Below are 57,671 nucleotides of genomic sequence, written 5' to 3'. Positions count from 1 at the left end.
CTCTTAAAAATACTCAAAGAATTTTGTTTAGAAAAAAATTTAGAGTTATTTCTTTATCCTGCGTTACCCGAAGGAAGGTCGTATCTAGATCACAACCAAGAGTATGTAAAGTTTATTGTACATAGATTAGAAGAGATCATTTCTAAAAACGAAATCGCAATCCAAAAAACTGAGAAGGAAGTTGCAAAGCCTCTTCCTCGTCCACCTGGTAGATTAGAAATCATATCTCACTCTCCGTTTATCGTATTTGACCCCGCTCATAACCCAGATGCAATCCGAGTTACACTCGCGTCTTTATCTTCTGCGTTTCCGGAAAAAAGATTCTCCATCTTAGCTGGATTTTTACCGGACAAAGAAGGAGAATCTATGGCGGAAAAACTTTTAGATTATACAAAAACTCAAAAGTCAGATTTGCATTTTTTAGATTCTAAAGAATTCAAACTCCCGGATGGATATGGATCTTACTCTATCGCTCCAGAAAAACTTTCTGAAATGCTAAAACCTTCGGATAATGAAAATGCGATCTTAGTTTTAGGAAGTTTTAGATTATATTCTTATATTAAATCTTAAATATTTGGTCCGATACGCCAAAGAACTCTAGAAAGGCCGCTTAAAATAAAATCGATGATCTTCCAAGGTTGCTTATCCGGATCTTAGAAACTAAATCCATCATTAAAAATGCAGGGAAAATTTTCGGAGGTGAAAGGTTTATCGCAAACCAACACAGAATTTCTTGCATATATTGATTGTACGATTTATGATCTGATATTTTAAAAACCAGAAATAAGTTCCTAATATCAAAAAGAATACGAATGGGCTCGACGGTATAATTTCAGAAATGACTCCGCTAAAAGCAAAATTCATAAAGGAACCGATATATATTCCACCAATCAAACTTGCATAACCCATTCGGATTTCAAGCCAAGGTTCGTTAGCGGTCATGATAATTCTCCCAAAGATTTGAAGTTCACGAATCCTATAATTCCAGGTTAAAATTTCCTGTCCCGGTTCGTTAAAGCCGGATCGGATAAAAATCTCCCTTCGATTCATCACCTTTATCTCGCCAAATTCATCTGGAAATCCATACACCTTACCGACTTGCCAATCCAAATCGACTCGTGAAAATTTAATTCTTTTTAATAGAATCCCCTTACTAAAATCCATCTCAAAGTATTGATACTTGGTTAAATAAACCCCCAAGAATATGAATGCGAAGATGCCTGAGAGCACGACTATAACTGCGACGATTGCGATTTGTTGATCTGACATCATATAATATACCAAATTTTTCCCGAAAACAGCCCAGGATAGAGAAGAAATAGTAATGATTTAATCAGAATCTCATATTAAACTTTGCGTAAGACTCTGCTTCATACTGGCCTTCTATACCTTTTACGAATGTGGGCATGGTTTTTACAGGAGCCACCCCTACCTCTAAGGTTTCAGAATCTAAACCTAGAGCATAGAATGTTGCAGATAAGATCAACATTGTTCCGATCCCATACAACATGAGCCCACCATGGATACCTTGGTGTTTTCCGAACCTTCCGGAAATGGATCTAAAATAATCGGATTTGCTTTTAGCATCGTTATAGATACTTTCCTGATAAAAATAAGAGAGAGCAAATGTTTGGAAATTAGGAGAAGATTGCTGCAATTCTTGAAGAGCCGTAAAATTGGTGATCTGGACCATAGGCCTTGCATTTTCCAAGGCCTGATCAGCTCTTAAATTAAAATAATAGTATCCTGCATAGAAGAACAAACTTCCATAAAGAGAATAAATTGCGAAATCATCATAGGTATGATCTAAGAACAAATACTTTTTATTTTTATAATACGAAACGGATTCCCCTTCTTTCAATCGAGCCTTGACTTCAGATACTTCTCCTTTTTTGATTTCCACTCCCTTGAATTGGTCCACGTGATCGGCCAAAACAAATCTCAACCTATTCCAACCAACTTTGACCGGAACCTTTGCAAGCGGAGTAACTCCCAAATATTCGGAGCCTAAATATACTTTAGCACCTTGGGGATCGGAATCGACAGAAATAAAACCCTCTTTTTTATCTTTTTCTAATACAATATCCAGATCTTTAGGGGATTCTCTCAGATCAACCTGGCCTATCCAATCAGAATATCCGTTTTTAGTGATCCGAATATCATGAATTCCAGAAAGAATATCATTTCTTTTTAAAGGAGTTTTACCTATATAATTCCCATCCAAAAATACAAGTGAATCGTATTGGTTTCCGGTTTTTACAGAAAGAACTTTAGTATGTTTTCCCAAAAGTGTTTTGCGGATCTCTTCAATGACCGGATTTAATTCTTGGTAAGATCGCCTAACACTTGTTTTATGAGAGAATTCCTTTTTAGACCCGTCTTTGGAGGATCGCATCCGGATACTAATTCTAATTTCTTCTCCCTTCTTCTCAAATTCACCGTATGTTGAATAGAAACAGTCATATTTTCTGGAGATTGGAATAAGAAAACCCTCATCAGGAGCAGGCTCTGCCTCGTAAGGTTGAACTTTTAAAGTTAAGTATCTAGGATCTTTTGAAACGTTTAATGAAAGTTCTTCTTTTTTTAATTTTTCCAGACCTCTATAATCCCATTCTCCTTCCCTTAAATTCGGTTTAACATCAGAAGGATTTGGACCGAAAGGATGTTGGATAGATTTAGGGATCAAAGATTCGTCATAGATCTGAACTAATGATTTTAAACCGGAATAAAGAACGGAAGCGTATCCCGAAGAATAAAAGTCCAAAGATGAATCTCCGGATAAATTTCTAAGCGGGAAAATACAAAGTTTTCTTTCCTTTTCGAATTTGATTTTTTCGGGAGAAGAATATTCAGGAAAACGATAATACTCATCTATCGCATATGTTGGCATTCCAATAAATAACGGAGACAAACAAATTAATAAAACAACGGCGGAACAATTTCGGAAGAATAACAGTTTCAAGAACGTTTTCCTCCTACAGTCATCACTAAACCTAAAATTCCAAGAGTAGGAAACACTAAAGACCAAGGAGCATTCTGCGCATAATCTTTAGAAAACGCAATTTGTTCTCCTAGCCCGGGACCAAATAATTCTCCACTTGCTGAAATTCCTAAAAATCCAAAGATCGCAAGAGTCATTACTACTGCCGGAAGTCCTGTAAACAAAAGTACTCTTAATATTTGAAACGCTTGAGGAAGAAGATGTGCCCTAAAAACATAAGATTTACTTGCTCCGAAACAAGAGGCAGCTAATGCATATCCGCTTGTGCTTACTTCATCTATCTTAGCTCGGACCGTTTCGTAAGCTTGCGCCCAATCTCCCAGGACAATCGCTAAAAATAAAGGGATCGGCCCTGCTCCAAAAACTTGAACTACAATTAATGCTAAAAGTAGTGAAGGTAGAGAAACAAACACAGAAGACAAAGGAGAGAATACATTCTTCTTAAAGAATGGACTAGTATAAGAAGCCAAACCTATTAAGGAAGCCACTGTTAACGTAAGAACTCTTGCAGGAAATGCAAATAAGAAGGTTGCCAAACTTCCATATGCAAACATGGAAAAAACATCTCTTCCCAATCTATCTTTACCGAACGGGAAATCGAAAGAAGGAGAAAGAAAGGATTCTTTCAAATTTAATTCTGTAGGTGCGGATTTAAATAATATTCCAAATATAACTAAAACTAAATATAGAGAGATAGTTCCGTAACGAAGCAGGTTAAGAGTTTTCAAGCGGCGCCCGCCTCCCAACCCAAAAGACTATCTCTTACTCTTTCAGAAACCCTGGTGAGAATATAGAATACCGTCCCACTATAAAACAAAAGTGCTGAAAGCAGCGCAGAATCCATAGTCCGGATCGCATGATACATGGATTTTCCGATTCCAGGAAAGAAAAAGATCTCCTCCACTACGATTGCGCCTGAAAGTAAAGAACTCAGATCTAATAAGATCAAGATCAGAAGCACAGGAGATACTTTGAGTAGAATATGCCGAAATAATATTCGATTTTCTGAATATCCTCTTGCTTTCAAAACATTAGTATACGCAGATTTTTTTTCTGTTCTGGCCAGTTGATGAGCAAAAATAAAAAGTCTGGCAAACACTCTAGATCCCAATGCGATTCCAGGCAGGATGACATATGCGGTATTTCCTGGTTCATAACCTCCTGGTGGAAGCCAGCCGAGTATCAGAAAAAAAAACACTAATAGAAAGACAGAAACTACGAACACTGGAGTGGATAGGATGAGTTGACTGATAAATCCGAAAACTTCTCCTATAAATTCAAAACGAGGAAGAAGAGAAACCAGAGCCAGAAAAACAGAGAAGAATGTACCTGTTATTACTGCAAAACCAGCCAAATGTAATGTAGGCCAAAATCTGGAGAGAATATGAGCAATAACAGGATCCCCAGATTCAGTTTCTCCCAAATCAAAACTGACTAACCCTTTCCAAAACTGCAAATATTCTTTCGCAAAACTAGTATTAGTCGATCTGTCTAAAGAATCCTGGACTTGGATTCCTGAGTCGGCCTCTAAAAATTCCTTATTTAGAGACCTGAGTTGGGAGAAAAATACTGAAATCGCGGAAAGGAAAACCGCAAAGATCAAAAAGCGTTTCGCTTCTTCTAACAAACTCTCACCCTCTCACGCGGAGAAAGCTTTCCGGATCTCTTCGAAATTTCTGGAAAGGATCAGTTTTTCACGATCCTCTTTTACATTGAGGGTTTTTGCGATTTGTGCCAGAGTTTTGATATGTTCTTGGAATTTGGATTTGGGAACGATTAAAAGAATAAAAATATGAACGGGAAGATGATCGATTGCATCAAAATCGATTCCCTTTCGAGAAAGACCCATCACACATTTGAGTTCGTCCACCAGATTGACCGAACAATGTGGAATTGCCACCCCACTGCCGATGCCCGTGGACATGGATTTTTCTCTCGCCATGAGAGATTCGTACACAAGTTCCCTGTCGTCTCGAGCAATAAGCGTCGAGTCGACGGCCTTCTGGAGAAGTTGATTAATCACTTCTTCCTTAGAGGAACCTTCTATTTCAAAAATTACAGTCTCTGGCTTAAGTAAAGCGAGGAGCTGGTTCATTCTTCTCTGTCCTATCTCCTAGGAAAATACGAATCAGGATGGATTCAATGAAAAAAAACGATGAGACCCACAGGAATGTGGGAACAAATACCGGTGGAAGGAAAAAAATTGCCAATCCAAGAGGTGCCAAACTCAAAAAAGAAAGAGGCAAAAGTGAGCCTGTATTTCTTCCCGGCAAATTCAGAAGTAAAATGAAGGAAAAAGTTCCAAGCCAAACGGGACCAGAAACAGTTTCCCAACCTGGAATCTTAGCAATATGTATCCAGACAGAAAGAAGGATAGAAAATCCTAAAGGTAGTAAAAGAGCTAAACTACTTCGTAATAACAAAGGAACTGCTAGGATTACTCCGAATCCGCCACATGCTTCCAGCGGGGAATATCTAAACGCAGGCAATGTACCTTCTGTGAAAAAACCAGGAGTATATATATCAGGATAAGAAGATCCTCTAAGCACAGAAGAAGGTGCGGAAGCCCAGCTATCTATTCCAGGTAAAAAGTAAAATATTAGAAAAAGCAAAAATTGTAATAATGCCAGAGGGAATCGTATCTTAAATCTCTGTTCTAAAATCCACCATAGGCCAAGCCCAACCCCTAAGGCAAAAACTGCATGCAAAGCATACCTTGAATCTCTGGGAAGAAGAAGTGCAAAACTCAATGCGTGATTGACCCAATACAGCGGGTAAGACTTCCCACCTGTAAGTAGAAAGTAAGCCCCCGCTCCGATTAAAAGTCCAAAACCTGCAGGAATAATTGGATAATAAGATCCGCCTGAACCTAAAACCAAAAGACCAATCGCCAAAATTGCAAAAAGAATATCGGGAAAGAGAAGGTCTTTTCTTCTGAAAAAACCATTTTGGGTAGAGAGAACATAACTAAAAGCCATGGTTCGCCTCCTTCCAAGTTCTGATCTTATTTCTTAAAGAAATGGTAGAAGGACAAAGAAATGTGCAGATCCCGCATTCCATACAAAGTGAAGAATTAAAATTGCCGAAGCTGGAAACCAGGGCCATAGGATTTGCTTGTGTAGGGCAATTATAAGAACATTCTCCACATTCAACACAAGGGAATTCTCTTCTTTGGGAATCATGTTTGGTTAAAAAAACTAAGGAATAATTCTGTCTGATATCCCAATAGAATCCTTTTTTGATATCTCTGACTGGATTTTTTTCGTAAAAGGAATTAAGAGTAAAATTAGAATATTTAGGGCCGTATTCTTCGAATAAAAATTTCAAACTCTGTCCGTTTCGAATACGAACTGTAGAATCTGCCTTTCTAAGCCCTCCATTCTTCCCTAAAAAATAAAGAGCGATCTCTCTTTCTATAAAAGGAAAATCAGCGAATAAAGCTCTATAAAGATTATATAATGTTTCGGGGCCTAAATATAAGATTTCCTTAATTTTAGAAAAAGGGACTTTTTCAGTTTGAGAAACGAAATATTCAGGAATTCCCCAAGGATATGTATAATTTTTAATAGGGGGTTTCAGACCGGAAATATAATCTCTGATTTGTGCTTCTGGAAAAAGGGTTTTTAAAACTTCCACAAAACGAGTATGGCATTCTGAATTCTTTTTTAACTCGGGAAGATAATCCACATCTTGGGTTCTTGTAAATGGAGCTAAGATGATAAGTGATGTTTTCTGTCTGGATTTGAGATAAGATAAAAGAGAATGTTCCGGAAAATCCAGACTCACTAAACCGAGTCTGTCCATCGGTTCGAGCACTTCTTCTTTTTTGAGTCTTTTCGGGATCCAAGGTTTGGAGCCTATGAAGTTTCCATCTTGAACGATACGGATTTTAGATCCTTCTTCGCTATGTTCTAAAGAAGCGATCCCGTTTACTGGAGAGAGAACTGAACCTGAAGATTGTTTGTAGAGAGGATCTCCTACACTCACCCGAACTGGAAAATCCTTAAGTAATAAGGCATCTTTATCCGGGAAGAGGGTGTAGGGTTCGTCCAGGACCGTTTTGCGATTTCCCGTTTCTTTTACGGTCCTGGGTTGGAGAAGGAACGGTTTGGAGAACAATGCCCTTTTTAGTTAGGCGACTTCACCATATAGATTTCGTCTTTAATGGGAAGTTCTTTCTTCAAATTTTTGATATAAGGAAGGATTTCTCCCATCGGCTCGTAGAATTCGCAATCAGTCTGCATACGGCGAGCCACAGTAAAGTATTTGTATAACTTTTCTTCGCCGGAACGTTTGGACCATTTTTTCTTGGTACATTTGACCCGGAGGATGTATTTGTCCGCCTCGGATTCATACTGTCTGACGGTTACACAATGCAGGCAGTTGGCGCAATAGACTTTCTCACTCATCGGTTATCCTGTTTCCTGGGGTATTTGACAGATTTAGGCGAGGACACAGGGAGTCAACCCGTTTCTCGCCTTTTGTTTGGTGGAAGCTGTGTCAGGCTTCCTGAGGGATCTCTTCCTGAGCTGCGTTCCTTGCTTCTTTGTATTTCCAGGTAAATTCTTGGAAAGATTTAAAAGCTACGAAGAAGAAACCGATCCCGTAGATCAATAGGAAGCCTACTATATAAGGACGTCCCACTAAGAATGATAGCACAACGGAAAACACACAATAACAACCAAGTAAGAACTCAAGAACTACATGGAAGTCCAAAGGAACTGTATATTTCAGTCTTTCTTTCAGAGAGTCTGAGTTATTCTCAATCCTTAACTTAGGAGTTCTTTTGAAGGAAGACTGGATACCTAAAACAGCCTCGAGCCATGCTCTAGTGTTCACGATAGCAATCCCAGTTCCAATCATGATCAGAATTGGAAGATATACCAATCTCTTTTTCCAATCTTTGTATAATGTCTTTTGCGAATATGCGTAGAAGAATAAAGGTCCAACAGATCCGATAGAAAGGATCGCTGCAGTTCCGGATAATACTTCCAATGGAAGATCGTAGAAGCTGAAACCAGACCAATATTCCATTAATAATAATGGAGCGCTGAATAGAATGTTCACAATCATGAGTGGGTGAACAGAATAATTGATCAAGTGGGTCACAGCCTCAGCCTTGGTTTTCCAAGGTAGGTCTGCTTTCCAGATACGAGGAAGAAGTTTCACTGCTGTCTGGATAGAACCTTTACACCAACGGAACTGTTGGGATTTGTATGCAGACATCATCGCAGGGATTTCTGCAGGACAAACCACATCTTTAAAATAACGGAACTTCCAGCCTCTTAGCTCTGCGCGGTAGGAAAGGTCGAAGTCTTCGGTAAGAGTATCATGCTCCCAACCACCAGCGTCCTCGATTGTTTTCTTTCTCCAAGTACCTGCAGTACCGTTGAAGTTCATCCAAAGTTTGGAACCGTTACGGGCTACTTGCTCGATCATGAAGTGACCGTCGATACCGAAACTTTGAGCTTTGGTTAGAATATTGTAATCTGCGTTGATATGTCCCCAACGTGCTTGTACCATTCCGATCTGAGGATCGTCAAAGTAAGCCATGGTTTTAAGAAGGAACTCAGGATCTGGCATGAAGTCTGCATCGAAAATAGCGATGTAGTCCCCTTTACAAACTCTCATTCCTTCGTCCAAAGCGCCTGCCTTATGGCCAACACGATTGGTTCTATGAAGGTGATGAATATCGAAACCTTGAGCCTTGTATTTTGCTACTAAAGAAGCAGCTTTTTGGATGGTCTCATCTGTAGAATCATCCAGGACTTGGATCTCTAATTTATCTTTAGGATATTTTAATGCAATTGTGGAATCGATCAAACGATCTACTACGTAAAACTCGTTAAAAATAGGGAGTTGAACGGTGACTACCGGAAGGCTCGGATCGTCCAAAGAAAGGTTTCTGCTCGGGTCTGTATCACAATTGGTGTTGTACTTTTTGTACAGATACACCATGATATAGGTATGGATTCCAAAGAAAAATAATCCTAGAATATCGAGGGCGTAAATTCCCAAAAACAGAACGGTGACTACAGTGAGCATTTGGGACAAAAATTTTGGAAATAGCTAAAAAGTCAATGGATTTTGCAGCGCAACATGCAAAGTCACATTTTTCGGTAGGAAATTAAATCCTCTCCCTAAGGAAAAATTCCGCCCGAACCCTAAGGTCCGAACTTTGAAATCCGATATTTTAAATCGGATGGACCTTTAACCTCCCTGGTTAAAGCCAATCCACTGCGAATTTTCACTTTCTTGTAGAGGGGATGGACGAAACCGTCCCTTATTTTTTTTAACCCCCTGGCTCGGAAGTTTTATCTTTGTAGGAGCTCCCACATGTAATAAGGGGAGCCCCCACCCTGCGTTGGGATTGGGGGGAGTGGCTTGTGGGAAAGCTCATTTTCCCTATCACAAAATCCTCGCCCCGTCAACGAAAACCTTCTCATCAAATGCATGTAGGAATTCCTACAAAATCTCCTCCCATGAGAACTTCGAGTGTATTGCCTGATGCTAAGGTCGTGAGATTTGGATCGACGAACTCCGCCAGGGATGCGAAGGGCTTTGTCACGAAGTGACGAGGGCGAATGCCCGAGCCCGCAGCAACCCGGTCCGAACGAAGTGAGGAGGCGGCCAAACTTCCCTTAACCTTCACGAAAAGACTTGTCTAATGGACATAATCTACCTAATTTGCTCCCATGCGTTCGGCCCTCTTCGGTTTAATTGCCGCATTTGCTTCCGTATTATTAGCTATCTTATTGGAAGAAGCGCATTTTCTTTCCTTCCTCAAACTATCTGCGCTCGTATTGATCTTAGGGGGAACAGCGGGAGCAACGTTTGCAAGTTACACGCCAGAAGAATTTGCAAATCTAATCATTCACCTAAGAGAATCCCTTTTTCCTAAAAGAGAATTTTCTCTCTCAGACGTATTCTTGGACTTCGCGGAGAAGGCCCGCAAGAATGGATTATTATCGTTAGAAGACCAACTTGCAGCAGTGCCTGACGCATTCTTAAGAAAAGGAATACAACTCATTGTAGATGGAACGGATCCAAGAGCAGTCGAAGAAATTTTATTCGAAGCAGCAGAAGGTTTGGAGAATAAGGAAACTCGGTCCGCGAAAATTCTAGAAACGGCCGGAGGATTTTCTCCAACCATCGGGATCATCGGAACTGTAATGGGTCTAGTAAGTGTGTTGGAAAATTTGGGGGCTGGAACCAGAGCCTTAGGCGAAGGAATTGCGACTGCATTTATCGCAACCTTCTACGGGATCGCGTTTGCGAATTTAGCTTATTTTCCATTGGCAAATAGACTTAGGACTTGGGCGTTTTCCAGAGACAGAAGAAGGCAAGCAATCATTCGAGGAATTATTTCTCTGCAAACAGGAGACAACAGAAGGATCCTTGTAGAGAGAATGGCCCCGTTCTTGTAGGAGCTCCTACAAAGGGGACGAGTGCGGCCCCCACCCGAATTGGGTGGTGGTGGAGGGCCCGTGGGAGAACCCTCGCTCCCTATATCATAAAATCCTAAATCTTTCAACCAAATTTTTGCGCTGTAAAACTTGTTGGAATTCCTACATTTTAATTCGGACTCAGCGTTTTAGATTTGATTAATCCCTTCGTTCTTCTTGCGATTTTCTTCTTCCCACATTTTATTCTCACGTGCCTCATCTATTAAAAAGGGCTCTTTGTATTTCCGCAGCGAACCGAATTGAAACTTCCAGAACAAATCCCATCTTCTGATGTCGAACACTTCCCCTCTTATCAACAAATTCAAAGAATCATAATATTCTTTTAACTTAGGATCTTGGATCTTATTTTCTCCAGATTCAATAGATTCGAAATAACCGGAAGGCAAACGTCTGATCTTATGACCTACCCTGCCTTTTCCTTGGATCCTAGAAAGAAGAGGATCTCCTAAAGCAACTATATCGATAATATATTGATCTGGAAGAAAATATCCAATCACACCCGTACTAAATTTAATGAATATCTTTTGGTCTGTCGGTGGGAAAAAAGGTTTCTTATTCGCGAGATTAGAGAGAAGAGAATCCTTTTTGTTATACCAAGCAAGACCGGTTCCAGGATAATACCAAAGTTTCTCGTCTGCAATTTCTCCTCTTTCCAAAACCCAAGGATTTTGCTTTGCTTGTTGTTTAACGGAATGTAGCGGACTGGAAGATAGAAAAATATTATATAAAATTAAAACAAAGCCGAAAACATAAAGCTCATTTCTTTGTATGTTCTCCAAACGAACCAATGCAATCCCGAAAAGTAAGACCACATAAGTAAAAAATCTTCCGGCCATAAAATCCCCACCCACAAAGAGGATATAGATCAAGTATGGCAAAGAAAAGAGCAAAGATATAAAGACAGAATTGGATTCCTTCCGGAAAACAGCTCGGACGATCGCCACAATCGGAAGAAATACAAATACGACAGAATCCCATTTCAATTCAAAAACATAATAACGTAACCCTTGCGAAAGTATCTGAACAAAAGGATCTTCTACATTCGTTTTAGAATAATATGTATTCGGCAAAAGAGAACCATAGTATAAAGCAGAGAATAGAAACCAAAAGACTGCAGGAAGGCTACATATAAATATTTTAGAACATGAAGAAATATTAATTTTCTCTTTCTTCCAATCTTCGATAAAAACTATTAGAAGTGGGATCAAGAAAATTAAAATAAAATCAATTCTGGAAACTAATCCGAGACTGGCGAGAAAGACTAGGCCCGGTAACTTAGAATCGGCCCCTTCTTCTTTCCTAAAATATAAATAGAAGAAGATTGTTTCGATTAGATAGTTTAGAGAATTTTCTAAACCTGAATAGGAGTAATCTACAAAAGATCGGGAAGATAGAAGAAATCCAAAGCCTAGCCAAAATGAAACTTTAGAAATTGAAATCTTTCTTAAAAAATAAACTGCAGTGAGCCCCCAAACAAATGAGCTAAAAAAAGACCAGAATACTATATTCTGATAGGTATAATAAAAAGGAGAAAGAACCAAGATTAAAAGTGGATTTGTAAACGCCTGCACACGCTCAGCAATATTCCAACGTAAACCAAATCCGTTTACAAAATGATCCAATACTCTAAAGCTAATAAATGAATCATCGCATAGCCATGCATTTTGATAAGAAATATAGGAGAATATAAAAAGAATAAAGATTAGTTCAAAATAGTTAGATCGGAACACTTTCTTCCAATCAATACGATCCATTCCATTCTAAGAAGCTTAAGCTTCCTTTCTATCTCCCATTCTAGAAAGAATTTCTCGGATCTTATCTTCTGCACCTTCCGGAGTTAAAACCAAAAGTACATCCCCATCTTCCATCTTGGTTTTACCTGTTGGAACCAAGTGAGAATCTCCTCTGTAAATCAAAGTGATCAAAGAGTTTTCAGGGAAATCTAATTCGTAAACAAATTTGCCTACAGAAGCAGAACCGTATGGAACAATATATTCCAAAAGTTGAGTATCGCTCTTGTCCTTGTTCTCAAATTCAAACGGATAAGAAGCCCTTTGTTCCAAAGCCGCCTCGAGTCCCAAAATTCGAACTGCAAATGGGATCGTAGATCCTTGTAATAACAAAGAAGTTAATACAGTAAAGAAGACAATATGAAAGATCATCTCTGATTCTGGAAGTTGTTTCGCAAAAGGGAATGTAGCGAGAATGATCGGCGCCGCGCCTCTTAATCCCACCCAAGAGACCAAAAGTTTTTCTCTCCAATCTACATTAAATCCAGTGAGAGCTAAAAATACTGCTGCTGGTCTCGCAATCACAGTAAGGAAAACCGAAAACGCAATTCCTAATGCCGCGACAGATGGAATTTTAGAAGGAAATACTAGAAGTCCTAAGGTAAGGAACATCACAATCTGCATCAACCATGCAATCCCATCCATAAAACGAACATTACTTCGTTTATGAACGAAAGATCTATTTCCTATTATGATCCCTGCGATGTATACAGCCAAGAACGGGTTTCCCCCGATCAGATCGGTTGCAGCATATACGAATAGAACGGAGGCAGAAAGCAATACCGGATACAAACCCTCGTAATCCAGTTTTATCCTGTTCATACCTCTATAAATCCAATAGCCTAAAAGTAGACCTAAGATAATTCCTAAGCTAAATTGTTGGAAAATAGTCCAGGCCAAGGTGTCCCAAGAAGGAGAAGAAGCGCCCACAAAACCTAAAACGGACGTGGTTAATAAAACTGCTAGAGGATCGTTACTACCAGACTCCAATTCTAAAAGAGAAGTGAGCCCTTTTCTCATACCTATATTGCTAGTTCTGAGAACATTGAAGACTGCTGCGGCATCGGTAGAAGATACAATTGCGCCCAAGAGAAATCCGATAATAGGCTCGAAACCCATTACAAAAATTGCAAATAAGGCAACGAATAAACAAGTGAGAAGTACTCCCAACGTTCCTAAAGAAATACCTTTCCCGAGTACTGGTTTTACCTTGGTCCAATCGGTTTCCAGACCTCCCGAGAACAAGATAAATGCTAATGCAATAGAACCGACCTTTCTAGTCAGATCTGCATCATTAAACCAGATCTTTAGAATGCCGTCGGAACCTGCTAACATCCCGATCGTTAAGAATATAAGTAGAGAAGGAATTCCAAACTTTGTGGAAACGCGTAATAAGCCTATGCTCAAAATGATGAGACTCGACAGAGCTAAAATTTGAAACTCGAAGTTAAGAGCGTTCAATTCCACTATGATAGTTTCTAATCCGTTGAAAATTGTGCGATTTCTTTTTTTATGAAAAAACTATTTTCAAAACAAAAATCAAAACCGTTGGACCCATTAGACTACGTCTGAGTTCAATTCGTACAATAAATCTTCTAACTCTCTGGGATCAGTGACTTCTATCAATCTATCCTCTCCGAATTCATCCGCTTCTATTTTCACGGCAAAGTATCCGAAACTTTCTTCTCCTTTTAAAAATCCTACATCCAAATTGATAAGATCAGTTTCGTCTTCAGAAGAAGGTATGAGTAAAAAATATTGGTGCTCGTCTAACTCGACTACTTCTCCCACAATAAAAGAATATGGATTTCCATCCTCATCCAGCAAGTGCAGAAGCTCGTCGCCTAGCTCCTCATGCTCTGTGGATTCAGTTTCCTTATCATAAGATTCCAACATTAGAGGTCGTTCCCTACTGTAAAGATCGGCCCAAAAAAGGATTCAGCTTTGCCGTAAAAGGTGGACAAACCTGAAAATGCGTCGTTTATAGGATGAAATTCCGTCATTTATGCATTCGAATCGTGTAATTTTCCCAATTTTTTTTCTCTGCATTCTTCTCTCTTGGAATTGCGGAAGGACAGATTATGATTTGGGAGAAATTCGAGAAGGTAAACTAGAAGCAAAAGCTTGGGACCCGAACAAAACCATTCTTGCACTGAGAGGAGATTTGGAATTGGTTCCAGGAAAATTTTTGGCGTCTGAGCCTGAGCAGGCGGGACAAATCCAAGAGACGGTTTATGCGACTGTCCCTTTGATCTGGAACGAATTCACCAAAGATGGAAAACTGTTATTTCCAAATGGAAAAGGTTTTGGGACCTACACTTTACATCTTCATCTTCCTGAAAATTGTCCTGAGTTGATGTTAAAAGTTCCGGATCTTGGGACTTCTTACTCGGTTTATGCGGATGGAAAACTTTTAGAGACTGTAGGCAAGGTGGGAAAAACTCCAGAGACCTCAGTTCCATTCCTACAAACTTCAATCGTCCTTCTTCCTCAAGATTTAAAAAGGTTAGATTTTGAGATATCCAACTTTGCTCATATCAATGGAGGCCTCTGGTTTACTCCTGAGATTGGAACTCCTTCCCTTATATTAAAAAAATTGCACGCTAGCCAGGCGGTGGATATTGCGAGTTCGGCAGCAGTTTTGGTGCTTGCGATCTATCAGATCATGGCTTTCTTGAGAACGAGAGAAGAAAAAAGCCAATTATACTTTGCTTTATTTTCATTAGCTTCCGTATTCAGGTTTTTCCTGACCGGGAATAGGTTATTCAATTATGTGTTTCCTGAGGTTCCTTGGGAGATCAGTTATAGATTAGAATATCTGAGCACCTATGTTCTATGTTCGGGGTTTTTATCCTATTCGGCGACAGCATTCAAACAAGATTTCCATCCGAAAACGGAAAGGATATCGTTCATCACAATGTTGGTTTTCTCAATTCCCACTTTGGTATTGCCTGCTGAATACTATGCAAGATTACTTTTCCCATTCCAATTTACTGTCATCATAGGCGGAGCTTATACTCTATTAGGTTGCGCAAGAGCAGTAATCCATGCAAGGCCTGGTTCCAGATTTTTCTTAGTAGGGATCTCTTTCATAATCATTGCCGGCGCAAACGATATTTTATCTTCTAATTATATATTAAATAATCATTACATACTTGCTCCCGCTATATTTTTGTTCATATTCTTCCATAGCTTAGGTTTCTCATTCTCTTTCTCTAGAGTTTTAAGAACTTCTATGGAGGCGGAGAAGGGACTACAGATCGCTAACCAGAATCTGAACGAGCTCAAAACTGAATTAGAAAACAAGGTAGAATCCAGAACTGTTCAACTTACAGCTGCAAAAGAAAAAGCAGAATGGGAAGCAAAATATAGATACGACTTCTTGGCTATCATGAGCCATGAGATTCGCACTCCATTAAACGGACTTTTGGGCACTTCTAATCTTCTGTCAGAAACTTCTTTGACCCAAGAACAAAAGGAGTATGCGGATATTATCCAAGCATCCGGAGAGAATCTTCTCCACTTAGTGAATCAATTATTAGATCTTTCTAAAATAGAAAACCATCGTTTCGTTTTGGAAATCCTACCTTTCGACCCATTCGCAGTTTTGCAAAGAGCCGCTAGAGTGGTAAAAGCAAGAGCAGAAGAAAAAAGGGTTCTAGTAGATTTCACTTATCCAGAACACCACCCTGGTATCTTCTTAGGTGATGAGGGAAGGATCCAACAAGTACTCTTAAATCTTTTGAGTAACGCGATCAAATTCACAGGCTCCGGCGGGAAGGTTTGTCTTGGAGTTCGTTTTTATGGAGAAGATCTTTTCTCGCGTGTTTTAGAATTCTGGGTCCAAGACGACGGAGTCGGCATTGCAGAAGAACAAGCGTCCTTTTTATTTGAACCATTCGTTCAAGCGGACTCTTCTGTTGCGCGAAAATTCGGTGGAAGTGGACTCGGCCTAACTATTTCCAAAAAGTTAGTAGAGCTTATGGGAGGAAGTATCCGAATCTCAAGTTCTCCAGGAAAAGGATCCAAGTTTTCGTTCTTACTTCCGTTCCCGCAGGAAGAGCCTGAAAAGCAAGAACTGGAAGAAGAGACGACTCCACCTATTGTTTTGCCTCCACTTAAAATTTTACTCGTAGAAGACCAAGAATTTTCCAGAAGGGTTGCGTTCGACATTCTTACTAAACTCGGAATGAAAGTACATTCTTTAGGAATGGGGAAAGATGCGATCGCTCAATTAGACAGAGAAACCTACGAGATCATACTTTTAGATATCGATCTTCCGGATATCAGCGGCGTAGAAGTTTCTAAAAGGATCAAAGAGTCTTTCGCTCATCCTCCCTATTTGGTGGCTTGGACAGCTCACGCATTACCAGGCTCCGAAGAATTTTTCGTAAGTTCTGGATTTGATTCTTATCTCAAAAAACCCTCTCTCAAAAGGGATTGGATCCTGTTTTTAGAAAGATATGTTCAAAGTAGACCAAAACCTGCAGGTTAATTCATTCAAAATGCATAATATATTTTTATTAATTTTTATATCGTTTGTGCTGATAGGATCTTCCAATTGTAACTCCGGAGGAAAGCAAGACTGCAGGAGGGCGACTCCAAGCGATAAAAATACTGCAGAGATATTGCAAGCTGGCTGTTTAGCCGATCAGAGTAATAAGACTGTCTGCGATCTATATCTTTTAGAGGCTGTATACCACACGCATTGTTGGTAAGAAGATCAGAATTCTTCAAAAGGAAGTTTATTCTTCTTGGAATTATTGCATTCTTTGCAAGCCGGGACCAGATTTGCTTTGATAGACTTTCCTCCTTTAGCCAAAGGAATTAAATGATCCATCGTCAGTTCATCCGGCGGAAATTTTTTCCCACAATAATGACAAATCCCGTCTGCTTTCTTTTTTCTCCACCAAGGGGTTTTACGTAAATCTTTTGCGATCTGTCTTTGTTTTTTGATCTCGGATTCGCTTACCCAAAGTAGAGGTTCTTCCGAATATTCTCCCGGCCCGTTCATAACTTAAGAATATTGGATCCAGTCTGAACCTGGACCGGACCAGGCCAAACGTAAGAAAGAAGATTTAGATTCGCAAACAACACCTTGTTTAATACCGGAAGCTGTGACTAAGACAGTGTCTCCAGTTTTTAAATCCAGATCTTCCAGTTTACATTCCCCGCTTAAAACCATTAAAACATGGAACACAGGCTCGGATGAAAAAGAAGGAAGAGAAAATTTCTTATTAGAATCGATCTCTATAATTTCCATTCTGAACTTATCGTTTGCAGTCAAAACAGAACGAGAGAATTCGGAAGAATCTATTTGTCGAGGACTCAATTTGTCCTTAGGATCGGCGGAAGAAAAATCCAAAACATCCAACGCTTTTTTAAGATGTAACTCTCTTGGTCTTCCGTAATCATATACTCTATAAGTAGAATCAGAAGATTGTTGGACTTCCATTAGAAGAATTCCACCTCCAATTGCGTGAATTCTTCCAGGGTTTAAAAGAAAAGAATCTAGTTCTTTTACTTCTACTTCATTTAAAATTTCTTCTACTCGATTAGTTTGCACGTATTCAGAAAATTCTTCTTTATTTGTTTGTTTAGAAAATCCACAAACCAGTTTAGAACCTTTGTCAGCTTGTAAAACTGTCCAAGCTTCTTTTTTGCCTGCACTTTCAGGATCAAACTTCTCTGCGTATGCATCGTCCGGATGTACTTGTACAGATAATTTTTCCTTAGCGTCGATCAATTTGATCAATAAGGGAAAACTTTGCCCTTTAAAAGGTTTTCCGAGAACTGAGTCAGAATCTGAAGTATATACTTCTCTAAAAGTTTTTCCGGAATACTCTCCGTTGGTAATTTTGGAAAGATCCGAACCATAATCGGAAATCTCCCAGGACTCTCCAATATCTCCCGAAGGGATAGAACGTCCCAATACGGTTTCTAATTTTCTACCGCCCCAGACTTTTTCTTTATAGATGGGCTCGAATTTTAAAACCTTCTGCATATATACCTATTTTTTTTGACCCTGGAAGAGTTCAATTTTAACTTTTAAGATCCGCTTCTTGAAATGAGTAAATACGTCGGGCCTAAATCCGGATAGATCCAGGGTATAGATCCTACCGGGGAGCAAGCTGCCTGGCTCCGGGCTCCATTTCAGATATCTATAACTTTTGTAACTACCCTTTCCCCCGCAAGAAGCACAGTTCAAATCTGAACCTCTGCATTCCGGACAGATAGACCTAACTACCAGAGGAATGGCTGCGAATATTCTGCCTAATAACTCTTCCGGTTTGAGGCAGATACGAATATCATGATAGATGCCCGTGTATTTTTTGCGATCCCTGCTTCTCATTCCAGCCCGAAGAAGGCCCCTTCTCGCAAATTCAACCGCTTGTGTGGCGAATAATATCCTGGAAGGCGGGATTAAATGAATTCCATTTTTTGCATGTTCTTGTCTTTTACGAATCTTGAATTCTTGGTCGAAACGAGAACGTTCTTCCGGTTTAGAGAGTATTTGATAAGATTCTAAAACTTTCAAGAATACAGGTTTAGAACCTGTGAGTCGATTATCCGGATGAAAAATTTTAGCGAGTTCTCTGTATCTATGTTTGATTAATTCTGGACTGGCACCGAAGTTCAGGCCTAGGACTCTGTAATGATCTGTCCAGGCCGAACTCATGGTAAAATTTTAGACTCTAAGAAAGGCTTAACGATTTGAATTATATTCTTGGAAGGAACCACCGCTTTCCAGACCATCAAGCATGGTATCCACATCTTTCCTGTCTGCACGGATCGTTCCTTCCACATACTTGTCAATAGCTTGGACCACTTCTGAAAGATTGTCCCGGTAAGAACGGACAAACTTTACTCGTTGGTATGGACTTCTGATATTTCCAAGACTATACACTTCTTCTTTGGTTCCGGCATCAGTTTTTCTTTTTACAACTAAAACAATATTCGCAGGATCGGAGGCGGCAACCTTCTCATTTTTTAATTCTCCGATCTCGTCATTTACGGGTCTGAGTTTAGTGACCAATGATTTTCGGGTAATAAACCGGACTCCATCTAGTTTCAGGGAACCTTCTCCCCCTGAAACTTTTAGATAAAACTTTTTATCTACTAAAAACCTGTCACGGACTGGGAAATTGAAATTTTCCATCGCAGGAACAAACTGGAAATACTCATTATCAATAATTTTTTTCCTTCTATTAAGGAAAGGAAGCATATCCTCTATTCTTTTATGAAAATCCTTGATGTCTTTGGTCAGTCCCTCTATGTCGCGGACCTGTGTAGGCTCGTAAGGAAGAATTTTGATCTGACCATCCTTCTCGAAGTCCTGAGAAAATATTTCCAAACTGAATAAACAGATCAAAAGAAGTAAGATAGACGGTTTCTTCATTCGTATGAGTCCGGACAATTCCTATAATTAATGTCGTCCATTCCGTCAAAAAGCCTGGATTTTTCCTAAAAATTCGTTGAATTCCGGCCGGATTCTACGAAAAGGGAAGGGACGGATATGGAAATCAGCATTAGAAAATCCAGCGAAACAAATATAATCAGCCTCTCCGGGAGCCTGGACATCTATACGTCCATAGATCTCAAAAACTTTTTCGAGCAGAACATTGATCGAAATAACAATAACGTTGTGATCAACCTGGAAAAGTTAAACTATATCGATTCCTCTGGAATTGGGATGCTGATTAAACAACTAAATTATGTCCAAGAATTGAGCGGAAAATTTTTCATCGCTAACATGAAACCTGCGATCGAAAAAGTTTTCAAAGTGGCAGGACTGACTTCCTATTTTCAAACTCTTTCAGAGTCAGAGTTCACCAGCCAGTTTCCCTGATCCTCAAGGATATTCCGGGGCAGTGTAGGACAAAAACACGTCCCAAACTCCCCAAAACCTGCCTTTTTCTCCTGCCAGCGGAGTAAGATTCAAATTCAATCTACCTTCTCTCAATTCAGATGGATCCACTGTAATATAGACTGGTGGAACTCCTCCATAGATGGACTTGGAGTATAGGTTTCCATCTGGAAAGCGGATCGTTCTTTTCAAGATCCCATTTGCAGAAATTCTAAGTTCTCTTTCCGGCAAAATCGCCGCATTTTCCGTTTTAGAAAATAATGTGAGATCAAAATAAACATAGATAATGTCTTTTCTATTCGAGTCAGCAATAAGTAGGATATCCAACCCTGTTTCAGGAATCATTCTACATTGGTTGTCAAATAATCGACCGGTTCCGGCGCCAGGAGCAGGATCCTTTCTATCCGGAGCTAATTTCAGTCCATTATGATAGGCCCAAATGGAAAGTTCGGGGAAGGTTTTATAATCCTCGGAAATATAGTTTTCTCCCCCCATCGGTTTGGAGAAATTCTCAAAATTTTTCGTTTTCCGATTTTCCTGACTAATCGGACCCTGTCCGGCAGCAGCAAGAATTAAGAATAAGAGAATTGCAATTCGGCGCCAGTCCATCTTTTTAGAATATCGACCGTCCTTTGGAGAGAAACTTGAAAATTCTTAGAAGTCTGGAGAACTTAAAAAGCAACCTAAAGACTTCCACAGTCGTAACTTTAGGGAATTTTGACGGGATCCATCTGGGCCACCAGGCTCTTTTAGAAAGAACCAAGGAAATTTCCCTGGAAAAAGGTCTCCCATCCTGTGTGGTTACGTATTACCCCAACCCTGCCCTGGTCCTAGGAAAAGACAAGGATCTGGGAGGGATTACCACCCAAGCAGATAAGGAAAATTTAATAGAATCTTATGGGATAGACTGGCTAGTTGTTGTTCCATTCACTCTAGAATTCGCGCAAATAGAGGCCGAAACCTTCTTAAAAGAGATCCTAATCAATCAACTCGGTGCAAAATCTATTCTGATCGGATTCAATCATTGTTTCGGAAAAGGTAGAAGAGGAGATTATGAACTTCTCAAGAAATACTCTTCCGAGTACGGATACGATCTGGAAAAATTAGATCCTGTGTTCTTAGGACCTACAAAACTTTCCAGTTCCTATATTCGTTCCTTATTAAGAGAAGGTAAGGTAACGGAGGCAGAAGAATGCCTTGGAAGAGAATTCTCTGTCACTGGAACAGTTGTACATGGCCACCAAAGAGGAAGAACGATCGGATTTCCTACTGCTAACGTGCAACCTTTGCCCGAACTTATTCTTCCTGGAGTCGGAGTTTATGCGGGAAGAACCGAGATAGAAGGTAAAACCTACCCTTCTATGATCAATATTGGAAATAATCCTACATTTGGTGACCAAGCAGTCACATTAGAAAGTCATATATTCGATTTTTCTGATGATATCTACGGAAAGAAGATAAACATAATTTTTACCAAAAAGATCAGAGAAGAAATAAAATTCCCGGGAGTAGATGCACTGGTCTCTCAATTGAAAAAGGACGAGACTCTTTCCAGAAAGATACTGCAAGAAAGGTGATCAGGTCGCTCCTGAAGCCGCCAGAGCTTGTGCTAATCGTTTAGCTCCATATCAGGTTTTCTTAAATTTTAAATCCACCGAATAGAGGAATCCCCTTTCTTCCCAAAAGGATTCCTTCCAAATCCTTGGGTGGCGTGTATCGCAGAATATTTGCAAACAAATGAGAAGGAATATGATCTGCCCAATTCGGCACAGACTGGAAGAGCGGGTCCCAATATAAAAAACCTGATTCTTCCTCTTCTAACCATACGATCTCTCTTCCTGTAAATTCCTCGAACCAAGATTTTAAAGAATTCAGTAAATTCGATTTATTTAAAATACTTATCCCTTTAGAAAAATCCAAAAGGTATTTTGGGGGGTATTTAGTCCTGCAGGACTCATTGGAACAAGTAATATACCTGACTTCTTCCAGGAATGCTGCCCAATCTCGGAGCCTTCCTCTAGATTTATACCAAGGGGTTTTGCTGATTACCCCACATTCAGGGCAAATACAAACAGGAGTAAGTGTCACTCCCTTGAGGGAAAGTATCGGAGCCTCTTTAGAAGGATAGGAAATTGATTCTTGGATCAAATAATCGGAGCTAGGTTCCATCGTTCCTACCGAATCCAGTCCACTCATTCGATTTTCCTCTTAGGCCGCGACAGAGCGTTAGTCGCGTCAATCCTATATACAATGTCGTCTAACGCAATTCATTTTCTTAATAAACAAATCCTAATTTTCTGGGATTTTAAACTCTCTAAAAACTGAGGTTTTCTAGCCCAAAAAAGGTCCGTCGACAAGCCATTCGGGATTGATTCCGAATTAGGACCCGGTTAGGATGCCTCGACGCGTCGGGCCTATGAATTATTACCTTTTTCTGCCAATAAGCGCTCTAATCATAAATACTCTTCTTATTTCATATGTTTTCGCGAGAAGGTTCCGAAGCGCAGTTATCCGGGACTTTTTAAGATTCGTTCTATTCTTAAATCTCTGGCTTGTTTCTTATATTCTGTATTGGAGTATGCTTCCTCCGGAATGGATGACTCCAATTTTTAAACTTTCTTGTTTTACCTGGATCCCTGTTGGCCTATTATTCTTAGAAACAGTATATAGATTTTTAAACATTCGTTCGACAATCCTTCTCCCCTTCTTCCGCTTTTCAGTCGTTCTAACCATATTCCTGACTGCTTCTACGGATTGGATCATTAAAGGTTCTATCTTGTACGATTGGGGTTATGAATTAGAACCCGGGATTTTGTTCGTTCCATTTAGTACTGTGGCAGTTAGTGGTCCTGCAATCTGGGGGTTATATCTTCTTTTAAGAGAAAGATTGAGGACAAAACAAAGAAAGATCAGACAACAATTAAATTTTTGGATCTGGGGAACAACGATAGCACTTGGGATCAGCGCTTATACAGAATTATTTAATTTGGATGAACAAGGAAGATTTTTATTCGTTCCCTTGAGCCCCGCGGCAATCAGCATACAAGCATTTTTCATTTTTATCGCAATCACACGTTATGGGTTTCTAAATATAAGTTTAGAAAGGATCGCAGTAGAATTATTCCGAGACATCCATGACGGAATCATTCTTACAAAAGAAAACCACGAATTCTTTTTTGCAAACCAAGCCGCAATCGCAATCTTAGATGGTTCTCCATCCAGAGAAGGTTTATTCAAACCAGAATGGCATTTTGCAAATTATAGAGAAGAACAAGATCATATTCCGAGAGATTACCAATTACTAAACAACTCAGTATTACAATTCATAGAACTAACTGTTTCAGAGATCAAGATCACAGAGAATGAGTTGGGAACTCTTTATCTTTTGAGGGACATTACAGAAAAGAAGGCTGCCCAAGAGAAGATCCACCAATTATATTCGCAAATTGTAAATGACCTGGAAATTGCCAGAGTTACACAAGCTTCTATCATTACCCAAAAATTTCCGGACAAGGGTTCCTATAGGATACATTCTTTTTTTCAACCCATAGACAAGGTAGGCGGGGATATGTTGAGGGTGATAGAACATCCCGGCGAAAGAGTGGATATATTATTTGCAGATGTTTCTGGTCATGGAATCGCATCTGCCATGGTGGGAGGAATGCTTTCAATCGCATTCCAAATCGTGTCGGAAAAAAAACTTTCGCCCAAAGAAAGTTTATCAGAAATCCATGAAATGCTTTCAAAGGTAGTATTACACCATCATATCTCCGCGGTGTATGCGAGTTTTTATCCTAACGAAAACAGAGTTAGATTCTCTTACGCAGGACATCATCCTATGCTTGTTTTCAGGGGAGGCAAAATTTACCCTCTGGAAGGAGAAGGTAGGATCTTACTCGCAGTCAAAGAATTACATCTAAACGATTATCATTTTGATCTGCAAACTTCGGATAGATTGTTATTCTATTCCGATGGTTTATATGAAGTGAAGAATAATCTAGGAGAAATTTTCGGTTACGAAGAATTCTTAGATTGGATACAAACAATGGCAGATAGAGATACCCGCTCTCTTTTAGAAGCTGCTCATAGGAAAGCATTGGAATTCGGGAACGGAAAGCATAATGATGATTTAGCGATGTTAGCTTTGGAGATTGGACCATGAACCCATATCTGATCCTTCCACTATTCGCATTATTTATAAATCTATGGTTATTCACCTATGTTTTGGCATTAAAAGGAAAACATAAAGTAGTTCATTTATATCTTTTATATTCGGGGGCATTAAGTCTCTGGATCATTTCCATTATTTTGTACTGGTCCTTCTTGCCATTTCATTGGATGATATGGGTTTTTAAGATCAGCTCCATTTCCTGGTTATTGGTAGGTCCTTTATTTTTAGAGTTCGTATTTGCCTTTCTTGCAAAAAATCCAAATATAGTTTTATATTTGTTAAGAGGTTTGGCGCTCGCAATCTTCCCAATTACTTTAACAACTGATTGGATCATAGCAGGTGTAGAGAGAAAATATTGGGGGGACATGCTTATCCAAGGTCCCTTTTATGTATACGGGATCAATATACTAACAGTTTCTCCTCCTGTATATGCCATCTTTCTTTTGATTTTCGAATCCAGAAAAGAAGAGATTGGATTTAGAAAACAATGTTATCTTTTAGCATTCGGAACATTCTTATCCTCCATACTTGGATTTTTGACTACGGTACTTCCTAGAATATTATCCCAAGGAGATCTAAATTATCCTCCTCTGAGCGGAAGCGTAACCGTAATCCAGTCCGCATGTGTTTTCATCGCCATCGCAAAATACGGATTTTTAGAGATCCGATTAGAAAAGATTGCTCTCCAATTATATTCAAAACTCAGAGAAGGGGTAATCTTGTTATCCACTTCCGATGATTTGTTGTATTGGAATGAAAGCGCAAAAGAAATGTTAGGTTTTCCTAAAATAGCAACTAATCCTGAAAAATTAGATCTAGGAAAATTTTTAGAAGGATTTACCAGAAGACCCTTTTCGAGGATGGATTTCAAAAGGAAGTTTTCAGAAGCAAAACAAATTTCTTTAGACGAAGATATGCTCCCCTCTTCCAATTCAGTTTATTTGGAAGTTTCCAAATCCGAAATCCCTATTTCGGGAAGAGATTTAGGTAAAGTATATGTCCTCAGAGACATTACTGAAAAGAAAGAAGCTTCCGAACGGATCAATATGCTCTATTCCAGAGTGATCCAAGATCTGGACATTGCTAGAGAAGTTCAAAATACGATTACTACGAGAGATTTTCCTTCTTCTGATAAGTTTAAAATATTCTCCTATTTTCGACCATATGATCGGGTAGGAGGAGATGTTCTAAACTGTTCCGAAAGTCCAGATGAAAGCCTTGAGATCTTATTCGCAGATGTTTCAGGACATGGAATTTCATCCGCGATGGTAGCTGCGATGGCATCCATTTCCTTCAATGTATTTTCCCGAAAAGGAAATAAACCAAAAGAAGGATTACTATTCACGAATGACCTACTCTCCTCCGTGGTGACCCAACATTTCATCTCAGCGGTTTTTCTTAAATATGACCCAAACACAAGAATATTAGAATATAGTTATGCTGGCCATCATGCAGGACTTCTACTCAGAGATGGAGAAACCTTAGATTTGCAAGGAAAGGGAGGAGTGCTTCTTGCTGTAGGAACTCCTATACTAGAGGATTTTCGGGTACAACTAAGACCTGGAGACAGAGTATTATTATATTCGGATGGCTTATTCGAGGTCAGAGGTTCTAAAGGAATTCCGATGGGTAATTCCACTCTAGTAGAGGCTGTAAAAAAACTTTCTTACCAGGATTCCGATAGTTTGATCCGCTCCTTAGTATCCTATTCGGAGTCTTTCGGAGATGGGATCATGACGGACGATCTAACCTTATTCTGTTTAGAAATTACAGGTTAGTATGGCCCACACCACCTGGGCCCAAGATTAGGTAACTATAACCTCTATGCAGATTCTTAAACGGCGAGAGAATCCGCTTGCTCTTTTACTTTCTCCAAGAATGGAAGAAATTCATCCAAAACAGCAGGGATTTCATACTCAATAATATCTCCTGCACGAATGATATCTTTTTCTTCCAGAGCTAAAGCAACAGAAGCGAGAGTATCGTTTAGGTCGTTTGTTTTCTCTTCGAAAGTTCTTTCTGCGATTTGGATCTTAGAGAAATCCATACCAGGAAGTTTTTGTCTCAGAGTAATAAACGAGGTTAAAAGAACATTAATCTGAGAAACAGATTGAGTAAGCAAATGTGTCGCTACCTCATCTTTTCCAGCTTGATAACTTTCATTTACTTTTACAAAACTTTCTTTCAAAGCAGGAACAGCTTTGATGAAAGTATCTAAAATTTCTCTTAAAGTAGGAAGTTCTAGATCTAAAACAGAAGCTCTTGCAACTAGATCCATTACGAATAATTTTAGATCTCTCAAATATTCCAAAAATTCTTCGATTGCAGTTGTTCCGTCTAGTTTAGAAGAATTGCTGCTCAGCGCGTCCAGGATATCACTAACTGTGGAGCCGGTCCCCATAGGCTTGATCTGATCGTATTTTAGTTTTAAAAGTTTACCTGCGGATTCTAAAAGACTGCGGATCCATCCGATCCCATCTGTTAGCTCTTTGGATTCTTTTTCAGTCAAAGAGTCCCTGCCAAGTAAAGTAGTTCCTACCTTATCCACATAAGAATCCAATTCGTGAAGTGAACTGATCAGAATATCAAGCTCCTCTCCTACAAAAAATTCCATTTTGGCGGCGTTTGAAATAGAAGAATCACGCATTGTGTCTTGGGTAAATTCTTCCCCATCCACAACGCAGGATAATAAAAATTTACCGTTAGTTTCCACCCAACGACGTACCGCGTCGAAAACCTCTCCAAGGTTCTTTTCATTTTCAATGACGCTTTCCAATTTTTGCTCATTTACGAATATTTCCACGGTGATTCCTCCGTTTATATTATAATTCCTTTATTTATCGTCTCCGCCCTGTCCCCTACTGAGATTATTATTCAGGTAGGAGCCGACTGCTTTGTTTCTACCCACACCCTGTTCCATATATAGGAACTTTTCTTTAAGTTTTTTCTCGTAACTCATTAGATGTGATTCGAAGTTTTTGATTTTCTTATTATTATCGGAGACTTGTTCTTCCAATAACTTTATCTTACTTGTAACCAGTCCACCAGCGAACTGAGTATAAGGTTTCAAATGTTCTACTAGATTTACGCCGACGCCGGTGTCCATTCTGGCATCAGAGTTCGTATCTTGTGCGAATAAATGACGGACTGCGTCAGGATTTTCAGCAAGTTTTGCTGCAAGTTTTGCCTCATCCAAGGATAGAAGACCTTCTTGGATATCGGCCCATTTACTTCCGACATCTCCTGTTGAAATTCCAACATCTGAAAGTGTTCTGATCTCCGAGCTTGGATACGCAGGAAAAGAAGAAGTGGTTACGGTCTTCATTCCCGCGACCAAACGGATGACTGAGTTTTCTCCGGCTAAAATACCTGTTTTAGTTTTTCCTTCCCAGAAAGATCTGGTAATATCTGGATCTTCCAATTTAGAATCGCTAACTCCAGCTTCTCTATTAACCGCAGTTGCATCCTTAGAGTATTTTAGAACATTATTATATGCCTCTATAAATTCTTTGATCATTCGGATCCCTTTTGCGGAATCCACTTTGATGTCCACGGTGGCGGGGCCACCTTCGCTCTTCTTGTTCAGGTTCAGCAGAACTCCATCCAAAACATCAGTCAGGCCCTCGTTCTTAGGTCGAGTTATCTCTATTCCATCTACTAAAAAAACTGCATCCTTAGCTTCTACAATTGTTTTCGCAGGTTTGGCGCCATTAAATTCAGCAGGAAGTACAAATCTGAAATTTGAAAATTCTTTTTCCTTTCCTGTTTGATTAATTACAATTACCTTATGGATCTTCTTCCCATCCATATTAGATTTGAAAGTAACACGGACTTTCCCTTCTTTATGATAGGCGGTCTCTAAAAATACTTTGTCTTGCTCGTCCTGATCATAGATCACACCCAAGGAAATTGTTTCGCCTTCTTCCAAAGGTTCGGAAAGGGTAGCTTCAATTCTTGCTCCCTTCTTTCCTTCTTTTGCATCCACATGGAATTGGAATGCTTGTTTTGAACTCAATTTGATTTTAGAAGGTTCTTTTTTCTCAGGATCTGCCGCAATAAATGTCGGCTTAGAATTCGCAGTCATTCCATACTTATCCGGCTGAAAAGGATTCGTTTGACTTGCTTCCCAAGGAAGATAAAAAGACTGAGGTGGATCTTGAGGAAGCATTCCACCCACAAGAGAAGCGGCTTTAAGCACTCCATTTGGATCATCAAACTTCAATTGATTATCTTTACCGGATTGAGAAGCTGCTAACGTTAAGACAGTTTTATCCTGGTCCACTTTTACAATAGTAGGTTGCACGATCCCAGCCGCAGCTGTTCGGATTGTAAGATACAGATCTCGGATAGTTCCACCTTGAAACTCTATCTCCTTCTCTATCTCTCCTGAAAGTACTTTGAAAGTCCCTGCAGGTATCTTTCTCTCCGAATCGATAGGGTCGCCTGAGATTTGATGAAATGTAGCGAGGTCTTTCACTTCGATCTTACGTTTTCCGCTGCTCGCAGAACGTGCAGCATCTCCAGTGATCACACCTTCCGGATCGGAAACGATTGATTTAGTTGCAAAAGGTGCCGTGAAAGAAATAATTTCTCTAGTTTTGTTTTGGAGGTCTGTAGTTAAAGTTTTAAGATCGGACCATGCCTTGACCTGAGCCTGATTAAAACCGTTTTGTCTCTCCAAACGGCGAATCGGCTTTGCTTCCAGCTCTACCAGTTTTTTTACGATTTGGTTCGTATCCTGGCCGGAACTCAGTCCCGGAATAGAGAATGCGGGCATAGTCCCCTCCTTCTAATTCCATCGACCGATTTCCTAAAAGTATAAGGGCAAAAAAGGTTTTTTTCTTGCCTTTAAACCGCCTGCCTAGCCGAAACCTTGACCTTTAATTTTGCTTTCAGACCTTCCATATAACCAAGGCTATCCAGGTTATATTCATCCACATAAGAAAGTCGATCTGCCCGAAGCTCTTCAGGAACGCGAAGTGTGGAGCGATAGAATAATAAACCGGAAAGCAGTCTGGCACTAGCCCATACTATCTCGTCCGCAGCTTCTTCCCTTTCCTCGGAAGTCGCAAGATCCTTATACATCACGACGGCTTCTTGAAAACCGTCCCAAACTTCAGAAAGAACTTTGGTCTCTTCAGTCGGGAAGTGAGTCCATTCGTTATCTATATATTCTCTTAAGAAACCATGACCGCTCATACCGGTTACAATGCCGCCGATACTTGCATTCACTTGAATTTGAGAAGTTCCGTCATAGATAGTTGTGATCCTAGAGTCTCTATAAATTCTGGAAACATCATAATCTTCCGTGAAGCCAGCTCCTCCATGAAGCTGAACGGCATCACCTGCGATTTTTACACAAGACTCAGAGCAATAAAATTTGGAAATTGGCGTGAGTATTCCGGCTAACTTTTCCCAATATTTCAGGACTACATCCGATTTAAGATCTCTTTCTGTTGCGCCCTTCTCTTTCAGATGATCTCCTCTGAAATAATAAAGATCCATTGCACGGGCGCCTTCTAACATTAGGCAACGCATCGCCATTGTTTCTCTTTCCATTCTACGAAGGATTTTTCGCACTGCAGGGATGGTCCCGATAGGCTTTCCAAATTGTATTCTTTCAGAAGTATACTTTTTAGTTTCGGCTAACGCGGCTTGTGCAATCCCAACTCCTTGTTGAGAAATTCCCATGCGGGCACCGTTCAGCATACCCATTGTATGTTTGATGAGTCCGTGTCCTTCTTCTCCGATTAAAATACCGGGAGTATTTTCTAAAACGATCTCGCAAGTTGGAGAACAATGGAGTCCCATCTTCTTTTCAATTCCAGCAACTTGGACATCTTTAGATTGAACTAAGAAGAATGAAAGTCCTCTTGCTCCACTTCCTGGATTTCCAGTTCTAGCTAATAGTAGAAGGATCGCAGGAATTTCTCCAGTGCCACAACCTTGTGTAATAAATCGTTTAGTGCCATTTAATAAATATGTATTTCCTTCTTTATGAGTGGCTTTAGTACGAAGTCCCGGTAGATCGGAACCATGATCAGGTTCGGTCAGTCCCATTGCACAGGCAAATTCTCCCGCAGCCAAACGAGGCAACCATTCGTTTTTTAATTCTTCACTTCCGTTCTTTTCTACAATCTCCGCTAGGTTCACACAACCTATAGAAATACACACAGATGCATCCACTCTATATAAAATTTCGCTAAAGAATGCACGAACAGTCCAAGGAATACCCAACCCGCCATATTTTCTAGAAAAACCAGTTGGTTGCAATCCTGCATCTCTTGCTTTTCTGACAATCTCTAATAGTTTTTCCGGAAATGTAACCTTGCCTTTCTCGAATTTGACTCCGACTTTATCTAATTCTGCAACGTAAGGAGCAATTTCCTTACCTGCAAATTCACCGACAGAATCCAGCAACGTTTTATAATATTCTAATGCTTCATCATGAGAAGAAGGAGCGGTAGCAAATCTTTCATCACCAGCTTTGTATTTCGCGGCATCAGTAAATCCGCCTTCATAGGAATCTACAATTTCCTTCCAATTGATAATATGATCAAAATGTAACCTCAAGTCGGATACATCGTTAAAGTAATTGTTTTGCAGCATGATTAGAAGATTCCTTTAAGAGATAAAGTATCTTCTTAGAAAAGGAAAGGTCAATTCGTTTTCAAGATAGAAGTATCCGAATGAACCGGTGTTAGTTTGAAGGGCAAAATATTAAACTGGATAAAGTGTTTCTTGAGGTGATTTTCATAACGTTCGCTCTAATTTAAATTACAGCAAACTCGAACGGCTTCCATTAGTTTATTCACGTCCCAAGGTTTCGGGATCACCGTATAAGTACCCGCTTCTTTTTTGACCCTGTCCACAGCTGCCGCGTCCACATGCCCAGTTATCAAAATGGATCGGATCTTTGGATACTTTCGGTGAACTAAAATTAAAAACTCATCTCCCTTAATCCCTGGCATCAACCAATCGGAAAGGATTAGGATCACGTTCACTCCCGAGCTAACTAGATCATCGATAACTTCCATGGCTTCTTCCGCGTTTAAGGCAGTTTCATATTGGAATAAATTTCCAAGCTGTTTCTTTAATTCCTTTTGTAAGGTAATTAAGATGATCGCCTCGTCATCCACGCATAGGATCGCATTTTGTGATGTTTCAGTTTCCAATAGATTCCTCTTTTTTACGGTTCGCTGGTTTCAGCCAAACTTCAAACCTAGTGCGTCCTGGTTCGCTCTCAAACTCTATTTTTCCGCCCATCTTTTCTATGATCTTCTTGCAGATGTCCAGACCAAGACCGATACCTTCTCCAGGATTTTTAGTCGTGAAGAACGGATCAAAAATTTTATCTTGGATCTCTTTTGAAATCCCAGAACCGGAATCTGTGAAAGAAACTATAATCCAGGATTCTCTTTTCTCTATCGAAATTTCGATTTTACCTTTATAATTCATGGCCTGCAATCCATTATTTAATAGATTGATCCATACTTGATTCAGCTTATCAGGATCTCCTAAACAAAGTTCATTCGTCCGATAATGTTTAATTACTTCTACACCGTATTTGATCTTATTATGATATAGAGCAATGATTGTTTCAAGCTCCACCTCAATATCAACCGGGACAAGTTCCTCCTGTCCGTTATGCGCTCCTGGGTTCAGATAATTTTTAAGAGCATCTACCACATAGGATGCCTTTCCAGTCGCAATAGAGATTACATTACTAAATCTAACAACAGACGCAATAGAAGAAACCGCATTCAAAATTTTCAAAGAATTTCCGGTCTTCAATAGCTCTGGAAGTTTTTCCCCTAATCTATGGATTCCCAATTCCAAGATCATATTTGCAACATTCTCAGGATCGGTAACTGAGGCCTCTTTGAAGACACGAACAAGCTCCCTTCGCAAGGAACGGTTCGGCAAAATCTCTGCTTGAGAAATTTCCTTTAAACTTTCATCTAACAGAAATTTGAAATGTTCTACTTCTGTCTTATTTAAAGAAAGAAGAAGGTCTGGTATTTCCTTAATTTCTTCGTATAAAATATCTAAAATTGCTCTATTAGAAGAAACGATCGCTCCTAAAGGAGTATTTAATTCATGAGTCATTCCCGCAGCAAGCTGACCTAACGCGGCTAATTTTTCGGAAAGAAGGAGCTGGCTTTGCGTTTCATTCAATTCTTTGGATATCTTCTTTTGATATTCCAAAGATTCTTTTAGATTTTCATTTGTTCTTTTTAATTCTTCCGTCCTCTGATCGATCTTTCTTTCCAGATTAGCATTTAGATCCAGAATAGTTTCTTCTGCTTCTTTACTCTTGGTAATGTCGTTGGAAATTCCAAAAATTTGAGTTGGAATTCCTTCTGGATCCCTTTTGTAGACAAGTTCCCTTGAAACAAACCAACGCCATTTTTGATCTTTATGATGCATTCTATATTGGTGCTCTACTACATCTCTGTCCAAAGCATTCAAATATCTTGGAATAATATTAGTTAAATACTGCTGATAATCATCAGGGTGCATAAGCGATTTAAGAAGAGAATTCCCCATTTTTTGGATCTCTTCCACAGAATATCCTAATAATCTTTCTACCCCTATATTACTGTATATATTCTTCTTATCACGTATATCATATATATATAATATGTCAGGACTAATATCCAGAATAGACTCGATAAATCTGTTCCTTTCTAAAAACTTCTCTTCGAAATTTTTACGCTCGGTAATATCTACCATTACTCCGCGAAGCCATTTTTCCTTATTACCCTCAGAAATCACCTTCACCATGTCCCGGAGCCAAATGACAGTTCCATCTTTCCTTAAGAACCGATATTCGAAATCGTGGGCTTCCAGTCTTCCCGTACATGCGACACAATAATTTACAGCATAATCCTTATCTTCCGGATGAATATGATCCGCCCAGAATCCGGGCGTTTTCCAATCTTCTATTGAATACCCGAGCAGATCGACTGCCTGCTTACTCACAAATGTAAAATTAAAAGTAATCGCATCCGCTTCCCAAACGATACCTGGAGTTGTGTCTACAAGATCTTTGTATTGCTCTTCACTATCTTTAGTCCTACGAAATGCCTCTTGCAGCTGTTCTGCCATATGATTAAAAGAAAACGCCAGAATGCCAATCTCTTCTAATTTACTAGTAGGTACTCTTTGTGAGAAATCCCCTTCTGCCATAGCCCTCGTGGCTCGGGAAATATTACGAATTGGTGATGTAACAATGCCTGCCAGAAAAGCTGCAATTAAAAGAGAAAGGGTTAAGGCAATCGCGAATACTTTTGCTGATTCACTATTTCCGATTTGTACACCTTCCAAATAGTAGGAAGCAGGCATTGCGGTGATTACTATCCAATCGTATTCTCCCGCATTATCTTTGTACGGAGTTACCTGAGTAAGCCAGGTCTCTCTGGAAACAGGTTTTGCGTTTACTACATCGAATCTGAACTGAAATACCGCTCTGACTGAATATAGATCTCCATAATCCTTCAGAACGGACAAGATAGAGTTTCGAACTACAGGGTCCCCGCTCTCCGAGGCAGAGCCAATATTACTAAAACGTAAATCTGAAGAGGCGATTATTCTAGTTTCTCTATCTACTATGAAAGCCCTGCCATGCCTGGCTATATTTGTATTTTTCAACAAAAGCGAAATCTCTTCCGGCTTTTTTTGAACAGATCGAGCGAGATAATCATCCAGCCTGAGATTAATATTCTCTGAGATCTCTTGGTGTAACCTGGAGGCAAGTTTCCCAGAAGCTGCTTCTGAACTTCTTAAAGTCAGATACGCAGTAGCAGCTACCATGATTAATACTAAAAGAATGAATGGAGTTACCAAGAACATCCGAATTGGAAGTCCTTGACCAACAGGAATTCCATCCTTGCCGAATTTTTCTTCCTGCCAGTACCATTCTTTATAACTTAAGATTAGTTCTCTTGTATGACCAGGGATCTCCGCCCAAAATAATCCGTACTTTTTAGCAATAGGCAGTACAAGCAACATCGCAAAAGGAGCAACCACCCAAGTTACCCCTGTCGTAAAGAATAGCGCAGGAGTAATATTATGGTACGAGATTTCGCGAGTAAATTGTTCTGAACAAATATATCCCCAAAGTTGAGGTTCTATACTCATAAAGATAATTACGAATATTGAATATAGTCCCCAGGTTTTCAATTTTTTGAAATCCGGATCCCTTCCGATCAACTGGTAAGCAACCCAGAAGCAAGATGGATTGATAAAATAACCCAATAGCCAATCGAATAAAAAATCGGGGGGAACACCCTCGATCAAATCCGAGAGTCCATAAGCAAAAGGTACGGCAAGAAGTGCGGGATATCCGAACAAAAGAATACAAAGAAAAACTGTTAGATCCTTTAGAGACTCGAAAGTCTGTGCACCTGGAACCAGAACGATAAAGGAACCGATATAACCTGTAATAAAGATAAAAACGAATGTGAATGGAATGCTTAAAAAAGCCTGGGTATCCCAACTTTGTTTTTGGCGACCGAAACCAAATTTACCGCCAGGATAAAAAGTAAAACCTCCATAGGCGCAGATCATTAAAAAGATCCCGACTATAAAGCCGAACCTGCCCCAAATGTCTAAAAAAGACAAAGGAAGAGATGTGAATAATTCTTCAAACCAGTAAACGATCGAATTCACGGAAGGTTTTCCTAGAAAATCCCCTTTCGGCCTAAGGGAATTTCGAAGTGCCGGAAAATTTCATATCTTACCTAAAGAAAGTCAATCCGGTTTCAAAAAATTGAACAATTTACAAGGTCAGAAAGAATACAAAATCCGCGCTTAAGGGATAAAATTAAGTTTTCTTAAGAGTGTACATGATCATGAAGATGTTTCTCACAATATTCCTTATCTTCACAATTTACACAATAGCGGAATTCCAATTGAGGATCTGTAGCCTCAGTGGCTCCACAAACATAACATTTATGAATTGTACGTATCTCAGATTGTTTGGCTTTCCAAGTAGAAGTTTTACGTTCACGGATCTTGGAGCCTAAAATATCTTTTCCGAAAAATAATAGTAAATTGGAAAATCCAAACAATAATCCAGCCCAAGGTAGGATCGAGTTGAATGCTCTCACCTCTTCCGTTCTCTCTAAAATTAAATATACAAACAAACCGATTCCAACCCATTTCATCCGAATTGGAATGATAGAAAGTTCCTTGTCTGGTGTTCGAATCGCTAAAGCCAGTAAGAGGCAATAACCTATAGTCCTTGTATCTACGAATAAAGGATAATATAAAGAAAGGGCTCCGCCTATCGTAATGAAGAAGATCAATGAAAATAGAAACAGATTGAACTTCAGAGAGCCTATTTCCTCTTCAAGTGCTTTCCCGATAGAAAATACAAAATAAGTATAGATCACAAGAAAGATCCAAGGTCCAACCGTGCCTGTAAGAATCTCAGCAGGAGAAAGTAGGTGAAAAACAAATAGCCCTGCATTCCACCATTTTCCCCCATCAAGCATATTAGGAGTCAAAAGACCGATCTTAGGATCGATTAATAAAGAGAATAAACTCACAAAGAATGTAATCGCCGCAAAATATCCAGCCGCGTTTTGGAATGAAATAATATCTATAAATTGGTTTCTAAGTCTTCTCAAAGGATTTCCTTAAATCAGGAGAATATTCAAAATGTATAAAGTTATTTGACGTTGATAAATTCTAAAAAACCGCCAAATACATATCCTTCTTTTTTCTTCCACTTCACTTTGACCCAACGACCTTGTTTACCGTCTTGGATCTCTATCTCTCCAGACTCGCCGAAAGTTTCCACAACATCACCATCTGGAACCAGATCTATTTTTTTGGCATCTATATTGGGAGCGATTCTCAGACGAAGACCTCCACCTGCATGGACTTTCATTACCTTTTCAATCTTTCGAGGTTCTACTTTTTCCACAGATGCACAGTTCCAAACTAAAATGGAACTGAAAGTTAAAAAGAACGTTAGTAATTGTTTCATTTGTTTTCCCGAATATATTATCTTAATTTTGGATAGAAAGGATTCCAAGGAATATCCGTAACTCCATAGTCCAATCCGCTTTGCAATAAAGCTGTAGAGATTTGGCTGCGATGATGAGTTTGATGATTGAAAAAATGAGTAATCAGAAGCCAGATCGGCAATGTGATCTCCTTTTTGTACATGTAACTGTAAAACTTCAGATCTTGTGTAAGCCACTCTGAGGTAATAGTTTTTACCCATTCCGAAATCGTCGAATCTAATTCGGTTCTAAGTTTTTTGAGTTCTGTCAGATTAGAAAATTGCATCTCTTGAAAATCCAATTTTTGGATCGGCCTAGAGTGGAACCTATCCAACCAAGAAAGATCCATCATAACGATATGATTCCAGGTTTTTGCCATAGAACCAAAGAATAGTTTTTTATCTTCTTCCAATTCGCCTGGTTTTAAATTTTCAGAAATATTCAATAAGGATTCGTTTTGCCAACGATTGTATTCTGCCAAAGCGACACAGTATTCTGGATCTATCATGCTGAAATTTTGAGCAATGATATAAATAGGTCAATACATATTAAAATCTAAAGGTAATCTCTATTTATTAAAAATAAAAAAGAAACCCAACGATTGAATTTCAGGTCAAATTTTAAATGTTTGTCCAGACCTTTATAGGATTATTGGTATTCTGTTTTTCGTTCGCAGTATCCGCTAACGAAACTGTAATATTATTTGCAGGGACAAAACATTCCAAACAAAATTTTCATTTAGAATATTCTCATTCTTCTCTTTCCAACTTAGTTGTTTTGGAAAAGGAATCTGAAAGGATAGAAACGGAAGCGACTTCAAAATATTGGAGAAGTTTCGGGCTATCTTCTTATTCTGAATCATTACGTTCAGTCTTTGATTCCGAATCACCATTATATATTTCAGCCTTCGACTCTAATCTATACACGATCCGACTTATTATTTAGAAACTTCTCCAAATATATTTAGTTTTTATAATATAGGAGAATTTTATGCGCAACGTTTTCGCATACATAGCCGCAGCATCTGTGGTTTCAGTTTCTGCTCCGGTAGCAGCAGAATCTTCTGAGTTGAGATTATTCCAAAGACTAGCAGTCTTTCATGAGCAATTACTTTCAAGTGATGACAAAAGAACAAATCCTAAAGGACTGTCCGGAATGGTCCGTAGAGCCAAAGAAAGTTCCGCTGAAGAAAGGATCAAATATGCTAAGTCCTTAACCTTTGCAGAATTATTGGAAAAGGCAGGTTCAAGAACAGAGCAAGAATTTTTATACTCAGAGTTATGTTCTTCCGTAAAGGAAATAGCACCTAAGTTCGAATTCTACTCTTTCCACTGCCCTAAAACTGGAAAGGTTTGGATCTCTAAAACAAAAGAAGTCCGAAATCCTTATCTGGTAGATGGAAGAGAAACAGGAAAACTGATAGGCTAATAAAATCAGAAAGAAGCGGTTATCGAGGGGATCTTCCGCTTCTTTCCTCCTGAAAGCAGACTTGACTCTCGACCCGTCCATTTTAAACCAGAAGAAAGTAGGACTAAATTAGTGGCCCAAAAGATAAAATCCCCCGAAACCCAAACCTTAGGAAGTGGAGGAAATGGAAACAAGGGACCGATCCATATCGGTAACTCCGATATCTTTTTCGATCGGGAACTTTCTTGGGTGGATTTTAATAAACGGGTATTAGAAGAAGCGAACGATCCTGAAAATCCTCTTCTGGAGCGTCTTAAATTTTTATGTATCACTGAGTCCAACCTAGACGAGTTCTATATGGTCCGCGTTGCAGGTTTGAGAAACCTACTAGCAGAAGGTAACGACGAAAAAAGCCTGAACGGCCAAAGGGCTTCGGAAATCTTAACAGATCTATCCAATAAGGTAAGAAGTTTCGTAAATGTTCAGTACGAAACTTTAAACCAAACTTTGGATCAGATGAAAGAGAATGGGATCCATCTCATCTTAAATCCGGATGAATTAAATAAAAATGAAATAGAAGATATTAAACATTATTACAAAGAAGATGTTTCCCCAATTCTAACGCCTCTTTCTATAGATCCTTCTCACCCATTCCCTCATATACTTAATAAATCCTTAAACTTAGCGATTGTTCTAACTACAGACGATGAAAAAACAGGATTAAAAAAAGATTTATTCGCCGTAGTTCAAGTGCCTTCCGTATTGCCAAGGTTTTTACAACTCAAGGGAGAAGGTAAGACCAGAAGATTTTTCCCATTAGAAGAGATAATCAAACTGCATGTAGATGACTTATTCTACGGAATGACAGTAAAAGAAGTTTATCCTTTCAGAATCCTAAGAGATGCAGACATCTCCATAGATGAAGAAGCTTCCGTAAAAGATTTACTCATCACTATGAAAAAAGAGATCCGGAACCGTATCTGGGGAGACGCGGTCAGGATGGATATATACGAAGGAACTTCTCCCTTCGTAAGAAACACTCTTAAAGAACTCATGGAACTACAGGACCATGAAATTTTCGACGTATCTTCTATATTAAATATTAGTGATACAATGTATTTTTACGGACTGGAGCATACTTCTAAGTTTAAATACACCTTCTTCCAACAAAAGACTACTTTAAAGTTCGAATCCCCCGAGAAAATATTTGACGCGATCAAAAAGAAAGACAGACTTCTTCATCACCCTTATCAATCTTTCGGCGCAATTGAAGACCTACTCAGGATTTCCAGCGAGGATCCAAAAGTTTTAGGGATCAAGATGACCTTGTATCGTACAAGTGGAGATTCTCCTATTATCCAATACTTGGGACAGGCTGCTGAAAACGGAAAACAGGTCACGGTACTTGTAGAGTTGAAAGCAAGATTCGACGAAGAGCGAAATATTAAGTGGGCCCAAAAACTGGAAGAAAGAGGGGTTCACGTAGTATACGGAGTAGTAGGACTCAAGATCCACAGCAAGATGCTTTTGATCGTCAGAAGAGAAGAAGAACACCTAGTGCGTTATGTGCATCTTGGAACCGGAAATTATAACTCCACAACCAGTAAATATTACACAGACCTAAGCTTTTTTACCGTAAATAAAGAAATCACTGAAGACGTTTCCACTATTTTCAATACGATTACTAGTTACGCGAAAATGCCTTTCCTGAACAAACTGGCAGCTTCTCCACATAATCTGAAAACAGTTTTTTTAGCTCTCATTGAAAAAGAGACCGAAAATGCAAAAGCGGGAAAACCTGCACGAATCATTTTCAAAATGAACAGCTTAGTAGATCCTCATATCATATTAGCAATGTATAATGCTAGTAGGGCCGGAGTGATTATTGAACTAATAATCAGAGGTATTTGCTGCTTAAAACCGGGACTCCCTGGGATTTCGGAGAACATCACGGTAATCTCTATCGTAGGTAGATTTTTAGAGCATACACGTATCTATTATTTCCTTTCAGGCGGAGAAGAGAGCATCTTCCTTGCTTCCGCGGATTGTATGCCTAGAAACTTTGAAAGAAGGATCGAAGTCTTATTCCCTATATTAGATGCAAAGAATAAAGATAGGATCAAAAAGATCTTAGACGTTCAGATCAGGGACAATGTAAAAGCCAGACTACTCTCTTCCGACGGGATATATCGAAAAAGAGAAAGAGTAGAAGGCGAGAAGCCTGTGGATAGCCAGATCGAAAGAATGAACTTCACGGAATAAATATGAGTATTAATCAGGAAAATAAAAACAAACTCAAAGCAATACTGGGAGAAGACAGGGTTTTTTTTAAAGATGAAACCCAAATGGACCAAGCAACATTCCTTTCTTTCGGAATAGACAGAACAAAAGTGTATGTTCCGGATTATGAAATTCTAACATTTCCGAAAAACACCCAAGAAGTTTCAGAAATCGTAAAATTCGCATTCGAGAATGATATTAAGATCGTTCCATCCGGTGGAAGAACAGGTTATGCAGGTGGTGCAGTAGCTAAGTCTGGAGAAATAGTTATCTCACTTACAAAGATGGATCAGGTTTTGGATTTCGATCCATTCTTCGGTTCCTTAACTGTACAGGCCGGTATGATCACTAAAAATCTGCATAAAGAAGCAGAAGAAAGGGGCTTTTATTTTCCTGTAGATTTCGCGGCGACGGGCTCTTCCCATATAGGCGGAAATATTGCGACTAACGCAGGAGGAGTAAGAGTAGTACATTACGGACTGATCCGTCAATGGGTTTTAGGACTAAAAGTAGTTACTGGGACCGGAGAGATCCTGGAATTTAACGGAGAGATCTTAAAAAATAATACAGGTTATGATCTTAAACATCTATTCATAGGCTCCGAAGGAACATTAGGGATCATCACCGAATGTACCTTAAAACTTACCAAAAAACCGGCAGACAATCGGATCCTTTTTACTGCAGTTCCTGATTTTCCTTCTATATTAGAATTATTTAAAGAAACTCATAATATGTCTTTACCTATTCTGGCATTCGAGTTTTTGACCAAATATTGTTTAGATAAAGTGATGGACCATTTACAGGTTCCTGATCCATTTTCAGAAGTAAGTCCATACTATGTTTTAATGGAATTCGAAATCACTGAAGAATCCGATGATGAGAAATTATTCACTTTTTTAGAGACTATCATGGAAAAAGGTTATGTTTCTGACGGAAGCCTCGCCCAAAATTCCAGACAAGCCGAAACCTTCTGGAAATATAGAGAAGGGATCAGTGAATCCATTTCCATAGACTACACTGTCCATAAAAACGATATCTCTCTCCCTCTTCGGAATATGAATCCTTTCTTGGAAGATATGCAGTCTTTACTTTCTTCTAAATATCCAGGCTTTGAGATTGCACTTTTCGGCCATATTGGTGATGGTAACCTTCACTTGAATATAGTAAAACCTAAGGACCTTTCGGATGCGGAGTTTTTCTCCCAATGTAAAAAGGTAGATCCTTCTATGTTTGAACTATTACAAAAACATCATGGATCGATTAGCGCGGAACATGGGATCGGCCTTTTGAAAAAGGACTTTTTACATTTTTCTCGATCTTCTGCCGAGATAGAAGTAATGAGAATGATCAAAAAAGCTCTGGACCCTAAAAATCTTTTGAATCCGGGAAAAATTCTTCCTTAAGATCATGAAAAAGAAACTATCCGGTTTTTTTAGGTTTCTGACCGTAATTACCTGGATCGTATTTGCGGGCTTAAGCTATATAAAAACGGAACCAGAGGTCTGGATCCCAACCTATTTAACTGTAAGCCTTTTGTATTCTACTGAATGGTATTCTTTTTTTCATGATCCAGGAAGAAGGATATTAATCGCAGGTTTAGGGAAATCTATCGGCATCGGATATTTTGTTTGGGGATTTTATAATTTCTTAAATAATCCTAAACCCGATCTTGATGCTGAAGTTTTCAAGGACAGTATAGGACTTGCGTTATCTTCCATCTGGCTTTTTTTATTACCAATTTTCCAAGGAAGAAATCGATCATGAAGATCGCAATTTCTTCCTTTATCGCCACTACAATATTAAAAATTATTTATACGACTGTTCGTTGGACAAAAATACATATCCCGAAAAAAGCGGAGGAGTTACTTCTTCAAAGACATGGGTTTGTTTTGGCACTCTGGCATAATCAAATTCCGTTCGTTATTGATTTCACATATAAATTTTACGTAAAACGTTATGGTTTAGAAGTGATCCCCATGGCTTCTCAATCCAAGGACGGAGAATTAGCTACAAGAGTAATCTCTCATTTTGGAATGAGGCCGAAAAGAGGTTCCAGCAAAAGAGGAGGCGCAGCTGCATTAAAGGCCTTGGTCCAAGATGCAAAAAAAGGAAGTATCAGTTTGATCACTCCAGACGGTCCCACTGGCCCCGTTTATACCCTTAAACCTGGCATCATTCAGTTAGCGTCTATGACCGGCTTTCCTATACTATCCTACTACGCCAAATATGATCGTTATATGATCGTACAAAGTTGGGATAGAACACCTGTTCCTAAACTTTTTTCGAAAGCGGAGTTTTTTATTTCAGAACCTTTTTACATTCCAAAATTGAAAGGAGAAGAAGATTTGGAACTTTGGAGAAAAAAATTTGAAACATTCATGTTGGAGCAAGTAGGAATCTCTCAACAGGAAGCAGAAAATTTAAGGGAAGATATCAGATTGGCGCAAGAAGCCAAAAGAAAAGATAAATAAAATTATAAATTGATAATTAAGCCACTCTCAATCTATAAAAACTCCAGTGAACTATAAAGATCCGAGACATCAATAGATATAGAGCTTTTCCATTTTGTTTAGCTTCTACAGCAGATTCAAAAGCAGAGATCAATTCTCTTAAAATTTCTCTCTCTCCTCGATCAGAGATCAGTTCCAAATCGATAGAAGACAAATTTTCATCCTCAGGGAATTTGAGATCATTAGATTCTAAAAGAATTTCTAATAGTTTTTCTGCTTCTATCAGTATAGATTCTACAGTTTTATCTGGTTCTTCTGGTCCATTTAATAAAGAATATATTCCGTCAGACAATTCTAAGATCAAACCGCCAATTGCAGAATCATCTCCATTCTCAAATGTATGATTGACTTCGTCTAATTTCTCTCTTAATAGCGATCGTACTTGAGAGAAGGAATTTGCAGCATACTGCATTTCTCCCTCGTCCATGGATTCCTCGAAACCTTGCAACCAATCAGGCCCAGTAGGCTCGAAGTCGTCCCAATCCGCCCATAACGACTCGCAAGCCAAGAAGACTTGATCAGTAGTACTTCCAACATGTTTGTAAGTCGACACTACCACAGCGAGACGAGCGAGAGCTTCGGACCATTCCGTTTCTCGGATCTCCATCATGTCGTATACCATACACTAGTAACAACTCGATGAAAGCAAGTTTCCTTATTATTTTAGATTAGCTAAGTTTTTATTACTAGCTCCTATAAAACTAATCTTTCCATGTCGCAAAAATTAATGCGTATTGTAACAGTAAAATTAGACCGTTTGGATTAGTGGAATTTCTAAAAACGAGAATACTTACGAACTAGATCTACCCTAGAGTTCACTTGTAATTTTTTAAAAATACTTTTGATCTGAATCCGAACAGTACCTTCTTTAGTTCCAAAGTTACGCGCTATTTCTTTGGTTCTATAACCGTTTATGATATGATTCAAAATTTCCTTCTCCCGCGGAGTTAAAGAATGTGTTTCTTTAGTCGGAGGTTTTCTGAAAAAAGATATTACCTTGGCTGCAGCACCAGGAGAAAGTATTCCACCTTCTTTCATCACCATTCTCGCTACTTCCTTTATGTCTTTCAGATCCTTTTTAAGAACGAATCCAACTGCTCCTGCCTTCATTGCCTGTATCAAGGCGTCATCAGTGTCTAATGTAGAAAGCATAATATACTTTGGATCATTATCAAACTCTGATCTTTCTTTGATATAATCGATACCGGATTTACCAGGAAGTATGATATCCATAAATACAAGATCATACTTATTCTGATGATTTTGCGATAAATCTTCAGTAGAAGAAAAAACTTCTACCTGATCTACTTCTTCCATTACTGAAAGAGTATTTGCACAGTCCTGAGCAAACTCGGAATTGTCTTCAACTATAGCGATTTTTACTTTTTCCATTTTCATCTGCCAACCGGCCCCTTATATTACGGTTTTTTGATTCTAACTTCTATATTCGTTTTTCAAAAAACTCAGACGACGAGAGGAAGATTTTTTTTAATTTTATAAAATATAATAAGAATCAGGGTCGATTCGAATTTTCGGTATCAATGCTATGTGAATTTTTTTCACATTTTTTTTAATTTAAGTGTCTGTCTTTTTTATTTAATGGATAAAATTTCCGAGGAGAAAATAAGAATAAGGCGTATTATATTTTGATAATCAATAATTTATTTCCAAAAATATAATATTAGATAGCAAACCTTATTCTCCCCTATTCAAGTAGTAGAAAGCAGCTAATATCTATCTTCAAAGCCAAGAATTGATCTTTTCGGCTACTTCTTTTGGTCTTTCCATATGAATTGCGTGTTTGGCGTTCGAGATCCAAACCAGTTTGCTTTTCTTTAAATAAGAATGTAATTTTTTCACCATAGGAGGGTCAGTGATCGGATCTTCTGCCCCAGAAATAATCAGAGATTTTTGAGAAACTGCAGAAAGTTTTTTGCCTAGAAAAATTTCCTTCTCTCTGTCCAGAGTATTCTCTGTTAAGAATTGATGAGCTAAATTATTCCATTGACTGAGCAGTGCTTTTTTAGCAAAGCTTCCCAATTCCGGAACATTCTCCTGATACAATGCTGTAAGAAGTCTTTCAATCTCTTCTGTTTTAGAAGGAAAGAGCAACTTCCTCATTTCGTCTCTTTGAGGATGTGGAATTCCGCCTGGTGCAAGTAGCACTAATCTCTGAATCCTTTTTTCTTTCTGAGAATCACGAATTGCGATCATCATCGCGATCAAGGAGCCCATGGAGTGCCCCGCCAAGACCACATCGTTTAACGCGAGTTTGCGGATCGAATTGTAAAGAAGGTCGGCAAACACATCGACTTGATACAAATATTTCACTTTAGGAAGAGGACTTAACCCAAAACCAGGCATATCCGGAACTAAAAGATTGAAGTCATTTCGTAAAAAAGGAGCCAGTCTCCTAAAACCTGTGGCAGAATCCAGAAGCCCATGGATGAAAAAAAGAGTTTTGTTCGAACCTTGGGCAGAAGTCCTTTTTAAGAAGAAAATTTTGTGCCCACCTAGGTCAAGTTGGAGGCGTTGAAATCCCAGCTCCTTCTCCATAAACTTAATTTTTTGCCTGGTATAATTTCGAAGAAAAAGATCGTATACAAAATCCATAGATTGGGTCAATGATTCCCTCTCTAGCCGAATCTAGCAAGGAATCCAAATCAATTTTACGATGAGGAATTCCGATATTATATACAATTCATGAAGAACCGGGAATTAGTTCTACTCTTAGAAAAGGCCTTTTTTCCCGCCCAGGAAGGAATTCTAATCTTAGAGCCCGGGAGCTACAGTATACTCGGCTCAAATCCTAAGGCATGTTCAATCTTAGGTTATGATCCAGAAGAACTAAAGAACCTTAGTCTCAGTAATTTACTCGCACGTCCAGACAGCATCGGTAATTACGGGGGCGGAGCAGAAGAATTAGGTATCTCTCTTCTTTGGAATTTGAGAAAAAATAATGGATCACTTTTACTTGCTGATTTCACGATCAACGCATTCTCCGAAACTCCAAACTCGCCTTTAATTTTTCATATCTACCAAAGATCAGAGATTAGAGAGATAGAACTCAGATTATATTATCTACAGAGTATACTAAGAACTCTTCGACTTTTAAAATTAAATTTAAGATCACTTCGCTTAAGTTCCGAAAGTACACTCTTCCAGAAGATATGTGACACTCTCAAAGAAAATCCTCATTACAGTTTGGTTTGGGGTTTTTATAGAAGAGAAGATGGAACAGATCAGATATTGATCCAATCAGACTTGGATTCCAAATGGAGAAAAAATTTAGAAACAGCATGGGAAGAAAAAAAATCCAAATCTCCATTTGAAACCCTTTTAGAAGGCAAAGAACAATTCCATATTTATGAATTCGGTTCTAACGTATATCCCGAGTGGGAAGAAGCATTAGTAGCAAAAGATTTCAGAAGATCCTTAAGTTTGATTATTAAAGAAGAAGGTAAAATTATAGGCGGGATACAGATCATTTCGAGAGAAAATATGGCGTTCGATTCCGGCGAAAATTATCTATATTTCGAAATAGTGGAGGATCTACTTTCGTCTCTTCAATATTTAAGGATCGAAAAACAAAGAAGAGAAACAGCAAAAATTTTGCAATTCCAAGGAGCACTCTTAAATTCCCTTGAAGTTCCTCTCCTATCTACTGACGATGAAGGCTTTATTACATACGTTAATAATAATATCAGCGCACTATTAGGGATTTCTAAAGAAGAAATTATTGGAGTCCAAGTAAGAGAACTTCTGAAATTAGAACCAGAAGCAATGGATATGATCCTTTTGGGCTCCAGAGCGGAAACAAGGATCACCATTCGAGGCAGGCATGAGGTTCCGTTTTTATTAGCTTCTTCTTCCCTGAAAGATGATTATGGAAATAGGATCGGGACAATCTTACTTCTTTTAGATATTTCGGAGCAGAAGAAGAATGAAGAACTGATCCGCGCTTCCGAGATGAAACTTAGGAACTTATTTGCATCCATGAATAACGGGATCGTAATATTGGATCCTCAAGGAAAAGTTTTGGAAGTAGCTCCTATTCTGAAATTTTACTTATTCCAATTTTTAAACGTAGATGTGGATGATGATTTCCCTTCTCTTTTCCCGGAAGAAGCCCAGAAAGGTATCTTAGTTAAATTAGAAGAATGTATGCGCACTCAGAGAGCGGCATATTTGGACTTTTCCATGGTATTATTAGGAGAAGAAGAAAATTATTTTTCTATAAAATTCCTCCCACTTAAAAAATACCAAGATCTTCCTGTTGCAGCAATGTTAATATTCTCCGATGTGACCCAAACGAAAATTTTGGATAGGCAATTGTATGAGACTGCAAAGTTCGCATCCATCGGAGAGATTGCGGCCGGTATCGCTCACGAAGTCAATAACCCTCTCCAATCCAGTTTATTATATTTAGAAGATCTTTTAGAACACGAAGATCCAGATCCGATTGAACGAAAAAAAGTTTATAAGAGAGTGGAAGGTGCGGCATTGCGGATCAGAGATCTGATAAAAGGTCTTCTGGATTTAGGAAGAAGAGCTCCCAGAAAAAAAGAATTGGTTTCTCCTTACTTTATTCTTTTAAGAGCCTGTGAGCTCATTGAGGTAAGTTGTAAAAAGAATGGAATAGAATTGAAACGAGTTACTAATCCAGAACTTCCTCAAATCCATGTTGCCTGGCAGGAAATCGAACAAGTATTGATCAACTGTCTAGTGAATGCAGTTAACGCAATTTCAGAAATGGAACATAAACCGGCATTACCATTGATACAAGTTTCTGCACGAAAAGAATTATATTTGAACGGAGAGATGGTCAGTTTTACCATTCAAGATAACGGTCCTGGAATGAACGCCGAAGTCGCGGAAAAAGCATTTTTACCTTTATACACGACTAGAAGAACTAAACAGGGAACTGGACTCGGATTGACTATTTCTCAACGAATCATCACTGATCATGGAGGGACCATTCAATTGGAATCCAATCCGGGACAAGGCACCAAGGTCACTGTCCGTGTGCCTGTTGGAAAGGTATGATGAACTTATTCTTTAAAAAATTATGACAAAGGGAAAAAATCCCAACGTCTTAATCATCGATGACGAAGCAGAAATTAGAACTGCTTTGGAACGTGTAATCTCAAGAGAAGGTTATCACGTTTTTCTTGCAGAAGATTTTGAATCCGCTATGACGATCGTGAGAGATCATGCGATAGATATAGTAATTTCTGATATTCTAATGGGCGGTAAAGATGGGATTGAAGTCGCCAGGGAAATCAAAAAATATAATTCTAATATTCCAGTAATACTCATCACAGGCAACCCTCAACTTCATACAGCGGAAGAAGCTCTTAGAAATAGAGTATTCGATTATATATCCAAACCTGTAAGCAGACAGAATATCCTAGCTGCGTTAGAGAATGCCCGCAAAGAGAAAGAAGATAGAGATAGAAAATCAAAAAAGATCATAAAGGCAGTTCGAGAAAAAACACATTTCGCACAACAATCGAAAGATCTGGATTACCGCAATAGTTTGATTTTAGAAACTACCGGTGACTGCGTGATCACTCTAGATGAGGATCTTCTTATTCACGGCGCTAACGAAGCTACTATCAGAAATTTTGGATACGATGAGAATGAAATCGTAGGGCAAAAGATCACTCTCTTAATCTCCGACGAAAACATAGATGCGTATATGGAAAGGATCACTCATTTGATGAGTCGTAAATCCGATCACAATATCGCCAGATTACATAACGCAGAATTGGTCAGCCGAAGCGGAGAAAAATTCAATTTTGATATTTCTGTATGTCGATACGAATTAAACGGAAAAACATATTATACAGGGATTGCAAGAGATATCACTCAAAAGAATATCATCTCCGAAAAACTAATCGACGCGGAAAGAAGAGCATTCCTAACTACGATCGCTTCCAGCATTGGTCATGAGATCAATAACGCACTTACTGCAATACAAGGTTTTATTGAAGTCGCAAGGCTTCCTGATGCTGATGAACCTATCAAAGATAAGGCAATCTCAGTCACTTGGAATCAGATTACTAAATTAAAGAACCTGACTTTCAACTTACTACAATTAGGGAAACCAGGAGATTCTGGTAGAGACAAAGAAGACTTGGATCTAAACGAAGTAGTAGAATCAGTCATAGAAGTTTTCAGAAAGACCACTCGTTTAAAATATTGTGAAATAGTATTCGACAGAAGTCCTGACAAAACGCCAGTACATTCGAACGCAGACCAATTGAGCCTTTTATTCTCTAATATCTTTTTAAACTCCGCAGATGCGACAGAGAATAGAGGAAGAATAGAGATCTCCGTTGTAGAAAAGAACCATCATCCTATGGTCAAGATCAAAGATAACGGAGTAGGAATGAGTAAAGATATTTTAAACAAGATCTTTCAACCTTACTTCACCACTAAAAAAACCGGCCAAGGCACTGGGCTTGGAATGTTCGTAGCTAAAGAGATTGCTGATGTATTTGGCATCCGAATAGAAATCGATTCAGAGCCTGAAAAAGGCACCGAATTCCGCTTGGTCTTTCCGGACAAATTGTAGAACTAGCCATACGTGGCTATGAATGAAGTTTTAAGTGAGATAGATTTTCGCTTCCTTGCGATAGACGGAAAGTTCCCTGAAAAAATAGACTCACTCAATCCAGAAGCTTCTGCTCGCAGATATTATCGTGCAATATATCCTGACGGAACCACAAAGATCCTATGCAAGGACCAAGTCTTTCAGCACGACTTTCAAGAAGTAGGGCATTTTTTAGAACACCACGGCTTCAAAGTCCCTAAAATTTATAAGACCGATGTATTCAATAAACTAATGCTTCTTTCCGACGAAGGAGATTTTGATCTAAGTTCCATAAAAGATGATGCTGAATATAGAACTTTCTTAGTAAAATCTTTGGAATTATTGGTTTCTCTCCAAAAGACAAGGCCAGAACCGCCAGTTTCAACTCGAGAATTTGATTACGAAAAGTTAAATTTCGAAAATAAGTTTACGTTTTCCTCATATACCAACTTCTCCGAAATGTTCAAACTTAAAACTAAACTCAGACCAGAAGTGTTTTTTTTCTTGGAGGAGGCTTCAGGATTTTTAGCTGAGTATAAGGAAAAGGTTTTCTGTCATCGGGACTTTCATGCTCGAAATATCATGCTTTCTCCTAACGGAGATTTGACTCTAATAGATTTCCAAGATGCAAGAATGGGAACTCCATTTTATGATATTTCCAGTCTACTGTATGATGCTTATAGACCGATCCCATTTGCTATGAGACAGGGACTCTTCTTACTCTTCCTGAAACTAAGCGACAACAGATTTAAAAAACCAAGAGAATGTTATTATCTACAGTGTTTGCAAAGATCTTATAAGGCTCTCGGGTCCTATTTTATGTTAGTGGCGGAGAAAAAACAGGACAAATACAGACAAAGTGTATTAAATTGTTTGGATAATCTGTTAGAGATCGTGCAAGTGGGACTTTTCCCAGACCAATTATTTCTATTTTTTCATCTTCTAAAAAAAGAATTATCAGACAACACTCTATTCCTGGAAAAGTTATAGAATGAAAGCGTTCTTTCCATGTGCAGGTTTCGGGACCAGAATGGGGGAATGGACAAAAACTCTTCCGAAACCTCTTTTAAGAATAAATAATATTCCTCTCATCTATTATTCCCTATTCCAAGCCAAATCTTGGGGAGTAACTGACGGACTTCTTAACCTACATTATTTCGGAGAGAAGATACAAGAAGAACTAAAAGGTTTTAAAGACTTTCAGTTACACTTTTCCTTCGAAACTCCCGAAATTTTGGGAACCGGGGGAGGAATTCGCACTGGGATCGAAAAATTCTGGAGTCGTCAGGATAATTTCTTAGTTTTAAATCCTGATTTTATTCTTTTCCCGGAACCAGGCTTTAATCCTTGGCCGAGTAAAGAAGAGCAGGAAAGATTTGATTGTATATTATATTTATCTAAAATTCCAGAAAATGCAACTTACACGGGATTAAGCTTGCAGGATGATTTGGTGAGATTTGAAGCTGGGGGATATTTTTATCTGGGACTTTCCTGGATGAAAGCTGAATCCCTTTGCGATCTGGACCCGAATAAACCTTATGATCTTGCAGACACATTCCGTAAACTTTCCGCTCAAAATCGACTCGGTGGAAAAATTTTCCCGGGCACATTTTTGGACCTTGGAGAAAAACAGTTCTATGAGAATTATAAGAATGCTGATTTTTCGGACAGACTTTCCGCAGATTGGCCGGAGTTCAAAAAGAGAAATTCTCCCTAAACTTTTTCTAATCCCCATGTCAGCACTTCTATTTTTTTAGAAAAATGAAATAAAGGTTTTATATCCGGGAGTCGTATTCCTTCTATATTCGTCATTGTGTTTTCAAAGATATTTGCATTTGCTCTCTGTAAAGGCCAAGGCTCGTGCAAAATCTCACATCTATATAAAGAATTTCTATTATTCGCATATAAACAATACCTTTCGGTTAACCAATAATCCAAACTTCCTTTCTTAGCCAGATAGACATCTGATATTGGTTCATATTCTGCCTGAAAACGAAAATTATGATTCACAGATTTTCTCTGAGATAAATAATGAATTCTATTTTCTTCTTCAGTAACCTCGAAATTCGCCAGGTAGTAAGGAAGATGATAGAATGCCCTCGCAACCTTCACCGCTAACCAACTTTCCGCATCTAAACTAAAAAAATATACTCCGGGCTTTCCATCCAAAGTAACATATACTCTAACATTGATCTCGGGAAAACGAGAGGCGATTGGCATTACTGGCAAACCTCTCATTCGGATCCCACTCATATGGAATGGCACTACTCCAATCCAAGTTTGATTTTCAAATGTATCAATTTCTAACCGTTTGGGAACGAAGGCTCGGATCATAGAAACCGGTACAGGCCAATGAATAAATAATAGATCATGCCAGATCTGTTTCATTCTCCAACTTGCTTTAGGAACTGGCCAAGGTCTATGTTCTGAGTTGATTCTCATTTCTTTAGTCAATTTATTTCAACGCAGGGTCAGCTTTCATTCATTATTTTCGCACAAAGATTGTAGTCATCTGTAGGAACTCCAACATGAAATAAAAGTGGCCCCCACCCTGCGTTGGGATTGGGGGGAGTGGCTTGTGGGAGAGCTCATCCCCTTTATCACAAAATCCTTTCTACGTCAACGAAATCCTCTTCCTCAAATCCATGTAGGAGCTCCTACAACTTATCCCTTCTGATATCAGTTCCTCTATGATTCCTGAAAAGAGAGAGCAGAGGATTACGAATCGCGACAAGGATCGCAGCGAAAATCCGGCGATGCACCATTATAAAATGAAAAGTTTTAAATTATAGAGTGATTATGGTGCTTCGCTGATTGAAGCGAAGAGCCTGGTCCTGACAAAGTCAGGAGTCGCCCCCTATTTTTACATCAGTAGGAACTCCAACATCGCAATCTTGAGTATAATTTCCGAGATCTAGACCAGGGTCAGGAGCCCGGAAAATGTAAAAATAGTTTAGATCCGTACACCCCAAAATGGAAACTGGGACCCTCTAACAGATATGCGCGATTTTAAAGTACTAGTCACAGAAGCTTCCAAAGGAGAAGAACCGGCCTGGACGGAGTTGATGACCCGTTTCGAAAAATACGTAAGTAGTCAGGCTAACAAAAGGATCAGAGATCAATCCAAAGCGGAAGATCTAAGCCAAGAAGTATTTCTAGAAGCCTGGAAAGTTCTTCCGACGCTACGCCAGCCGGAGGCATTCCCGTTCTTACTCAGAAGGTTGGTTCTGAAACATTCGGATCGTATCTTAAGAAAAAAAGATCTACTTGGGACGGAACTAAATCCTGAGATCACTAAGGCTGCTCCTCGTTCTGGAGATACATGGAGAACAGAAGTTTTAGAGGCATTAGAAGAACTCCCTAATGAAGAGAAACAACTTCTGAACCTTAGGTATTTTGGTGAGATGAGCTACGAAGAAATCACCGAAAAAACAGGGATCCCAATTGGCAATTTGAAGAACCGTTTAAGAAGAAGTAGAGAATTATTGCGCAGACAACTTTTGAATAAATCTGACAGAAAAGATTGGTTGGAAGTCCTACATGGACCTATGGCAATCGCTTCCTAATCGGAGAATAGAATGACTGATACTTTAGTAGAACCAATCCAATTTCCAGGACTCCGTATGGAGGATAACCAACTCAAAGAAAGAAAAATTTTTCTTTGGGGCCAAGTAGATGATTCTTCTGCAAAATATGTAGTGGAACGTTTATTATATCTTTCTAATCAAGATCCGGAAAAGGATATCACTCTCGTGATCAATAGCCCTGGAGGTGCAAACACTTCCGGCATGTCTATTTTGGACACTATGGATTTGATTCCAAATGATGTGAGTACAGTCTGTATGGGACTCGCTGCGAGTTTTGGCGCACTACTGCTCCTTTCAGGGACAAAAGGAAAAAGATTCGCATTCCCACATAGCAGGATAATGTTACACCAACCTCATGTTCCTGGAACTTACCAGGCAAAGGCAACTGATATTGGTATTTTTGCTTCTATGATCGAAAGAGATAAGAAGGAGATCAATCGTATCGTTTCCGAAAGAACTGGCCAACCTTTGGAAGTCGTGGAACGAGATACGGACAGAGATCTATGGCTTACTCCAACTGAGGCACAAATTTACGGAGTAATCGACGGAGTTTTGGAGAACTGGAAATAATATTAAATTTGTTTAAACCTGAGGTCTTCCTAGTTTAAACAAAATATTTCCTCTTACTGTAGGCCATTCTTCTTTTGTAATACTATAGACTACGGTATCTCTCAAGGTACCATTTTTGCTAATTCGATGATTTCTAAGTATCCCATCTTGTTTTGCACCCAATCTTTCGATCGCCTTCCTGGATGATAAATTCATAATATGCGTCCTGAATTCTACAGCGATACATCCCAAAGTCTCAAACGCGTGCTCTAAAAGTAAAAGTTTACATTCAGTATTCACAAATGTTTTTTGGACAGATTTAGGATACCATGTTGCTCCGATCTCCAACCTTCGAGCATCCTTTTCAATATTCAGATATCTTGTAGTTCCTAAAAGTTTTGAATCTTCTTTTCGGATTACAACAAACGGAAGGGAAAGTCCGGCTTCTTGTTCCTCTAATCCTTTTTGGATCCAAGCCCGCATTCCTTCCGGTTCCGGAATATTTGTGTACCAAAGTTTCCAGAGTTCTCCGTCATGTATGGTTCCTATTAGTGCCTCCGAATGTTCAAATCCAAGAGGGACAAGCTCTATATGATCGCCAGAAAGACGCACAGGTTTAGGAGGATAATAAGTGGAAGAGATCATAATTTTATAATATATGTTTTGGCAAATTTCCGATCTATAATTTCAAGTAGCCGGATAAACACCAAGCACAGACTTCTTCCGTAAATGGAAGATCTATTGCTTTTGCAACTACGTCAGCAGGAACTGTATGGAAGAAGATTCTATCATCCACAGATCTTCCGCAAATCTTGCAGACTGAAATTTTCCATGGAGAGATTGTTTCTCCGTCCTTCTCTGCTTTTGAATGGAATCGAAAAGGTCTAACATCTTCGTCGTTTTCCAATTTAGTTCTGAGAGAAAGGATTTCTCCATCAAAACCGATCTCCAATCGGAAGACATGCTCTCCTTCCATGGTATCAAATCTAAGAAGGTTCGGATCCAATCCTATTTCCTTAAATTGTAATATAGCTAATGCAATGCCTATTTCCCTTCCCTCTTCATCGAATGGATAATCTTCATAATATTCCGAAAGATTTTGGTAGGACTTTGCTCTGGAAAGATACTCAGTTAGGGCTTCTTCTGCTTCAGAAGTAATTGGCGCTAAATTAGCAATTTCTAAAGAAACTCCTGAATCGGAGTGGTGGATCGTGGTCCTAAGTACGGAACCTTCGTCCTTTAATCTATTCTTTAATTTTAATGGATCTGAGAAGTCCCAGTTGGTCTCAAATTCTGCCTCTCTCTCTGTTAATGATTCTGAACTGAGAGGATCCCAACCCTTCTCCAAATAATAGGAATTCCTACAATTTTCTTTGAATGCCATTTCTAGCAGAGAATAAATGAGAGAAAGAGAAGGAGGGAGAATATCCGTCTTTTGATAATATTCCAAACAGAATCGGAGATAATTCTCAACGTTGGATTTATAATATTGGGAAAGTACCACTCCGTGAAGGACGATCTTCTTTCCGAGTTCCATTCCTCGGATCAAACGTTCCTTTTTGGTTAATTCTATTTCCATCCGCTTACGGAGTTCTGGCTCCCCGCAAAAGTATCGGGAGATTAGGGTCTCTGTCTGCCTTTTTTTATTGGTGTGAGATTGAAAAAGAAACCGGCCCCAGACAACGGGTTTGGCCCAAAACCTGGGACCGGTTAAATTGGTGCTATATTGGATGGGAAAATATTACGAAATTGGATCTCCGAAAATTCTATTTTGAGCGCAAAACTAGGGTGCGCATAGCTCAGAAAGCGAAGCACAGCTAGAGCTGAAAACTTTGCTTTCGAACCTTAGATTAGGAGAGAGATGGTGGAGGAATATTCAGCAGATGCTGAGATAATAATTTATTGTGTTGGAATTGAAACCTATCCTGGCGGGAAGGGTTAGAGTTAGAGAGACCTGGAGTGTTTATCTTAGAAGCTAAAAAATCTCCCCAAACCGTTTCCGAGGGATCGGTGGTTTCGGCGAGATCGCTTAATTCTTCTATATCGGTCTCTTGTCCGATGATTGTTTGTGATTGGTCGGACTTCTTCCCGGGATAAGGGCTGCTGGATGGTCCGGAATGGATAAAGAATAGTAGAGTAAATAAGGCTAAGGAAGCCGAAACGAACCTTAGTTTTTTTCCTCTTAGGACCATACTGGATCTAATCCGAAACCTGAATGAAACTCTGTCAAGCTTTTAGAAAAATCTTTCCGGAATGAGATGCGAAAAAGCTATCAATCCAAAAAGAAATCTTTTTGTTTAGACTCCTTTTTGACGAAGAGATTCTCTTAAATTTTCAAAACCCGGTTTTCCCAGTAATGCGAACATATTTTTCTTATAAGCCTCTACTCCAGGCTGATCGAATGGGTTTACACCGAGCACATTCCCCGAAACTCCGCAGGCTAATTCAAAAAAATACATCATTTGGCCTAAACTTCTAGGGCCTGTATCCGGAAACAAAATCTCCAAACATGGTATTCCGCCTTCCGCGTGTGCTACTAAAGTGCCAAGAAAAGCCTGTAAGTTTACTTCTTCCAAGTTCTTAGAGGCTAAAAAATTCAGACCATCCAAATCATCTGAGTCTTTAGGAACCAACACTTTTGCACCTGCGTTTTTGGAATAAAGAACAGTTTCAAAAATACTGCGTTCCCCCTCTTGCAGATACTGCCCGAGTGAATGTAGATCAGTAGTCAATTCCACAGAAGCAGGAAAAATTCCCTTTCCTTCTTTGCCTTCACTCTCTCCGAACAATTGTTTCCACCATTCGGTAAGAGTACGGATCGAAGGATTGTAATTTGTGATTACTTCTATCTTTTTTCCAGATCTATAAAATAGATTTCTGTAAGCTGAATAAATACATGCTAAATTTTTATGAGGAGAAGTTTCCGAGATCAAAAAGTCCGCAGCTTCAGAGAAACCTTCACAAAAAGAAAATATATCCACCCCCGCGGCCGCAATTGGAAAAAGTCCTACTGGCGTAAGAACAGAATATCTTCCGCCTACGTTATCCGGAATAGAGAAGGTCGCAAATCCTAATTCATCCGACATTTTTCGCAAGGCACCTTTGGAGCCGTCGGTTGTTGCAACTATTCTATCCTTCGCCTTAGCTCCGTATTTTTTTTTGGCAAGATCCCAAAGTAAACGAAATGCTAAGGCCGGTTCAGTAGTAGTTCCAGATTTGGAAACCACGTTAATTGAAAATTCTCTGTTCTCTAGATACTCTAAGAGTTCGGAATGATAGCGTGCATCTAAATGATGTCCCGCATAAACAATCTCAGGCGATCCTAAACTTGGAGTTTTGAAATAAGGTTTAGAAGCCTCGATGACTGCTTTGGCTCCTAAATAAGAACCTCCAATCCCAATCACAACTATAGTCTCGGATTGTTTTCTGAATCTTTGTGCTTCGGAATGAATTCTTTCTAATTCTGATTTTTGGATCTCCTTTGGAAGTCGGACCCAGCCTAAATATTCGGAGCCTGGAGATTTCCCGGAGAGAAGATTTTGTAAAGCGAGGCCTGACTCTTTTAATAAGAGCTCATAGGTTTTTGGGTCAGCAAACTCCGAGGCAAATCTATCGTTTATTTCTAAAGAAAAGGCCATCGGTATTCCTCAAAATCGGACATCCGAGACAAATTACTTATGTTAATTGGAATAGCAAGGAAAAACGAATTAATTCGATGTTCTAATTTTCCAAAATCCCTTGTAAGTATTTTAGTCTTAGATTTTATTTTCCAGAATGACTCTTTCTATCCGAGAGAATCTTTCCTCTTCTCTATCCCTTATTTTTCCGGATGCCCCGGATTTAAGTCCAATCCGTTTTTTTTCGGCCCCAGGTCGGGTGAATATCATAGGGGAACATGTGGATTATGCAGGAGGTTTGGTATTTCCTGCTGCAATCGATTTCAGAACACACTTTGCAATCAGAACAAATTCTCTTGGCCTTATTAGATTGTACTCCTTGGATTTTAAATCCGAATTTGTAACAAAAGATCTCACCTATTCTGAAGAAAAACCTTGGGCAAATTATATCCTGGGGGTCGTCTCAGAAGCTCGTAAATTAGGATTAAGGGTAGAAGGATTCGATCTTGCTTTCACAGGAAACATTCCTCAAGGTGCAGGACTTTCTTCTTCCGCTGCTGTGGAAGTAGGAATCGCATTTGCACTTTCTAAAATATTCGAATGGGAGATTACAAAAGAGAAGATCGCAGTACTTGCTCAAACCGCGGAAAATCATTTTGTAGGAGTCAATTGCGGGATCATGGACCAGTTCGTGATCGCAGTGGCAAAACCTTCTTCTTGTATTTCTCTAAACACAGAGACATTGGAATATTCTTATCATAATTTAGATCTTCCAGGTTACGAGTTCTATCTGATCGATTCCAATGTAAAA

At 39.1% G+C, this 57,671-nt stretch carries 54 protein-coding genes (2 of these 54 only partly in view); 20 read left to right on the top strand and 34 right to left on the bottom strand.

The features are described from left to right. Positions 1-570: the end of a glutamate ligase domain-containing protein gene (locus tag B1C82_RS13990; RefSeq protein WP_086448142.1), read on the top strand. Its footprint begins 636 nt before the window's first position; the window shows 570 of its 1,206 coding nt (coding positions 637-1,206); the start codon falls outside the window, past its left edge; the stop codon is at positions 568-570. Positions 571-708: 138 nt separating this feature from the next. Here B1C82_RS13990 and B1C82_RS13985 read toward each other — a convergent pair whose 3' ends face one another. The 9 genes from B1C82_RS13985 to B1C82_RS13945 all read right to left on the bottom strand — a co-directional run bounded on the left by B1C82_RS13985 (position 709) and on the right by B1C82_RS13945 (position 9,046). Beyond that, on the bottom strand, positions 709-1,272 hold the full coding sequence (locus B1C82_RS13985) for a hypothetical protein (RefSeq protein WP_157894138.1): 564 nt from the start codon (positions 1,270-1,272) through the stop codon (positions 709-711). A 61-nt stretch (positions 1,273-1,333) separates the two neighbouring features. Continuing rightward, positions 1,334-2,962 carry a PEGA domain-containing protein gene (locus B1C82_RS13980; RefSeq protein WP_086448140.1) on the bottom strand — a complete coding sequence of 543 codons (1,629 nt, stop codon included), beginning with the start codon at positions 2,960-2,962 and terminating at the stop codon, positions 1,334-1,336. Beyond that, positions 2,959-3,729, bottom strand: a complete 771-nt coding sequence (locus B1C82_RS13975; protein ID WP_086448139.1) for an ABC transporter permease — start codon at positions 3,727-3,729, stop codon at positions 2,959-2,961. Before B1C82_RS13975 ends, B1C82_RS13980 begins: the two co-directional genes overlap by 4 nt. Further along, entirely contained in the window at positions 3,726-4,628 is a 903-nt protein-coding gene (locus B1C82_RS13970) for an ABC transporter permease subunit (protein WP_086448138.1), read from the bottom strand. The genes B1C82_RS13975 and B1C82_RS13970 overlap by 4 nt, the downstream gene beginning before the upstream one ends. Before the next feature lie 12 nt (positions 4,629-4,640). Then, positions 4,641-5,096 carry a PTS sugar transporter subunit IIA gene (locus tag B1C82_RS13965; protein WP_086448137.1) on the bottom strand — a complete coding sequence of 152 codons (456 nt, stop codon included), beginning with the start codon at positions 5,094-5,096 and terminating at the stop codon, positions 4,641-4,643. Next, positions 5,071-5,979, bottom strand: coding sequence for a hypothetical protein (locus B1C82_RS13960; protein WP_086448136.1), 909 nt, complete (start codon positions 5,977-5,979; stop codon positions 5,071-5,073). Before B1C82_RS13960 ends, B1C82_RS13965 begins: the two co-directional genes overlap by 26 nt. Beyond that, positions 5,969-7,120 (bottom strand): 4Fe-4S dicluster domain-containing protein, encoded by a 1,152-nt coding sequence (locus B1C82_RS13955; protein WP_086448135.1) that lies wholly within the window; start codon positions 7,118-7,120, stop codon positions 5,969-5,971. Before B1C82_RS13955 ends, B1C82_RS13960 begins: the two co-directional genes overlap by 11 nt. An 8-nt stretch (positions 7,121-7,128) precedes the next feature. Continuing rightward, a complete protein-coding gene (locus B1C82_RS13950; protein WP_010414765.1) occupies positions 7,129-7,410 on the bottom strand; it encodes a hypothetical protein in 282 nt (93 codons plus the stop codon). A gap of 91 nt (positions 7,411-7,501) precedes the next feature. Continuing rightward, the gene (locus tag B1C82_RS13945; RefSeq protein ID WP_086448134.1) at positions 7,502-9,046 is read right to left on the bottom strand and encodes a cellulose synthase family protein; all 1,545 of its coding nucleotides are present in this window, start codon (positions 9,044-9,046) and stop codon (positions 7,502-7,504) included. A gap of 650 nt (positions 9,047-9,696) precedes the next feature. Between B1C82_RS13945 and B1C82_RS13940 the strand changes: the two genes are divergently transcribed. Continuing rightward, positions 9,697-10,428: a motility protein A gene (locus tag B1C82_RS13940; RefSeq protein ID WP_086448133.1), complete on the top strand. Its 732-nt coding sequence runs from the start codon at positions 9,697-9,699 to the stop codon at positions 10,426-10,428. A gap of 167 nt (positions 10,429-10,595) precedes the next feature. Here B1C82_RS13940 and B1C82_RS13935 read toward each other — a convergent pair whose 3' ends face one another. The 3 genes from B1C82_RS13935 to B1C82_RS13925 form a co-directional block, all read right to left on the bottom strand. Next, on the bottom strand, positions 10,596-12,221 hold the full coding sequence (locus B1C82_RS13935; RefSeq protein ID WP_086448132.1) for a hypothetical protein: 1,626 nt from the start codon (positions 12,219-12,221) through the stop codon (positions 10,596-10,598). 15 nt (positions 12,222-12,236) lie between these two features. After that, complete coding sequence (locus tag B1C82_RS13930) at positions 12,237-13,718, bottom strand: potassium/proton antiporter (protein ID WP_411550327.1); 1,482 nt, start codon at positions 13,716-13,718, stop codon at positions 12,237-12,239. Between the two features lie 96 nt (positions 13,719-13,814). After that, complete coding sequence (locus B1C82_RS13925; protein WP_086448130.1) at positions 13,815-14,153, bottom strand: DUF1292 domain-containing protein; 339 nt, start codon at positions 14,151-14,153, stop codon at positions 13,815-13,817. Positions 14,154-14,262: 109 nt separating this feature from the next. Here B1C82_RS13925 and B1C82_RS13920 point away from each other — a divergent pair, with 109 nt between their 5' ends. After that, positions 14,263-16,752 (top strand): ATP-binding protein, encoded by a 2,490-nt coding sequence (locus B1C82_RS13920; RefSeq protein WP_086448129.1) that lies wholly within the window; start codon positions 14,263-14,265, stop codon positions 16,750-16,752. A 228-nt stretch (positions 16,753-16,980) separates the two neighbouring features. On the opposite strand, the gene B1C82_RS13915 is transcribed toward B1C82_RS13920, so the two are convergent. From B1C82_RS13915 to B1C82_RS13900, 4 genes are read right to left on the bottom strand one after another with little or no spacing between them, the layout of a single operon-like run. After that, on the bottom strand, positions 16,981-17,271 hold the full coding sequence (locus tag B1C82_RS13915) for an HNH endonuclease (protein WP_086448128.1): 291 nt from the start codon (positions 17,269-17,271) through the stop codon (positions 16,981-16,983). Positions 17,272-17,274: 3 nt separating this feature from the next. Continuing rightward, positions 17,275-18,261 (bottom strand): type I phosphomannose isomerase catalytic subunit, encoded by a 987-nt coding sequence (locus B1C82_RS13910; protein WP_086448127.1) that lies wholly within the window; start codon positions 18,259-18,261, stop codon positions 17,275-17,277. Positions 18,262-18,267: 6 nt separating this feature from the next. Beyond that, positions 18,268-18,936 (bottom strand): J domain-containing protein, encoded by a 669-nt coding sequence (locus B1C82_RS13905; RefSeq protein WP_086448126.1) that lies wholly within the window; start codon positions 18,934-18,936, stop codon positions 18,268-18,270. A gap of 27 nt (positions 18,937-18,963) precedes the next feature. Continuing rightward, positions 18,964-19,656: an LIC_12936 family protein gene (locus B1C82_RS13900; RefSeq protein ID WP_086448125.1), complete on the bottom strand. Its 693-nt coding sequence runs from the start codon at positions 19,654-19,656 to the stop codon at positions 18,964-18,966. A 117-nt stretch (positions 19,657-19,773) separates the two neighbouring features. Between B1C82_RS13900 and B1C82_RS13895 the strand changes: the two genes are divergently transcribed. Further along, positions 19,774-20,106 (top strand): STAS domain-containing protein, encoded by a 333-nt coding sequence (locus B1C82_RS13895; protein ID WP_008595407.1) that lies wholly within the window; start codon positions 19,774-19,776, stop codon positions 20,104-20,106. A gap of 3 nt (positions 20,107-20,109) precedes the next feature. On the opposite strand, the gene B1C82_RS13890 is transcribed toward B1C82_RS13895, so the two are convergent. Next, a complete protein-coding gene (locus tag B1C82_RS13890; protein ID WP_086448124.1) occupies positions 20,110-20,733 on the bottom strand; it encodes an LIC10729 family protein in 624 nt (207 codons plus the stop codon). Between the two features lie 35 nt (positions 20,734-20,768). On the opposite strand from B1C82_RS13890, the gene B1C82_RS13885 reads away from it, so the two are divergent. After that, positions 20,769-21,701, top strand: coding sequence for a bifunctional riboflavin kinase/FAD synthetase (locus B1C82_RS13885; protein ID WP_086448123.1), 933 nt, complete (start codon positions 20,769-20,771; stop codon positions 21,699-21,701). Between the two features lie 61 nt (positions 21,702-21,762). Here the strand turns inward: B1C82_RS13885 and B1C82_RS13880 are convergent, their stop codons facing one another. Beyond that, positions 21,763-22,320, bottom strand: a complete 558-nt coding sequence (locus B1C82_RS13880) for a hypothetical protein (RefSeq protein WP_086448122.1) — start codon at positions 22,318-22,320, stop codon at positions 21,763-21,765. Between the two features lie 220 nt (positions 22,321-22,540). Here B1C82_RS13880 and B1C82_RS13875 point away from each other — a divergent pair, with 220 nt between their 5' ends. After that, a complete protein-coding gene (locus B1C82_RS13875) occupies positions 22,541-24,286 on the top strand; it encodes a SpoIIE family protein phosphatase (RefSeq protein ID WP_086448121.1) in 1,746 nt (581 codons plus the stop codon). Beyond that, entirely contained in the window at positions 24,283-26,073 is a 1,791-nt protein-coding gene (locus tag B1C82_RS13870) for a SpoIIE family protein phosphatase (RefSeq protein WP_086448120.1), read from the top strand. Before B1C82_RS13875 ends, B1C82_RS13870 begins: the two co-directional genes overlap by 4 nt. Positions 26,074-26,129: 56 nt before the next feature. On the opposite strand, the gene B1C82_RS13865 is transcribed toward B1C82_RS13870, so the two are convergent. From B1C82_RS13865 to B1C82_RS13830, 8 genes are all read right to left on the bottom strand, one after another. Further along, positions 26,130-27,098 (bottom strand): hypothetical protein, encoded by a 969-nt coding sequence (locus tag B1C82_RS13865; RefSeq protein WP_086448119.1) that lies wholly within the window; start codon positions 27,096-27,098, stop codon positions 26,130-26,132. 30 nt (positions 27,099-27,128) lie between these two features. After that, positions 27,129-29,072 (bottom strand): flagellar filament capping protein FliD, encoded by a 1,944-nt coding sequence (gene fliD / locus B1C82_RS13860; protein WP_086448118.1) that lies wholly within the window; start codon positions 29,070-29,072, stop codon positions 27,129-27,131. A 71-nt stretch (positions 29,073-29,143) separates the two neighbouring features. Beyond that, a complete protein-coding gene (locus B1C82_RS13855; RefSeq protein WP_086448117.1) occupies positions 29,144-30,904 on the bottom strand; it encodes an acyl-CoA dehydrogenase family protein in 1,761 nt (586 codons plus the stop codon). A gap of 158 nt (positions 30,905-31,062) precedes the next feature. Continuing rightward, the gene (locus B1C82_RS13850) at positions 31,063-31,470 is read right to left on the bottom strand and encodes a response regulator (RefSeq protein ID WP_086448116.1); all 408 of its coding nucleotides are present in this window, start codon (positions 31,468-31,470) and stop codon (positions 31,063-31,065) included. Beyond that, positions 31,460-34,969, bottom strand: a complete 3,510-nt coding sequence (locus B1C82_RS13845) for a PAS domain-containing protein (RefSeq protein ID WP_086448115.1) — start codon at positions 34,967-34,969, stop codon at positions 31,460-31,462. Before B1C82_RS13845 ends, B1C82_RS13850 begins: the two co-directional genes overlap by 11 nt. Before the next feature lie 164 nt (positions 34,970-35,133). Then, positions 35,134-35,931: a hypothetical protein gene (locus tag B1C82_RS13840; protein WP_086448114.1), complete on the bottom strand. Its 798-nt coding sequence runs from the start codon at positions 35,929-35,931 to the stop codon at positions 35,134-35,136. Between the two features lie 41 nt (positions 35,932-35,972). Further along, positions 35,973-36,293, bottom strand: coding sequence for an SH3 domain-containing protein (locus B1C82_RS13835; RefSeq protein ID WP_086448610.1), 321 nt, complete (start codon positions 36,291-36,293; stop codon positions 35,973-35,975). 17 nt (positions 36,294-36,310) lie between these two features. After that, positions 36,311-36,820 carry a DinB family protein gene (locus B1C82_RS13830; RefSeq protein ID WP_086448113.1) on the bottom strand — a complete coding sequence of 170 codons (510 nt, stop codon included), beginning with the start codon at positions 36,818-36,820 and terminating at the stop codon, positions 36,311-36,313. Positions 36,821-36,936: 116 nt separating this feature from the next. Between B1C82_RS13830 and B1C82_RS13825 the strand changes: the two genes are divergently transcribed. The 6 genes from B1C82_RS13825 to B1C82_RS13800 all read left to right on the top strand — a co-directional run bounded on the left by B1C82_RS13825 (position 36,937) and on the right by B1C82_RS13800 (position 42,470). After that, a complete protein-coding gene (locus B1C82_RS13825; protein ID WP_086448112.1) occupies positions 36,937-37,257 on the top strand; it encodes a hypothetical protein in 321 nt (106 codons plus the stop codon). Between the two features lie 45 nt (positions 37,258-37,302). Beyond that, positions 37,303-37,740, top strand: a complete 438-nt coding sequence (locus B1C82_RS13820; protein WP_086448111.1) for an LIC13259/LIC11441 family protein — start codon at positions 37,303-37,305, stop codon at positions 37,738-37,740. Positions 37,741-37,863: 123 nt separating this feature from the next. After that, positions 37,864-39,981, top strand: coding sequence for a polyphosphate kinase 1 (gene ppk1, locus B1C82_RS13815; RefSeq protein WP_086448609.1), 2,118 nt, complete (start codon positions 37,864-37,866; stop codon positions 39,979-39,981). A 2-nt stretch (positions 39,982-39,983) separates the two neighbouring features. Next, entirely contained in the window at positions 39,984-41,402 is a 1,419-nt protein-coding gene (locus B1C82_RS13810) for an FAD-binding oxidoreductase (protein WP_086448110.1), read from the top strand. Between the two features lie 4 nt (positions 41,403-41,406). Then, a complete protein-coding gene (locus B1C82_RS13805) occupies positions 41,407-41,763 on the top strand; it encodes a hypothetical protein (protein WP_086448109.1) in 357 nt (118 codons plus the stop codon). Next, complete coding sequence (locus B1C82_RS13800) at positions 41,760-42,470, top strand: lysophospholipid acyltransferase family protein (protein ID WP_086448108.1); 711 nt, start codon at positions 41,760-41,762, stop codon at positions 42,468-42,470. The genes B1C82_RS13805 and B1C82_RS13800 overlap by 4 nt, the downstream gene beginning before the upstream one ends. A gap of 16 nt (positions 42,471-42,486) precedes the next feature. Here B1C82_RS13800 and B1C82_RS13795 read toward each other — a convergent pair whose 3' ends face one another. The 3 genes from B1C82_RS13795 to B1C82_RS13785 form a co-directional block, all read right to left on the bottom strand. Continuing rightward, entirely contained in the window at positions 42,487-43,119 is a 633-nt protein-coding gene (locus B1C82_RS13795) for a hypothetical protein (RefSeq protein WP_086448608.1), read from the bottom strand. Between the two features lie 164 nt (positions 43,120-43,283). After that, positions 43,284-43,901: a response regulator gene (locus B1C82_RS13790; protein WP_086448607.1), complete on the bottom strand. Its 618-nt coding sequence runs from the start codon at positions 43,899-43,901 to the stop codon at positions 43,284-43,286. A gap of 348 nt (positions 43,902-44,249) precedes the next feature. Continuing rightward, positions 44,250-45,122 (bottom strand): alpha/beta fold hydrolase, encoded by an 873-nt coding sequence (locus tag B1C82_RS13785; protein ID WP_086448107.1) that lies wholly within the window; start codon positions 45,120-45,122, stop codon positions 44,250-44,252. Positions 45,123-45,212: 90 nt separating this feature from the next. Between B1C82_RS13785 and B1C82_RS13780 the strand changes: the two genes are divergently transcribed. Genes B1C82_RS13780 through B1C82_RS13765 form a run of 4 tightly spaced genes read left to right on the top strand, consistent with a single transcriptional unit; the run spans position 45,213 to position 50,824 of the window. Continuing rightward, complete coding sequence (locus B1C82_RS13780) at positions 45,213-47,555, top strand: ATP-binding protein (protein WP_086448106.1); 2,343 nt, start codon at positions 45,213-45,215, stop codon at positions 47,553-47,555. Positions 47,556-47,577: 22 nt separating this feature from the next. Continuing rightward, a complete protein-coding gene (locus B1C82_RS13775) occupies positions 47,578-49,089 on the top strand; it encodes a hybrid sensor histidine kinase/response regulator (RefSeq protein ID WP_086448105.1) in 1,512 nt (503 codons plus the stop codon). Positions 49,090-49,107: 18 nt separating this feature from the next. Then, complete coding sequence (locus B1C82_RS13770) at positions 49,108-50,097, top strand: phosphotransferase (protein ID WP_086448104.1); 990 nt, start codon at positions 49,108-49,110, stop codon at positions 50,095-50,097. A gap of 1 nt (position 50,098) precedes the next feature. Then, complete coding sequence (locus B1C82_RS13765) at positions 50,099-50,824, top strand: NTP transferase domain-containing protein (protein ID WP_086448103.1); 726 nt, start codon at positions 50,099-50,101, stop codon at positions 50,822-50,824. On the opposite strand, the gene B1C82_RS13760 is transcribed toward B1C82_RS13765, so the two are convergent. Beyond that, a complete protein-coding gene (locus tag B1C82_RS13760) occupies positions 50,821-51,549 on the bottom strand; it encodes a YqjF family protein (RefSeq protein ID WP_167373764.1) in 729 nt (242 codons plus the stop codon). The two genes, B1C82_RS13765 and B1C82_RS13760, sit on opposite strands and share 4 nt — an antisense overlap. Before the next feature lie 557 nt (positions 51,550-52,106). Between B1C82_RS13760 and B1C82_RS13755 the strand changes: the two genes are divergently transcribed. Further along, the gene (locus tag B1C82_RS13755) at positions 52,107-52,673 is read left to right on the top strand and encodes an RNA polymerase sigma factor (protein WP_086448102.1); all 567 of its coding nucleotides are present in this window, start codon (positions 52,107-52,109) and stop codon (positions 52,671-52,673) included. Positions 52,674-52,685: 12 nt separating this feature from the next. Further along, positions 52,686-53,264: an ATP-dependent Clp protease proteolytic subunit gene (locus B1C82_RS13750; protein ID WP_086448101.1), complete on the top strand. Its 579-nt coding sequence runs from the start codon at positions 52,686-52,688 to the stop codon at positions 53,262-53,264. Positions 53,265-53,276: 12 nt separating this feature from the next. Here the strand turns inward: B1C82_RS13750 and B1C82_RS13745 are convergent, their stop codons facing one another. From B1C82_RS13745 to B1C82_RS13730, 4 genes are all read right to left on the bottom strand, one after another. Beyond that, a complete protein-coding gene (locus B1C82_RS13745; protein ID WP_086448100.1) occupies positions 53,277-53,888 on the bottom strand; it encodes a GNAT family N-acetyltransferase in 612 nt (203 codons plus the stop codon). Positions 53,889-53,922: 34 nt separating this feature from the next. Beyond that, positions 53,923-54,822, bottom strand: a complete 900-nt coding sequence (locus tag B1C82_RS13740) for a hypothetical protein (RefSeq protein WP_086448099.1) — start codon at positions 54,820-54,822, stop codon at positions 53,923-53,925. A 271-nt stretch (positions 54,823-55,093) separates the two neighbouring features. Then, complete coding sequence (locus tag B1C82_RS13735) at positions 55,094-55,435, bottom strand: hypothetical protein (RefSeq protein ID WP_086448098.1); 342 nt, start codon at positions 55,433-55,435, stop codon at positions 55,094-55,096. 105 nt (positions 55,436-55,540) lie between these two features. After that, positions 55,541-56,881 carry a glucose-6-phosphate isomerase gene (locus B1C82_RS13730; protein ID WP_086448097.1) on the bottom strand — a complete coding sequence of 447 codons (1,341 nt, stop codon included), beginning with the start codon at positions 56,879-56,881 and terminating at the stop codon, positions 55,541-55,543. A gap of 136 nt (positions 56,882-57,017) precedes the next feature. Here B1C82_RS13730 and galK point away from each other — a divergent pair, with 136 nt between their 5' ends. Continuing rightward, a protein-coding gene (gene galK / locus B1C82_RS13725) for a galactokinase (protein WP_086448096.1) crosses the window boundary here: on the top strand, positions 57,018-57,671 show its 5' portion. It continues 510 nt past the right edge of the window; 654 of the gene's 1,164 nt are visible here — the first part of the coding sequence; the start codon lies at positions 57,018-57,020; the stop codon falls past the right edge of the window.

The sequence above is a fragment of the Leptospira venezuelensis genome (genome assembly GCF_002150035.1).
In the GTDB taxonomy this organism is placed as follows: domain Bacteria; phylum Spirochaetota; class Leptospiria; order Leptospirales; family Leptospiraceae; genus Leptospira_B; species Leptospira_B venezuelensis.
This window is presented reverse-complemented; position numbering and strand designations above follow the sequence as displayed.

Bases quoted from the DNA above. Each gene is read 5' to 3' on its own strand.
- B1C82_RS13825 (WP_086448112.1), top strand. From the start codon at position 36,937: ATGTTTGTCCAGACCTTTATAGGATTATTGGTATTCTGTTTTTCGTTC.
- B1C82_RS13830 (WP_086448113.1), bottom strand. From the start codon at position 36,820: ATGATAGATCCAGAATACTGTGTCGCTTTGGCAGAATACAATCGTTGG.
- B1C82_RS13890 (WP_086448124.1), bottom strand. From the start codon at position 20,733: ATGGACTGGCGCCGAATTGCAATTCTCTTATTCTTAATTCTTGCTGCT.
- B1C82_RS13895 (WP_008595407.1), top strand. From the start codon at position 19,774: ATGGAAATCAGCATTAGAAAATCCAGCGAAACAAATATAATCAGCCTC.
- B1C82_RS13790 (WP_086448607.1), bottom strand. From the start codon at position 43,901: ATGGAAAAAGTAAAAATCGCTATAGTTGAAGACAATTCCGAGTTTGCT.
- B1C82_RS13945 (WP_086448134.1), bottom strand. From the start codon at position 9,046: ATGCTCACTGTAGTCACCGTTCTGTTTTTGGGAATTTACGCCCTCGAT.
- B1C82_RS13875 (WP_086448121.1), top strand. From the start codon at position 22,541: ATGAATTATTACCTTTTTCTGCCAATAAGCGCTCTAATCATAAATACT.
- B1C82_RS13800 (WP_086448108.1), top strand. From the start codon at position 41,760: ATGAAGATCGCAATTTCTTCCTTTATCGCCACTACAATATTAAAAATT.
- B1C82_RS13780 (WP_086448106.1), top strand. From the start codon at position 45,213: ATGAAGAACCGGGAATTAGTTCTACTCTTAGAAAAGGCCTTTTTTCCC.
- B1C82_RS13910 (WP_086448127.1), bottom strand. From the start codon at position 18,261: ATGCAGAAGGTTTTAAAATTCGAGCCCATCTATAAAGAAAAAGTCTGG.
- B1C82_RS13805 (WP_086448109.1), top strand. From the start codon at position 41,407: ATGAAAAAGAAACTATCCGGTTTTTTTAGGTTTCTGACCGTAATTACC.
- B1C82_RS13925 (WP_086448130.1), bottom strand. From the start codon at position 14,153: ATGTTGGAATCTTATGATAAGGAAACTGAATCCACAGAGCATGAGGAG.
- B1C82_RS13920 (WP_086448129.1), top strand. From the start codon at position 14,263: ATGCATTCGAATCGTGTAATTTTCCCAATTTTTTTTCTCTGCATTCTT.
- B1C82_RS13730 (WP_086448097.1), bottom strand. From the start codon at position 56,881: ATGGCCTTTTCTTTAGAAATAAACGATAGATTTGCCTCGGAGTTTGCT.
- B1C82_RS13950 (WP_010414765.1), bottom strand. From the start codon at position 7,410: ATGAGTGAGAAAGTCTATTGCGCCAACTGCCTGCATTGTGTAACCGTC.
- B1C82_RS13880 (WP_086448122.1), bottom strand. From the start codon at position 22,320: ATGAGTGGACTGGATTCGGTAGGAACGATGGAACCTAGCTCCGATTAT.
- B1C82_RS13905 (WP_086448126.1), bottom strand. From the start codon at position 18,936: ATGAGTTCGGCCTGGACAGATCATTACAGAGTCCTAGGCCTGAACTTC.
- B1C82_RS13940 (WP_086448133.1), top strand. From the start codon at position 9,697: ATGCGTTCGGCCCTCTTCGGTTTAATTGCCGCATTTGCTTCCGTATTA.
- B1C82_RS13820 (WP_086448111.1), top strand. From the start codon at position 37,303: ATGCGCAACGTTTTCGCATACATAGCCGCAGCATCTGTGGTTTCAGTT.
- B1C82_RS13960 (WP_086448136.1), bottom strand. From the start codon at position 5,979: ATGGCTTTTAGTTATGTTCTCTCTACCCAAAATGGTTTTTTCAGAAGA.
- B1C82_RS13985 (WP_157894138.1), bottom strand. From the start codon at position 1,272: ATGATGTCAGATCAACAAATCGCAATCGTCGCAGTTATAGTCGTGCTC.
- fliD (WP_086448118.1), bottom strand. From the start codon at position 29,072: ATGCCCGCATTCTCTATTCCGGGACTGAGTTCCGGCCAGGATACGAAC.
- B1C82_RS13755 (WP_086448102.1), top strand. From the start codon at position 52,107: ATGCGCGATTTTAAAGTACTAGTCACAGAAGCTTCCAAAGGAGAAGAA.
- B1C82_RS13775 (WP_086448105.1), top strand. From the start codon at position 47,578: ATGACAAAGGGAAAAAATCCCAACGTCTTAATCATCGATGACGAAGCA.
- B1C82_RS13745 (WP_086448100.1), bottom strand. From the start codon at position 53,888: ATGATCTCTTCCACTTATTATCCTCCTAAACCTGTGCGTCTTTCTGGC.
- B1C82_RS13760 (WP_167373764.1), bottom strand. From the start codon at position 51,549: ATGAGAATCAACTCAGAACATAGACCTTGGCCAGTTCCTAAAGCAAGT.
- B1C82_RS13785 (WP_086448107.1), bottom strand. From the start codon at position 45,122: ATGGATTTTGTATACGATCTTTTTCTTCGAAATTATACCAGGCAAAAA.
- B1C82_RS13965 (WP_086448137.1), bottom strand. From the start codon at position 5,096: ATGAACCAGCTCCTCGCTTTACTTAAGCCAGAGACTGTAATTTTTGAA.
- B1C82_RS13770 (WP_086448104.1), top strand. From the start codon at position 49,108: ATGAATGAAGTTTTAAGTGAGATAGATTTTCGCTTCCTTGCGATAGAC.
- B1C82_RS13835 (WP_086448610.1), bottom strand. From the start codon at position 36,293: ATGAAACAATTACTAACGTTCTTTTTAACTTTCAGTTCCATTTTAGTT.
- B1C82_RS13810 (WP_086448110.1), top strand. From the start codon at position 39,984: ATGAGTATTAATCAGGAAAATAAAAACAAACTCAAAGCAATACTGGGA.
- B1C82_RS13915 (WP_086448128.1), bottom strand. From the start codon at position 17,271: ATGAACGGGCCGGGAGAATATTCGGAAGAACCTCTACTTTGGGTAAGC.
- B1C82_RS13855 (WP_086448117.1), bottom strand. From the start codon at position 30,904: ATGCTGCAAAACAATTACTTTAACGATGTATCCGACTTGAGGTTACAT.
- B1C82_RS13750 (WP_086448101.1), top strand. From the start codon at position 52,686: ATGACTGATACTTTAGTAGAACCAATCCAATTTCCAGGACTCCGTATG.
- B1C82_RS13870 (WP_086448120.1), top strand. From the start codon at position 24,283: ATGAACCCATATCTGATCCTTCCACTATTCGCATTATTTATAAATCTA.
- B1C82_RS13740 (WP_086448099.1), bottom strand. From the start codon at position 54,822: ATGGAAATAGAATTAACCAAAAAGGAACGTTTGATCCGAGGAATGGAA.
- B1C82_RS13935 (WP_086448132.1), bottom strand. From the start codon at position 12,221: ATGGATCGTATTGATTGGAAGAAAGTGTTCCGATCTAACTATTTTGAA.
- B1C82_RS13765 (WP_086448103.1), top strand. From the start codon at position 50,099: ATGAAAGCGTTCTTTCCATGTGCAGGTTTCGGGACCAGAATGGGGGAA.
- B1C82_RS13795 (WP_086448608.1), bottom strand. From the start codon at position 43,119: ATGATGGAGATCCGAGAAACGGAATGGTCCGAAGCTCTCGCTCGTCTC.
- B1C82_RS13900 (WP_086448125.1), bottom strand. From the start codon at position 19,656: ATGAAGAAACCGTCTATCTTACTTCTTTTGATCTGTTTATTCAGTTTG.
- B1C82_RS13735 (WP_086448098.1), bottom strand. From the start codon at position 55,435: ATGGTCCTAAGAGGAAAAAAACTAAGGTTCGTTTCGGCTTCCTTAGCC.